The organism is Leifsonia sp. 2MCAF36, from assembly GCF_052115525.1.
Lineage (GTDB): Bacteria > Actinomycetota > Actinomycetes > Actinomycetales > Microbacteriaceae > Leifsonia.
Genome location: NZ_JBFRGV010000016.1, coordinates 1 through 56,290, shown reverse-complemented (window position 1 = coordinate 56,290; position 56,290 = coordinate 1). Strand labels below are relative to the sequence as shown.

The 56,290-nt window shown below is 69.7% G+C and carries 57 protein-coding genes and 2 pseudogenes (1 of these 59 cut by a window edge); 38 read left to right on the top strand and 21 right to left on the bottom strand.

What is annotated here, in order from left to right; genetic code table 11:
* Nucleotides 1–1,091, bottom strand: the 5' portion of a protein-coding gene (locus AB4079_RS19005; RefSeq protein WP_441788893.1) for an MFS transporter. The gene continues 610 nt to the left of window position 1, outside the view; only the first 1,091 of its 1,701 coding nucleotides appear in the window; the start codon lies at nt 1,089–1,091; the stop codon falls past the left edge of the window.
* Nucleotides 1,092–1,123: 32 nt separating this feature from the next.
* A complete protein-coding gene (locus AB4079_RS19000) occupies nt 1,124–1,702 on the bottom strand; it encodes a PadR family transcriptional regulator (RefSeq protein ID WP_441788892.1) in 579 nt (192 codons plus the stop codon).
* A gap of 91 nt (nt 1,703–1,793) precedes the next feature.
* Here AB4079_RS19000 and AB4079_RS18995 point away from each other — a divergent pair, with 91 nt between their 5' ends.
* Nucleotides 1,794–2,315: a gamma carbonic anhydrase family protein gene (locus AB4079_RS18995; protein ID WP_441788891.1), complete on the top strand. Its 522-nt coding sequence runs from the start codon at nt 1,794–1,796 to the stop codon at nt 2,313–2,315.
* A 20-nt stretch (nt 2,316–2,335) separates the two neighbouring features.
* Here AB4079_RS18995 and AB4079_RS18990 read toward each other — a convergent pair whose 3' ends face one another.
* From AB4079_RS18990 to AB4079_RS18980, 3 genes are read right to left on the bottom strand one after another with little or no spacing between them, the layout of a single operon-like run.
* On the bottom strand, nt 2,336–2,938 hold the full coding sequence (locus tag AB4079_RS18990; RefSeq protein WP_441788890.1) for a uracil-DNA glycosylase family protein: 603 nt from the start codon (nt 2,936–2,938) through the stop codon (nt 2,336–2,338).
* Nucleotides 2,939–2,947: 9 nt separating this feature from the next.
* Nucleotides 2,948–4,090, bottom strand: coding sequence for a zinc-binding dehydrogenase (locus tag AB4079_RS18985; RefSeq protein WP_441788889.1), 1,143 nt, complete (start codon nt 4,088–4,090; stop codon nt 2,948–2,950).
* Nucleotides 4,087–4,941: an HAD family hydrolase gene (locus AB4079_RS18980; RefSeq protein WP_441788888.1), complete on the bottom strand. Its 855-nt coding sequence runs from the start codon at nt 4,939–4,941 to the stop codon at nt 4,087–4,089. The genes AB4079_RS18985 and AB4079_RS18980 overlap by 4 nt, the downstream gene beginning before the upstream one ends.
* A gap of 228 nt (nt 4,942–5,169) precedes the next feature.
* On the opposite strand from AB4079_RS18980, the gene kynA reads away from it, so the two are divergent.
* The 10 genes from kynA to AB4079_RS18930 all read left to right on the top strand — a co-directional run bounded on the left by kynA (nt 5,170) and on the right by AB4079_RS18930 (nt 15,304).
* Nucleotides 5,170–6,033, top strand: coding sequence for a tryptophan 2,3-dioxygenase (kynA, locus tag AB4079_RS18975; RefSeq protein WP_441788887.1), 864 nt, complete (start codon nt 5,170–5,172; stop codon nt 6,031–6,033).
* Nucleotides 6,030–7,184 (top strand): amidohydrolase family protein, encoded by a 1,155-nt coding sequence (locus AB4079_RS18970; RefSeq protein ID WP_441788886.1) that lies wholly within the window; start codon nt 6,030–6,032, stop codon nt 7,182–7,184. The genes kynA and AB4079_RS18970 overlap by 4 nt, the downstream gene beginning before the upstream one ends.
* The gene (locus AB4079_RS18965; RefSeq protein ID WP_441788885.1) at nt 7,181–8,455 is read left to right on the top strand and encodes a kynureninase; all 1,275 of its coding nucleotides are present in this window, start codon (nt 7,181–7,183) and stop codon (nt 8,453–8,455) included. Before AB4079_RS18970 ends, AB4079_RS18965 begins: the two co-directional genes overlap by 4 nt.
* A complete protein-coding gene (locus AB4079_RS18960) occupies nt 8,448–9,308 on the top strand; it encodes a PaaX family transcriptional regulator (RefSeq protein ID WP_441788884.1) in 861 nt (286 codons plus the stop codon). Before AB4079_RS18965 ends, AB4079_RS18960 begins: the two co-directional genes overlap by 8 nt.
* 48 nt (nt 9,309–9,356) lie before the next feature.
* Nucleotides 9,357–9,617 (top strand): phosphoribosylformylglycinamidine synthase subunit PurS, encoded by a 261-nt coding sequence (gene purS, locus AB4079_RS18955; protein ID WP_441788883.1) that lies wholly within the window; start codon nt 9,357–9,359, stop codon nt 9,615–9,617.
* Nucleotides 9,617–10,315 carry a phosphoribosylformylglycinamidine synthase subunit PurQ gene (gene purQ / locus AB4079_RS18950; RefSeq protein ID WP_441788882.1) on the top strand — a complete coding sequence of 233 codons (699 nt, stop codon included), beginning with the start codon at nt 9,617–9,619 and terminating at the stop codon, nt 10,313–10,315. Before purS ends, purQ begins: the two co-directional genes overlap by 1 nt.
* Before the next feature lie 147 nt (nt 10,316–10,462).
* Nucleotides 10,463–11,020 carry an RNA polymerase sigma factor gene (locus tag AB4079_RS18945; RefSeq protein WP_441788881.1) on the top strand — a complete coding sequence of 186 codons (558 nt, stop codon included), beginning with the start codon at nt 10,463–10,465 and terminating at the stop codon, nt 11,018–11,020.
* Complete coding sequence (locus tag AB4079_RS18940; RefSeq protein ID WP_441788880.1) at nt 11,017–11,823, top strand: hypothetical protein; 807 nt, start codon at nt 11,017–11,019, stop codon at nt 11,821–11,823. Before AB4079_RS18945 ends, AB4079_RS18940 begins: the two co-directional genes overlap by 4 nt.
* 66 nt (nt 11,824–11,889) lie before the next feature.
* Nucleotides 11,890–14,208, top strand: coding sequence for a phosphoribosylformylglycinamidine synthase subunit PurL (gene purL, locus AB4079_RS18935; protein WP_441788879.1), 2,319 nt, complete (start codon nt 11,890–11,892; stop codon nt 14,206–14,208).
* Nucleotides 14,209–14,257: 49 nt separating this feature from the next.
* Nucleotides 14,258–15,304, top strand: coding sequence for an alpha/beta hydrolase (locus AB4079_RS18930; RefSeq protein ID WP_441788878.1), 1,047 nt, complete (start codon nt 14,258–14,260; stop codon nt 15,302–15,304).
* A 38-nt stretch (nt 15,305–15,342) separates the two neighbouring features.
* On the opposite strand, the gene AB4079_RS18925 is transcribed toward AB4079_RS18930, so the two are convergent.
* Entirely contained in the window at nt 15,343–16,263 is a 921-nt protein-coding gene (locus AB4079_RS18925) for a DMT family transporter (protein WP_441788877.1), read from the bottom strand.
* A 141-nt stretch (nt 16,264–16,404) separates the two neighbouring features.
* Between AB4079_RS18925 and AB4079_RS18920 the strand changes: the two genes are divergently transcribed.
* The 7 genes from AB4079_RS18920 (at nt 16,405) to AB4079_RS18890 (ending at nt 23,403) form a co-directional block, all read left to right on the top strand.
* Entirely contained in the window at nt 16,405–17,592 is a 1,188-nt protein-coding gene (locus AB4079_RS18920; protein ID WP_441788876.1) for an LLM class flavin-dependent oxidoreductase, read from the top strand.
* Between the two features lie 59 nt (nt 17,593–17,651).
* Nucleotides 17,652–18,344, top strand: coding sequence for a CE1759 family FMN reductase (locus tag AB4079_RS18915; protein WP_441788875.1), 693 nt, complete (start codon nt 17,652–17,654; stop codon nt 18,342–18,344).
* A gap of 140 nt (nt 18,345–18,484) precedes the next feature.
* Nucleotides 18,485–19,963 carry a glycosyltransferase gene (locus AB4079_RS18910; protein ID WP_441788901.1) on the top strand — a complete coding sequence of 493 codons (1,479 nt, stop codon included), beginning with the start codon at nt 18,485–18,487 and terminating at the stop codon, nt 19,961–19,963.
* Between the two features lie 103 nt (nt 19,964–20,066).
* Nucleotides 20,067–20,792, top strand: a complete 726-nt coding sequence (locus AB4079_RS18905; protein ID WP_441788874.1) for an ABC transporter ATP-binding protein — start codon at nt 20,067–20,069, stop codon at nt 20,790–20,792.
* A complete protein-coding gene (locus tag AB4079_RS18900; protein ID WP_441788873.1) occupies nt 20,789–22,123 on the top strand; it encodes an FtsX-like permease family protein in 1,335 nt (444 codons plus the stop codon). The genes AB4079_RS18905 and AB4079_RS18900 overlap by 4 nt, the downstream gene beginning before the upstream one ends.
* A gap of 37 nt (nt 22,124–22,160) precedes the next feature.
* A complete protein-coding gene (locus tag AB4079_RS18895; protein ID WP_441788872.1) occupies nt 22,161–22,475 on the top strand; it encodes a chorismate mutase in 315 nt (104 codons plus the stop codon).
* 4 nt (nt 22,476–22,479) lie between these two features.
* Nucleotides 22,480–23,403, top strand: a complete 924-nt coding sequence (locus tag AB4079_RS18890; protein WP_441788871.1) for an SDR family NAD(P)-dependent oxidoreductase — start codon at nt 22,480–22,482, stop codon at nt 23,401–23,403.
* A 118-nt stretch (nt 23,404–23,521) separates the two neighbouring features.
* Here the strand turns inward: AB4079_RS18890 and AB4079_RS18885 are convergent, their stop codons facing one another.
* Nucleotides 23,522–23,812, bottom strand: a complete 291-nt coding sequence (locus tag AB4079_RS18885) for a hypothetical protein (protein ID WP_441788870.1) — start codon at nt 23,810–23,812, stop codon at nt 23,522–23,524.
* A 136-nt stretch (nt 23,813–23,948) separates the two neighbouring features.
* Between AB4079_RS18885 and AB4079_RS18880 the strand changes: the two genes are divergently transcribed.
* Nucleotides 23,949–25,229 (top strand): GNAT family N-acetyltransferase, encoded by a 1,281-nt coding sequence (locus AB4079_RS18880; protein ID WP_441788869.1) that lies wholly within the window; start codon nt 23,949–23,951, stop codon nt 25,227–25,229.
* A gap of 120 nt (nt 25,230–25,349) precedes the next feature.
* Here the strand turns inward: AB4079_RS18880 and AB4079_RS18875 are convergent, their stop codons facing one another.
* Nucleotides 25,350–26,636, bottom strand: a complete 1,287-nt coding sequence (locus tag AB4079_RS18875) for an adenylosuccinate synthase (protein WP_441788868.1) — start codon at nt 26,634–26,636, stop codon at nt 25,350–25,352.
* Between the two features lie 137 nt (nt 26,637–26,773).
* On the opposite strand from AB4079_RS18875, the gene AB4079_RS18870 reads away from it, so the two are divergent.
* The 6 genes from AB4079_RS18870 to AB4079_RS18845 all read left to right on the top strand — a co-directional run bounded on the left by AB4079_RS18870 (nt 26,774) and on the right by AB4079_RS18845 (nt 31,588).
* Nucleotides 26,774–27,433 carry a TetR/AcrR family transcriptional regulator gene (locus AB4079_RS18870; RefSeq protein WP_441788867.1) on the top strand — a complete coding sequence of 220 codons (660 nt, stop codon included), beginning with the start codon at nt 26,774–26,776 and terminating at the stop codon, nt 27,431–27,433.
* Complete coding sequence (locus tag AB4079_RS18865; RefSeq protein ID WP_441788866.1) at nt 27,430–28,113, top strand: hypothetical protein; 684 nt, start codon at nt 27,430–27,432, stop codon at nt 28,111–28,113. The genes AB4079_RS18870 and AB4079_RS18865 overlap by 4 nt, the downstream gene beginning before the upstream one ends.
* Nucleotides 28,110–29,963, top strand: coding sequence for a YhgE/Pip family protein (locus tag AB4079_RS18860; protein WP_441788865.1), 1,854 nt, complete (start codon nt 28,110–28,112; stop codon nt 29,961–29,963). The genes AB4079_RS18865 and AB4079_RS18860 overlap by 4 nt, the downstream gene beginning before the upstream one ends.
* A gap of 77 nt (nt 29,964–30,040) precedes the next feature.
* Complete coding sequence (locus tag AB4079_RS18855) at nt 30,041–30,205, top strand: hypothetical protein (RefSeq protein WP_441788864.1); 165 nt, start codon at nt 30,041–30,043, stop codon at nt 30,203–30,205.
* A gap of 142 nt (nt 30,206–30,347) precedes the next feature.
* Nucleotides 30,348–31,187: a metallophosphoesterase gene (locus AB4079_RS18850; protein WP_441788863.1), complete on the top strand. Its 840-nt coding sequence runs from the start codon at nt 30,348–30,350 to the stop codon at nt 31,185–31,187.
* Nucleotides 31,184–31,588, top strand: a complete 405-nt coding sequence (locus tag AB4079_RS18845; RefSeq protein WP_441788862.1) for a DUF3052 family protein — start codon at nt 31,184–31,186, stop codon at nt 31,586–31,588. Before AB4079_RS18850 ends, AB4079_RS18845 begins: the two co-directional genes overlap by 4 nt.
* Here AB4079_RS18845 and AB4079_RS18840 read toward each other — a convergent pair.
* Complete coding sequence (locus tag AB4079_RS18840) at nt 31,585–32,220, bottom strand: TrmH family RNA methyltransferase (RefSeq protein ID WP_441788861.1); 636 nt, start codon at nt 32,218–32,220, stop codon at nt 31,585–31,587. The two genes, AB4079_RS18845 and AB4079_RS18840, sit on opposite strands and share 4 nt — an antisense overlap.
* Before the next feature lie 95 nt (nt 32,221–32,315).
* On the opposite strand from AB4079_RS18840, the gene AB4079_RS18835 reads away from it, so the two are divergent.
* Nucleotides 32,316–33,113 carry an HAD-IIA family hydrolase gene (locus AB4079_RS18835; RefSeq protein WP_441788860.1) on the top strand — a complete coding sequence of 266 codons (798 nt, stop codon included), beginning with the start codon at nt 32,316–32,318 and terminating at the stop codon, nt 33,111–33,113.
* Nucleotides 33,114–33,143: 30 nt separating this feature from the next.
* Complete coding sequence (locus tag AB4079_RS18830; RefSeq protein WP_441788859.1) at nt 33,144–33,731, top strand: DUF4303 domain-containing protein; 588 nt, start codon at nt 33,144–33,146, stop codon at nt 33,729–33,731.
* On the opposite strand, the gene AB4079_RS18825 is transcribed toward AB4079_RS18830, so the two are convergent.
* Both AB4079_RS18825 and pyrE read right to left on the bottom strand, forming a co-directional pair.
* Nucleotides 33,694–36,012 carry a hypothetical protein gene (locus tag AB4079_RS18825; RefSeq protein WP_441788858.1) on the bottom strand — a complete coding sequence of 773 codons (2,319 nt, stop codon included), beginning with the start codon at nt 36,010–36,012 and terminating at the stop codon, nt 33,694–33,696. The genes AB4079_RS18830 and AB4079_RS18825 overlap by 38 nt on opposite strands.
* Nucleotides 36,012–36,560, bottom strand: a complete 549-nt coding sequence (pyrE, locus tag AB4079_RS18820; protein ID WP_441788857.1) for an orotate phosphoribosyltransferase — start codon at nt 36,558–36,560, stop codon at nt 36,012–36,014. Before pyrE ends, AB4079_RS18825 begins: the two co-directional genes overlap by 1 nt.
* Nucleotides 36,561–36,677: 117 nt before the next feature.
* Here pyrE and AB4079_RS18815 point away from each other — a divergent pair, with 117 nt between their 5' ends.
* The gene (locus AB4079_RS18815; protein WP_441788856.1) at nt 36,678–37,526 is read left to right on the top strand and encodes an exodeoxyribonuclease III; all 849 of its coding nucleotides are present in this window, start codon (nt 36,678–36,680) and stop codon (nt 37,524–37,526) included.
* 14 nt (nt 37,527–37,540) lie between these two features.
* Complete coding sequence (locus tag AB4079_RS18810; RefSeq protein ID WP_441788855.1) at nt 37,541–37,960, top strand: hypothetical protein; 420 nt, start codon at nt 37,541–37,543, stop codon at nt 37,958–37,960.
* A 10-nt stretch (nt 37,961–37,970) separates the two neighbouring features.
* On the opposite strand, the gene AB4079_RS18805 is transcribed toward AB4079_RS18810, so the two are convergent.
* A complete protein-coding gene (locus AB4079_RS18805; RefSeq protein WP_441788854.1) occupies nt 37,971–38,486 on the bottom strand; it encodes an Lrp/AsnC family transcriptional regulator in 516 nt (171 codons plus the stop codon).
* A gap of 141 nt (nt 38,487–38,627) precedes the next feature.
* Between AB4079_RS18805 and ald the strand changes: the two genes are divergently transcribed.
* From ald to AB4079_RS18790, 3 genes and pseudogenes are all read left to right on the top strand, one after another.
* Entirely contained in the window at nt 38,628–39,713 is a 1,086-nt protein-coding gene (ald, locus tag AB4079_RS18800; RefSeq protein ID WP_441788853.1) for an alanine dehydrogenase, read from the top strand.
* A gap of 50 nt (nt 39,714–39,763) precedes the next feature.
* A pseudogene (locus AB4079_RS18795) lies at nt 39,764–41,310 on the top strand (amino acid permease).
* Nucleotides 41,311–41,445: 135 nt separating this feature from the next.
* Nucleotides 41,446–41,913 (top strand): SRPBCC family protein, encoded by a 468-nt coding sequence (locus AB4079_RS18790; RefSeq protein ID WP_441788852.1) that lies wholly within the window; start codon nt 41,446–41,448, stop codon nt 41,911–41,913.
* 71 nt (nt 41,914–41,984) lie between these two features.
* On the opposite strand, the pseudogene AB4079_RS18785 reads toward AB4079_RS18790, so the two are convergent.
* From AB4079_RS18785 to AB4079_RS18760, 6 genes and pseudogenes are all read right to left on the bottom strand, one after another.
* Nucleotides 41,985–42,168 (bottom strand): annotated as a pseudogene (locus AB4079_RS18785) (transposase); the annotation flags it as partial.
* A gap of 196 nt (nt 42,169–42,364) precedes the next feature.
* Complete coding sequence (locus tag AB4079_RS18780; protein WP_441788851.1) at nt 42,365–43,306, bottom strand: amino acid ABC transporter permease; 942 nt, start codon at nt 43,304–43,306, stop codon at nt 42,365–42,367.
* Nucleotides 43,303–43,959 carry an amino acid ABC transporter permease gene (locus AB4079_RS18775; RefSeq protein WP_441788850.1) on the bottom strand — a complete coding sequence of 219 codons (657 nt, stop codon included), beginning with the start codon at nt 43,957–43,959 and terminating at the stop codon, nt 43,303–43,305. The genes AB4079_RS18780 and AB4079_RS18775 overlap by 4 nt, the downstream gene beginning before the upstream one ends.
* A 105-nt stretch (nt 43,960–44,064) precedes the next feature.
* On the bottom strand, nt 44,065–44,976 hold the full coding sequence (locus AB4079_RS18770) for a glutamate ABC transporter substrate-binding protein (RefSeq protein WP_441788849.1): 912 nt from the start codon (nt 44,974–44,976) through the stop codon (nt 44,065–44,067).
* 38 nt (nt 44,977–45,014) lie between these two features.
* Nucleotides 45,015–45,740 carry an amino acid ABC transporter ATP-binding protein gene (locus AB4079_RS18765; RefSeq protein ID WP_441788900.1) on the bottom strand — a complete coding sequence of 242 codons (726 nt, stop codon included), beginning with the start codon at nt 45,738–45,740 and terminating at the stop codon, nt 45,015–45,017.
* Between the two features lie 738 nt (nt 45,741–46,478).
* Nucleotides 46,479–47,318: an SDR family oxidoreductase gene (locus AB4079_RS18760; RefSeq protein WP_441788848.1), complete on the bottom strand. Its 840-nt coding sequence runs from the start codon at nt 47,316–47,318 to the stop codon at nt 46,479–46,481.
* 96 nt (nt 47,319–47,414) lie between these two features.
* Between AB4079_RS18760 and AB4079_RS18755 the strand changes: the two genes are divergently transcribed.
* Nucleotides 47,415–47,669, top strand: a complete 255-nt coding sequence (locus tag AB4079_RS18755; RefSeq protein ID WP_441788847.1) for a hypothetical protein — start codon at nt 47,415–47,417, stop codon at nt 47,667–47,669.
* A gap of 40 nt (nt 47,670–47,709) precedes the next feature.
* On the opposite strand, the gene AB4079_RS18750 is transcribed toward AB4079_RS18755, so the two are convergent.
* The 3 genes from AB4079_RS18750 to AB4079_RS18740 all read right to left on the bottom strand — a co-directional run bounded on the left by AB4079_RS18750 (nt 47,710) and on the right by AB4079_RS18740 (nt 50,956).
* Nucleotides 47,710–49,146 (bottom strand): APC family permease, encoded by a 1,437-nt coding sequence (locus AB4079_RS18750; protein WP_441788846.1) that lies wholly within the window; start codon nt 49,144–49,146, stop codon nt 47,710–47,712.
* 81 nt (nt 49,147–49,227) lie between these two features.
* Nucleotides 49,228–50,124 (bottom strand): SDR family NAD(P)-dependent oxidoreductase, encoded by an 897-nt coding sequence (locus tag AB4079_RS18745; RefSeq protein ID WP_441788845.1) that lies wholly within the window; start codon nt 50,122–50,124, stop codon nt 49,228–49,230.
* Nucleotides 50,125–50,176: 52 nt separating this feature from the next.
* Complete coding sequence (locus tag AB4079_RS18740) at nt 50,177–50,956, bottom strand: class I SAM-dependent methyltransferase (protein ID WP_441788844.1); 780 nt, start codon at nt 50,954–50,956, stop codon at nt 50,177–50,179.
* A 101-nt stretch (nt 50,957–51,057) separates the two neighbouring features.
* Between AB4079_RS18740 and AB4079_RS18735 the strand changes: the two genes are divergently transcribed.
* The 5 genes from AB4079_RS18735 (at nt 51,058) to AB4079_RS18715 (ending at nt 55,979) form a co-directional block, all read left to right on the top strand.
* Nucleotides 51,058–52,053, top strand: coding sequence for an MIP/aquaporin family protein (locus tag AB4079_RS18735; RefSeq protein WP_441788843.1), 996 nt, complete (start codon nt 51,058–51,060; stop codon nt 52,051–52,053).
* A 7-nt stretch (nt 52,054–52,060) separates the two neighbouring features.
* Nucleotides 52,061–52,576 (top strand): DUF488 domain-containing protein, encoded by a 516-nt coding sequence (locus AB4079_RS18730; RefSeq protein ID WP_441788899.1) that lies wholly within the window; start codon nt 52,061–52,063, stop codon nt 52,574–52,576.
* 138 nt (nt 52,577–52,714) lie between these two features.
* The gene (locus AB4079_RS18725) at nt 52,715–54,160 is read left to right on the top strand and encodes a DUF6421 family protein (RefSeq protein WP_441788842.1); all 1,446 of its coding nucleotides are present in this window, start codon (nt 52,715–52,717) and stop codon (nt 54,158–54,160) included.
* Complete coding sequence (locus tag AB4079_RS18720) at nt 54,157–54,909, top strand: SDR family oxidoreductase (RefSeq protein ID WP_441788841.1); 753 nt, start codon at nt 54,157–54,159, stop codon at nt 54,907–54,909. Before AB4079_RS18725 ends, AB4079_RS18720 begins: the two co-directional genes overlap by 4 nt.
* Complete coding sequence (locus AB4079_RS18715) at nt 54,906–55,979, top strand: threonine aldolase family protein (protein WP_441788840.1); 1,074 nt, start codon at nt 54,906–54,908, stop codon at nt 55,977–55,979. Before AB4079_RS18720 ends, AB4079_RS18715 begins: the two co-directional genes overlap by 4 nt.
* Nucleotides 55,980–56,290 lie beyond the last annotated feature (311 nt).

Genomic DNA, 56,290 nt, shown 5'->3' with positions numbered 1-56,290 from the left:
AGCAGCAGCCAGATGTTGACGTCGGGCGAGAGCATCCACGAGTAGAGACCCAGCGAGAGTGCGAACAGCACCAGGCCGGCGACCGCGATGTTCCGCGGGTTGACCCGGTCGATGAGGCGTCCCACGATCGGGGCCAGTGCGCCGGTGGAGACGGCCATCGGTGCGAGCATCAGAGCCGACTCGGTCGGGGTCAGGCCGCGGACGGTCTGGAAGTAGAACACCAGCGGCAGCGCCATGCAGGTGACCGCGAACCCGACGGTGGTGATTGCGGCGTTCGACAGCGAGAAGTTGCGGTCCCGGAAGAGCGGCAGCGGGAGCAGCGGCTCCTTCTTGTTGAAGGCCTGCCAGACCACGAACCCGGCGAGCACCACGATGCCGGAGATGATGAGGCCCCAGACGGTGATCGGGCCCCAGATGACACCCCAGTCGTAGGTGCCGCCCTCCTGGATGCCGAATACCAGCAGGAACATGCCGACCGCCGAGAGGATCACGCCGAGGATGTCGAAGCTGTGGTTGTGGGTCTGCAGCTTCGGCACCAGGCGCACCGCGAGGATGAACGCGACGATGCCGACGGGCACGTTGATGAAGAAGATCCACTCCCAGCCGAGGCTGTCGACCAGAACGCCACCGAGGATCGGACCGACCAGCGTCGCGACGCCGGCCACGGCTCCCCACAGGCCCATGGCCGCACCGCGGCGGTCCGGCGGGAAGATGCGGGTGATGACCGCCATGGTCTGCGGCGTCATCAACGCGGCGCCGAGACCCTGCACGACGCGAGCGGCGATGAGGATGCCGATGCTGCCGGAGAACCCGCACCAGGCGGAGGCCAGCGTGAAGACCACGAGGCCGGAGAGGTAGAGGTTCTTCGGGCCGAACCGGTCACCCAGTCGCCCGGTGATGAGCAGCGGCACTGCGTAGGCGAGGAGGTAGGCGCTCGTCACCCAGATGACGGCGTTGTAGTCCGTCCCGAGGTTGAGGCCCTTCATGATCGAGGGGTTGGCGACCGACACGATGGTGGTGTCGATCAGGATCATGAAGAACCCGATGACCAGGGCCCAGAGGGCCGGCCACGGCTTCAGTTCGCGTTCCATTGTCACGTTCTTCCTGTTGAGAGCGGGGTCGCTCAGTGCTTTTCCTCATCCCAGGAGAGGGCTCCCGTTTCGAGGTCGTCGATGAGGGCTTCGAGCGTGGCCGCGTCGGCCTCCGCCATTGCGCGCTGGTAGCGCACATCCACCCAGTACTTGGCGGGCAGCGATTTCGCCCGCACGGTCCGGATCCCGTCGTCGTAGACGGCGATGTCCGCCCGGATGAGCCCGACGCGTTTGCGGAGCAGCGCGATGACGGTCTCGACGGGCAGGTTGTGCGACTCCCCGAGGCCGAGGGGGAACTCGGGGAACTCGTTGACGGGGGTCGCGATGATGTCGGCGACGCGTTCGGAGAGGGCGTTCGTGCCGTCCTCGGTGATCGCATACGTGGTGCGCTCGGGGCGGTTGCCTTCGCGCTCGGTGCCCGTCGCGCGCACCAGACCGTGCCGCGCCAGGCGGTCGACGGTGTGGTAGAGCGAGCCGGGGCGCACCTTCACGAGCCGGTCCTCGGAGCGCTGCACCAGGGTCTGGTACATCTCGTACGGATGCGACGGGCCCTCGGCGAGCAGCGCGAGCGCCGCGACGGCGAGGGGAGTGAGGGTGCGTGGTTCAGTCATATTGTTCCGGGTTGATTATTCCAGAAGGAATATACGGCACGGGTCAATGCGAGTCAAGTACCGTGAACGGCAGGTGAACAAAGGAGTGACCATGCTGTACTCACTGCCGGGCGACCGGTCGCCACAGGTCGCCGACGATGCGTGGGTCGCGCCGGGAGCGACGGTCGTCGGCGACGTCACCCTCGCCGCCGGCGCGAGCGTCTGGTACGGCGCGGTGGTCCGGGCGGACAACGCCCCCATCACCATCGGAGCCGAGTCGAACCTGCAGGACAACGTGTCGGCGCACGTCGACACCGGCTTCCCGCTCACGGTCGGCGCGCACGTCTCGGTCGGGCACAACGCGGTGCTCCACGGCTGCACCATCGAGGACGACGTGCTGGTCGGGATGAGCGCCACGGTCATGAACGGAGCCCGCGTCGGCTCCGGCTCGCTGATCGCGGCCGGGGCGGTCGTGACGCAGGGGGCCGTCATCCCGCCGCGCTCGCTGGTCGCCGGCGTCCCGGCCAAGGTGCGCCGCGAGCTCACCGACGAGGAGCGGGAGGCCATCGCGCGGAACGCTGCCGGGTACGTGCAGAAGACGGCCGAGCACCGGCAGGCGACGCCGATCGACTGAGGCGTACCGGGGGTCGGGGCTCAGGCGTCGAGCATCGCCCGGTTGAGGGCGAGCAGCTGGTCGGTGAACAGCTTCGCGCCGCCCTGTGCGGGATGCCGCACCGCCGGCGCCTCGATGCCCGCCTCGGCGAGCGCGCCCTGCGCCTTGCGGCCGACAGCGACGACCGTCTGGATGCCCAGGGCGCGGATCAGCTCATCGGCGACCGGGCCGCCCGCCCGCACCTCCGACGACCGCGGCGTGCGGTTCGTGTGCGGCCGCCCTCTCTCGAAGGGGTGGTGCGGATACACCGGCCACGACAGCGGGAGCGGGCCGCGCCACTGGCGCATCGTCTCCCAGAACACTCGGCTGGATGCCTCCCACGGCGCCTGCGGCACCGGCGGGAGCTCCAGTCCCGGCAGCACCCCGGCCTCCACCTCGCGCACCGACGTGAAGGGCACGCCGGTCACGGTCATCCCTCGCCAGCCGGGCGCCTCGCCGAGCAGCAGGATCGGCGCGTGCGGACCGTCCAGGTAGCGTCGCAGGTTGCGCTCGCGCAGCCGGCCCAGGTCGTCGTGCCCGAACAGCAGCTCGGCGTCGTCCGGCGCGGGCACCTCGCGGATCATCTCGAAGAAGCGGTCGAACACCACCCCAGGCTACGGCCGGACGGCGACCCGCGGGTGCGAGGCGGCGGCCAGGGCCCGGTCCACCTCGGCGAGCGGGAACGTCTCGCCCACCTGGGCCGCGAAGGGATAGCGCTGCCAGGCGTCGGCGAGGAACCGCACCGCCTGCTCCAGGTGCCGCGGCGCATAGTTGTGCACACCGCGGATGGTGAGCAGGTTGCGCACCAGCTGTTCCGGGATGATGCCGAGCTCGGGGCCGGTCGTGACCGAGCCGACGAGGACCAGCACGCCCCCCACATCCACTGCACCGAGCAACGACCGGACGGCCGCCGGGTCACCGGACAGCTCCAGCGCGATCGTCGGCGCGGTCGTCCGGCCGCCGGCTTTGGCGAGCACCGCGGACAGCGAGGCGGGGTCCGCGACCGCGACCGCGCCGAACGCGCGGGCAGCCTCCCGCCGGTGCGGCAGTGGCTCGCTGACGACGACGCGCGCGCCCGCGTCGGTCGCCATCGCCGTCGCGGTCAGACCCAGCATCCCGGCCCCGGCGATCACCACAAGCGCGCCCTCGAGCGGGACGATCGCGGACGCCGCCTCCAGGGCGGCGGCGACGCTCGCGGTCGAACACGAAGCGGGCGCGAGCACTTCGGCGGGGATGTCGTCCGGTACACGCACCAGCGGCGTCCCGTCCAGGATGTGCGTGTGCGTCGCGAAGCCGCCCGACAGTTCCCAGCCGCGCCGCATCCGCTCGTGGCCGTACTTCTGCAGATTCGCGCACTTCTGCGGCAGCCCGCGACGGCACCTGGCGCACCGGCCGCAGGGGACGGCCACCGACCAGACGACCCGCTCCCCCAGCGCGACGCGATGGCCGTCGGTCGTCTTGGCGCCGCCCCGGCCGAGCGCGATCACGCGGCCGACCTGCTCGTGGCCGAGCACCAGGGGCGCCTGCGCCTGCTGCTGACCGAGCACGGTGTGGATGTCGGAGCCGCAGACCGTGGCGAGCTCCACCTCCGCGAGCACGTCGCCGGGCGCCAGGCGGACCCCCGGCACGGCGACCGCTTCGTGCGCGTGCCCGTCGCCTGGCCACACCATCGCGGTGGCCGACGGGTACACGCTCACCCCCATCCCGAGGCGGGCAGGCGGCTCGACGACGCGTGGGGTGACCGCCTTGATGGTCACCGGACGTGCTCGTAGCCGAGCAGCTCGGGCAGGTCGGCGACGCTCGGAAGCACGGCGTCGGCGCCCGCGTCGAGCAGGGTCTGCTCGTCGTGCGCACCGGTCAGCACTCCGACCACCAGGCCGGCGCCCGCTGCGATCCCCGACGCGATGCCGCTCGCGGTGTCAGCCACCAGGACCATCCCCTCGACACTGGATGCGCCGGTGCGCAGCAGGGCGGTCAGCGGCAGGTCGGGGAAGGGCCGGTCACGGCCGGCATCGCCCGGGGTCAGCGTCACGTCGGCCAGGTCGGTCCAGCCGAGGGCGTCGAGCACCACATCCCGGCTGCGCGGAGAAAGGCTCGAGGTGAGCGCGACCTTGACGCCGGTCGACCGGAGGCGGCGGATGAGCTCCTCTGCGCCGGGGACGGCGCGCAGACCCTGCGCGTCGACGAGGTCGGCGTAGGTCGACTCGAACACGGCGTTGGCGTGCTGCGCCTGGTCGTCGTCGCTGGTGAGCGTTTGGAAGACGCCGACGGTGGGTAGGCCGACGGCCTCCCGCGCAAAGGCGAAAGCGGCCGCGCGTTCCTCCGGCGTGGCACCGATCCCTGCGGCCGCTGCCGCGCGCGCGAAGGCGCGCTCGATGAGCCCGTCGTCGATGACGGTGGTCCCGGCCAGGTCGAGCACGACCAGCTCCAGGTCGGCGAGGTCGTCGTCGCGATCAGCGCCCGCGTCGCTGTCGTCCGTTTCGGCGGCATCGTCGAGACCGTCCTCGAACTCGTCCCAATCCTCCAGGCCGACGTCCTCCAGGCCGATCGACCGGGGATGCGGCGTTACATCGTCGAATTCACTGGTGATGCGTCCGTCAGGGGTCATCGTCGTGCCTTTCGTCGCGCCTTCTGCCGCCTCATCGACGTGCGATCGGAGGGCTTGGCCGCTGCCGCGCCACCCCGAACCCCGTCAGGCTAGGAGCCGGGTGCGTCGGCGTGCGCAACTACCGGTAACGCCGCGGTGAACGGACGGAGGACGGCCAGAGACAGCGGGAGTCGGCGCACGTCGACAGGAGGTGTTGCACTTTTCCGACGACCGGCGCAGAATTGCAGCATGGCAGCCGATGGCGACAACACCCGCGAGTTCGATCCCGAGATCGTCACCGACTTCCGGGAACGGATGTCGTACGGCTCCTACCTCGACCTCGGGACGCTGCTCAGCGCGCAGCGTCCGGTGAGCCGCCCGGAGCATCACGACGAGCTGCTGTTCATCATCCAGCACCAGACCACCGAGCTCTGGCTGAAGCTCGTGCTCCACGAGTTGGAGTCGGCCCGCGACCTGCTGCGCGCCGACGACCTCTCGCCCGCGCTCAAACGCATCGCCCGGGTGAAGCACATCCAGCGCACGTTGACCGAGCAGTGGTCCGTGCTGGCCACGCTCACGCCCACCGAGTACGCGGAGTTCCGCGGTTTCCTCGGCAACTCGTCGGGCTTCCAGTCGTACCAGTACCGCGCAGTGGAGTTCGTGCTCGGCAACAAGAACCGCCGCATGCTCAGCGTCTTCGAGAGCGACCCCGAAGCGCACGCCCTGCTGGCGAGTCTGCTCGAGGCGCCGAGCATCTACGACGAGTTCCTGCGCTACCTCGCTCGTGCCGGCTTCGCCGTCCCGGCCGCGCTCCTGGACCGCGACGTCACGCAGGCGCACGTCTTCACGCCGGAGCTCGTGCCGGTGTTCCGCGGCATCTACGAGAACGCGACCGACCACTGGCGCGAGTACGAGGCGTGCGAGGAGTTCGTCGACCTGGAGGACAACTTCCAGCTCTGGCGCTTCCGTCACCTCAAGACCGTCCAGCGCACCATCGGCATGAAGACCGGCACCGGCGGATCGAGCGGATCGGCGTTCCTGCAGAAGGCGCTCGACCTCACGTTCTTCCCGGAGCTGTACGCCGTGCGCACGGAGATCGGCGCGCCCGCGTGAGCGAACCGGGCTCGGCACGTGACCAGCCCGGCCGACCGGCCGAGCCGGAGGCCGACGCCTACGTCACCGCGGACGCCGTCTGGAACGGCCACCGCTTCCTCCGCGAGCGCACGTTCCGCTGCGACGGCGAACGTCTGCACCCCGTCGAGGATGTGCCCGCGCACGCCCGTGCACGACGCCACCGCGTCGAGGGCACGCTGTTCCCGCGGCTCACCGACCATCACACGCACCTCGGTCTCACCGACCAGCACGCCCTGTTCGCAGGCGGTATCACGCACGCGATCGACCTCGGCTGGATCCCGGCCGTCGCCGCCGGCTGGCTCGCGGACGACCTGACCCGGCCGTCCGTCGCCATCGTCGGCTCGCTGATCACCTGCGTGGGCGGCTACCCGGTCAACGCCGGGTGGGGGCCGCCGGGCTCCGCGGCGGAGGTCGGCGGCGAGCGGGAGGCACGGCTGGCGGTGCGGGCGAATGTCATACTCGGAGCCTCCCGCATCAAGGTCACCCTCAACACCGAGGCCGGCGAAACTGTGGATAACCGCGTCCTGCACGGAATTGTGGCCGAAGCTCACGCGCAGGGCGTTCCGGTGACGGTGCATGTGGAGGGCGCCGGCCAGACCGCCCGCGCCGTCGCCGCCGGAGCCGACCAGCTCGCGCACACCCCGTTCACCGAGCGTCTCGACGACGCGCTGATCCAGGAGTCCGCACGGCGCGGGATGAGCTGGGTGAGCACCCTCGACATCCACGGCTGGGGCGACCACACCGAGCAGCATGTCGTCGCCCGCGACAATCTCGGCCGATTCGTTCGAGCGGGCGGCCGGGCGCTGTACGGCACCGACCTCGGCAACGGCGGCCTCCCGGTCGGCGTCAACGAGCGTGAGCTGCGCGGAATGCTCGACGCCGGCGTCGATCCCGCCGCCGTCCTCCGCTCGATCGCCGGGCTCCGTCGCGCCGACGACGACCGGCCGCCGACCATCGGCCCGCGCGTCGCCTGGGTCCCCACCGCGCCGCCGGGGCACGGCTCCCTCCCGGACGCCCTCCCTGGCTGGCTCGCCACCGCACGCGGCCTCACCGTCGCACGGCTGACGGCAACCGACCGCGCCACTCCATCCACACCTTCCGACCGCACCACCCCCGAGGACGACGCATGACCGACTTCGACACCGACGTTCCCCTCCTTCTCTCGCCGGACCCGCTCTCCGCCGCCCGCGCACTGGACGCCTCCGACCCGCTCGCCGCCTTCCGCAGCCGCTTCGCCGGCATCGACGACGGCAGCTCGCAGGTCGTCGCCTACTTCGACGGGAACTCGCTCGGCCGCCCGACGCGCGCCAGCATCGAGCGCATCCAGCGCTTCCTCCTGGACGGCTGGGGCGACCGCCTCATCCGCGGCTGGGACGAGGAGTGGATGGAGCTGCCGTTCACGATCGGCGACGACCTGGGCCGCGCAGCTCTCGGCGCCGCGCCGGGCCAGACGTTCATCGGCGACTCGACGACCGTCCTCCTCTACAAGCTGGCGCGGGCAGCGGTCGACAGCCTCCCGGATCGCAGCGAGATCGTGCTGGACACCGACAACTTCCCGACCGACCGCTACCTGCTCGACGGCATCGCCCGCGAGCGAGGCCTGCGCCTGGTCTGGATCGAGGCGGACACCGAAGCCGGCGTCACCCCCGAGCAGGTCGCCGCTGCGGTCGGTCCGGAGACGGCTCTCGTCGTACTCAGCCACGTCGCGTACCGTTCCGGTTTCCTCGCCGACCTGCCCGCCATCAACCGCATCGTCCACGACGCGGGCGCGCTCGTGCTCTGGGACCTCTGCCACTCGGCGGGCTCCGTGCCGGTGGAACTGGACGCGGCCGGCGTCGACCTCGCTGTCGGCTGCACCTACAAGTACCTCAACGGCGGCCCTGGATCGCCGGCCTTCGGCTATGTGAACGAGCGCCTCATCCCCCACCTCGCTCAGCCCATCCAGGGCTGGATGGGCGTGCGCGACGTCTTCACGATGGGTCCGGAGTACCAGCCGGCGGACGGGCTGCGGCGCTTCCTCAGCGGAACCCCGCCGATCGTCGGGATGCTCGCCATGCGGGACACGATCGCGATGATCGAGGAGGCGGGCATCGCGGCGGTGCGTGCCAAGTCCGTCGCGCTGACCGAGTTCGCGATCGCGCTGGCCGAGGAGTGGCTGACACCGCTCGGCGTGACCCTGGCCAGCCCGCGCGACGCGGAGCGGCGAGGCGGCCACGTCACCCTCAGCCACCCGGCGATGCAGGAGGTGACTTCGCTGCTCTGGCAGCGCGACGTCATCCCCGACTACCGCGATCCGGACGGCCTGCGCGTCGGCCTGTCGCCGCTCAGCACCAGCTTCGAGGAGGTCTGCGCCGGGATGGCCGCGGTGCGGGATGCGCTCGGCGAACTGACCCATGACTGACGTCGCCGCCAGCGCCGATGTCACCGTCGCCGACGACCTGGAGGCGACGAGCGGAAGCGCCACCGCGCTGCTGCGGACCGTCGTGGGCAGCGTCGTGCGCCCGATCGGCGGGTGGGTGAGCGCGGCAGGCGCCGTCCGGCTGATGGGCGACCTCGGCATCCCGGCGGCGACCGCCCGCTCCAGCCTCGCCCGGCTGTGCTCGCGGGGCGTGCTGCGCCGGGAGCCGCGGGACGGCGTGGCCGGCTACGCCCTCGAGCCGGCCGCCATCCCGATGCTGGAACGCGGCGACGACCGCATCTTCGGCACGCGCGTCGAGGCATCCGCCTGGTGCCTGCTCTCCTTCTCCTTTCCGGAGCGCCGCCGCGGCAGCCGCGACCGTCTCCGCCGACGGCTCGCCGCGCTCGGCTGCGGGACCGTCGCCGATGGCCTGTGGATCGCCCCGGCCGCCCTCGAAGACGAACTCGCCGCAGCCGCCCGGGACATCGCGGGCGAGGCGGACATCATCCTGTTCGCCGACGCGTCACCCCGCGGAGACCTGGCCGCCGGCCTGGCGCGCTGGTACGACCTTCCCGCCATCCGCCGCGTCCACGAGTCGTTCCTTGCCCGCTTCGGTGCCGCCCCGGAGCCCTCCTACGACCGGCAGGCCTTCGCCCTGTGGATGCGCGCCCTCGACGAGTGGCGCGTCATCCCGTACCGCGACCCCGGTCTCCCCGCCGCTGCGCTCCCGCCGGGCTGGCCCGGGGCTGCGACGGCCGCCCTGTTCCTCCGGCTCCGCGCCGACCTGGAGGCGCGCGCCGTCGCCCACGCGGCCGCCGTCGCCGCCCCGGCCCACACGGTCGAGCACGCACGGTAGAATCGACGCGAATCCCCACCTTGTCGCCCGAGTGAGCGGAGTGTCCCCGTGCCCACCATCGTTGTTGAAGTGATGCCCAAGGCCGAGCTGCTCGACCCGCAGGGCAAGGCCGTCGCCGGAGCGCTCGCGCGCACCGGCCGTGGGCGCGTCACCGGAGTTCGCGTAGGCAAGCGCTTCGAGCTGACCGTAGACGGGCCGATCGACGACGAGGTGCGCGCGACAGTCCAGGAGATTGCGGGCGAGATCCTCTCCAACTCGGTGATCGAAGACGTGGTGGGCATCCACTACCCCGCCGAGGTCGACGCCTGATGCGCATCGGCGTCATCACCTTCCCCGGCTCGCTCGACGACCGCGACGCACTGCGCGCCGTCCGGCTGGCCGGCGCGGAGCCGGTCGCGCTGTGGCACGGCGAGCACGACCTCCAGGGCGTCGACGCCCTGGTGCTGCCCGGCGGCTTCAGCTACGGCGACTACCTGCGCTGCGGCGCCATCGCCTCCCTGTCGCCGATCATGACCGAGGTCGTGGATGCGGCCGCCAAGGGGATGCCCGTGCTCGGCATCTGCAACGGCTTCCAGATGCTCGCCGAGGCCCACCTCCTGGCCGGCGGCCTGATCCGGAACGACCACGGCAACTTCATCCGCCGCGACCAGCACCTCACCGTCGAGAACACCGCGACCCCGTGGACCTCCGGCTTCGAGCAGGGCCAGGAGATCGTCATCCCGCTGAAGAACGGCGAGGGCGGCTTCATCGCCTCGGCCGAGGAACTGAACCGCCTCGAGGGCGAGGGGATGGTCGCCTTCCGCTACGCGGGCGTCAACCCGAACGGCTCGCTCAACGACATCGCCGGCGTGCGCAACGACCGCGGCAACGTGGTCGGCCTCATGCCGCACCCCGAGCACGCGGTCGAGGCCGGCTTCGGCCCCGATACGCGCGACGCCATGCGCTCCGGCACCGACGGCCTCACCTTCTTCACCTCCGTCATCCGCTCAACCCTCGTCGCCGCATAATCGCTTCCTCGGTTAATCCGGGCTCAGACCGGCGTGTCGGCGGATTTATCGAGGAAGCGTTGGCAGGGGCCGGGGGAAGTTGGGAACCGGGGTGGGTGTCGCGGACACTTCATAGGTGTGAGGGGTATTCGACTGGACGAGCCGGGAGTGCTCGAACGTGTGCGCGGCGGTGACGCCGATGCGTTCGGGGAGCTGTTCGATCTGCACCATGACCGTGTCTTCCGGCAGGCCGTCCGGCTGACGTCGTCGATCCACGACGCCGAGGACGTGACGGCCGTGGTCTTCCTGGAGGCCTGGCGCCGCCGGGAGGCGATGCGGGAGGTGAACGACTCCGTCATCGGCTGGTTGCTGGTGATGACCAACTTCGTGTTCCGCAACTACTCGCGTGCGTCCCGCCGCTACCGCGACGGACTCCAGCAGCTCCCGCCGCCCGAGTACTCGCCCGATCACGCCGACGCCGTCGACGACCGCATCGACCGCGACTCCCGCCGCGCCGCACTGCGCACCGCGCTGGCCACGCTGCCGCGACGCGACCAGGACATCCTCACCCTCTGCGTGCTCGAGGAACTGAGCACCGCCGACGCCGCCGCGGCCCTCGGCATCGCACCGGGCACCGTGAAATCGCGCCTCTCCCGCGCGAAGGCCCGGCTGGCAGCCCTGCTCCAGGGCGACGACACACTTCAGACGAACGGAGGAGAGCGATGAGCGACCAGCCCACCTTCGACCCGCGCCGCAAAGCAGCGATCCGCAACCTAGTCGTGGACAACGCGGCAGCGAACCCCGGACGCGCCGGCGGACGCAAACGCACCGCACTGATCGCCACCCTGGTGGTCCTCGCCCTCAGCATCTCCGGCGGCACCGTCGCCTACGCCCTCGGCACCGGCCTGCTCGACCCGAAGCCGGTCGCGGCTCCGACGGCGACGGCCACCCCCACGCCCACGCCCACGCCGACACCCACCCCGACGCCCACCCCGACCGTCGCAGCCCCTGTGCAGGACCCGTCCGACCCATCCACCTGGATCATCGGATTCGACGGCGTCGGACCCCTCAAGCTCGAGGTACCCTTCGACACGCAACGAGCACTCGTTCCGACCCTGAAGGACGTCACCGAGTCGGTCTGCTCACCGAGTTACCTGGATCTCCACGCGACGAGCAATCTGGTCGTCCGCCTCGCCCACCCGCAGGACGGCGCAGAACGGACAGCAGCTATCATTCTCGGAATCGGGCAGCCGCAATTGGCCCAATCGCGAGCGGACTCGCCGAAGACGAGCGAGGGCATCGGACTGGGCTCGACGATGGACGAACTCGCGGCAACCTACCCGGACCGCGTGCAGACCACGAGTCTTCGGGGACTGCCGCAGTACGGCATTACGAACGGCCAGGGCTCGTGGATCGTATTCAATATGGCCGACGACCGCGTGGTAGGCATCCAGCTCGCCGACGCAGCGGACCTTCCCGTCGAGAACACCAGCGTTCAGACCATTCCCTACGAGCGCTGCCCGGCCTGACCCGCCGCGGCTGCCGGTAGACTGGAGCCCATCCCCCGCCTGCCCCGCCCAGCCAGGAGTTCCCGCGTGACCGACACCGCCACCGCCCACGTCGTCGACACCGTCGCGAACGCCGCCGAGACTCCCGAGCGGGAGCAGCCGTACGCAGCGCTCGGCCTCAAGCCGGACGAGTACGCGCGCATCCGCGAGATCCTCGGCCGCCGGCCGACCAGCGGCGAGCTCGCCATGTACTCGGTGATGTGGTCGGAGCACTGCTCGTACAAGTCGTCGAAGATCTACCTGCGCCAGTTCGGCCAGAAGGTCAGCCCGGCGATGAAGAAGAACCTCATGGTCGGCATCGGCGAGAACGCCGGCGTGGTGGATGTGGGTGAGGGCTGGGCGGTCACGTTCAAGGTGGAGTCGCACAACCACCCCTCCTACATCGAGCCCTTCCAGGGCGCTGCGACCGGCGTCGGCGGGATCGTCCGCGACATCATCTCGATGGGCGCACGCCCGGTCGCCGTGATGGACCAGCTGCGCTTCGGCGCCATCGACAGCCCGGACACCGCCCGCGTCGTGCACGGCGTCGTCTCCGGCATCTCGTTCTACGGCAACTGCCTGGGCCTGCCGAACATCGGCGGCGAGACCTATTTCGACCCGATCTACCAGGGCAACCCGCTCGTCAACGCACTGTCCGTCGGCGTGCTCCGCCACGAAGACCTGCACCTGGCGAACGCGTCCGGGGCCGGCAACAAGGTCGTGCTGTTCGGTGCGCGCACCGGCGGCGACGGGATCGGCGGGGCCAGCATCCTGGCGTCCGACACGTTCTCCGCGGGCGGGCCCACCAAGCGCCCGGCCGTGCAGGTCGGCGACCCGTTCGCCGAGAAGGTGCTCATCGAGTGCTGCCTGGAGCTGTTCCGCGACAAGCTGGTCGAGGGCATCCAGGACCTCGGCGCGGCCGGAATCTCGTGCGCGACCAGCGAGCTCGCCTCCAACGGCGACGGTGGGATGTTCGTCGAGCTCGACAAGGTGCTGCTGCGCGACCCGAGCCTCACGGCAGAGGAGATCCTCATGTCGGAGAGCCAGGAGCGCATGATGGCCGTCGTCAAGCCGGAGCTGCTCGACGCCTTCCTCGCCGTCACCGCGAAGTGGGATGTCGAGACCAGCGTGCTGGGCGAGGTCACCGAGACCGGCCGGCTCGTCATCAACTGGAAGGGCGAAGAGATCGTCAACGTCGACCCGCGCACGGTCGCGGTCGACGGCCCGGTCTACGAGCGTCCCGTCGCCTACCCGACCTGGATCGACGCTCTGCAGGACGACTCGGCCTCGGTGCTCACACGCCCGACGACCGGCGACGAGCTGCGCGAGCAGACGCTCGCCCTCCTCGGCAGCGCGAACCTCGCCGACAAGGGCTGGATCACCGACCAGTACGACTATTTCGTGGGCGGCAACACCGCGCTGGCCTTCCCGGACGACGCGGGCATGATCCGCGTCGATGAGGAATCCGGACTCGGCTTCGCCATCGCGACCGACGCCAACGGCCGCTACTGCCAGCTCGACCCGAAGCAGGGCGCCCGCCTGGCGCTCGCCGAGGCGTACCGGAACGTTGCGGCGTCCGGCGCTGTGCCCGTCGCCGTCACCGACTGCCTCAACTTCGGCAGCCCGGAGAACCCCGAGGTCATGTGGCAGTTCTCGCAGGCCGTCGAGGGTCTCTCGGACGCCTGCCTGGAGCTCGAGATCCCGGTCACCGGCGGCAACGTCTCCTTCTACAACCAGACCGGCGACACCCCGATCTTCCCGACGCCGGTCGTCGGCGTGCTCGGCGTGATCGACGACGTCGCGCGCCGCATCCCGTCCGGCTGGCAGGACGAGGGCGAGAACATCTACCTGCTGGGAACCACCCGCGAAGAGCTGGACGGCTCGGCGTGGGCGGGCACCATCCACGGCCACCTCGGCGGTCACCCGCCGGCGGTCGACCTGGCCGCTGAGCGCTCGCTGGCGGAGGCACTGCACGCCGCGTCCCTCGAGGGCCTGGTGTCGTCGGCGCACGACCTGGCCGACGGCGGCCTCGCGCAGGCTCTCGCCGAGAGCGTCATGCGCTTCGGCGTCGGCGCGCGCGTCTGGCTGACCGAGATCGAGGAGCGCGACGGCGTGGATGCGGCGACCGCTCTGTTCTCGGAGTCGACCGCGCGGGTCATCGTCACCGTCCCGCGCGAAGACGACGTGAAGTTCCGCGGCCTGTGCGACGGCCGCGGCATCCCGGCCCTCCGCATCGGGGTGACGGACGCCGAGGTCGGCGCCCAGCCCGTGCTCGAGGTGCAGGACCTCTTCACGGTCGGCCTGGAGGAGCTGCGCGGCGTGCACCGCTCGACCCTGCCCGAGCACTTCGGCCCGACGGTCGCCTGACCCGCGAGCCGAGGCCGGCGGGCGCGCAGGCTGACGCTACGGTGAAGCCATGAGCCGCGCCCGCACCGACGAGCTTCCACGCAGGCCCATCTCGGGCCTCGCCCGCAACCTGATCTACGGTTCGGCCATCGTGCTGCTCTGCGTGCTGATCGCCGCCAGCCTCGTCTCGTCGTCGCCCTGGCCGTCGGCGCTCATCATCCGCAGCGTCTTCGAGAAGGGCGCGGCGGACACGGTGGCCGAGATGAAGCCGTACGTGCCCACCTCAGGGATCTCGGCGAAGACCGGCATCCGCTACGCCTCAGGGTCCCCGGACACGACGCTCGACGTGTTCCGGCCGGACCAGGCCAAGGCACCATTGCCCACGGTCGTCTGGATCCACGGCGGCGCCTGGATCTCGGGGGCCGCTGCCAACGTCGACCCGTACCTGCGCATCCTGGCGAGCCATGGCTACACCACGGTCGGCCTGAACTACACCGTCGGTCCGGAGGCCACCTACCCGACGGCGGTGCACCAACTCAACGACGCACTCGCGTACCTGAACGAGAACGCCGCAAGCCTCGGCATCGACCCGACCCAGATCGTCCTGGCGGGCGACTCCGCCGGGGCGCAGCTCGCCAGCCAGCTGGCGGCTCTCACCACCAACCCGGAGTACTCCCACCTGCTCGGGATCGCGCCAGCCCTGCACGCGTCGCAACTGTCCGGCGTCATCCTCAACTGCGGGGTCTACGACCTCGACGCCCTCGCCGATCTGACGGGGATCGCCGCCTGGGGTTTCAAGACCGCGCTCTGGGCGTACACCGGCACCAAGGAGTGGTCGCAGACATACGTGGGCAACACCATGTCGACCATCCAGCACGTCACGGCCGACTTCCCGCCCACCTACATCTCGGGCGGCAACGGCGACGGCCTGACCTGGACGGAGTCCGTCCCGATGTCGGCCGCGCTCAAGGCCCAGGGCGTCGACGTCACGGAGCTGTTCTGGCCGGCGCCGCACGAGCCGAAGCTGCCCCACGAGTACCAGTTCCACCTGCACTACCCCGAGGCGCGGCAGGCGCTGGCGGCGACGATCGACTTCCTCGCCGCGCACACGCACTGATCGAGCGGGGCGGAGCGGGGCGGGGCGGAGCGGGGCGGCTACTCCGCTGCAGCCTCGGCCGCGGCCAGCTCGGCCTGCCGCCGGGTGAACAGGCGCACCCTCTGCTGCGTGAGCAGGATGCCGCCGATCACGATCACCGCTCCGGCCGGCTCGTTCCAGGTCAGGTGCTCCCCGAGCACCAGGATGCCGAGGGCGACTCCGACGACCGGTGTGACGTAGGTGACCCCGGAGGTGATGGTCGGGCCCCACGCGCGCAGCACGTTCATGTTCCAGATGTAGACGACCCCGGTGCCGAGGGCACCGAGCGCCAGCAGCGAGAGCAGCACGGGCCAGCTGAACGTGATCGGGTCCCAGGCCACGATCGGGGTCAGCAGCAGCATGATCACCGCAGCGATCCCGATGTTGAGGAAAGCGCTCGCGGTCGCCGACACCGCGCGCGGGCTGATGAACCGGCGGATGTAGCCGAAGCTGAAGCCGTAGCAGGTGACCGCACCGAGGCAGGCCAGCTGGCCCCACAGGCTGCCGGCGAGCGCATCCACCGCCCAGGGTCCGACGACAACGATCACGCCGAGGATGCCGACCGCGACGCCCAGCACCTGGTCGCGGTTGAGCTTCTCGACGCGGAACGCCGCCGTGGCGAGGATCGCGGTGGTGATCGGCGTGACCGCGTTGTAGATGCTGGCCAGGCTCGACGACACATACTGCTCGGCCCAGGCGAAGAGCAGGAACGGGATGACGCAGTACGTGACCGCGACGACGGTGAAGTGCAGCCAGACGATCGGCTCGCGCGGCAGCCGCGCGCGCATCACCAGTGCGATGACGCCGAGCGTGACCGCGCCGAAGACCAGTCGCGCCCACGCGACCTGACCGAAACTGACGCCTCCCAGGGCCACCTTCATGAACAGAAAACTGGCGCCCCAAACGAGCCCCATTGCGGCGAACTGCAGAGCGACCTTCACCCTTCGACGTTAGCGGCTGCCACCGACGCGGGCACGCGGGAATCGGACCCGGAGGGGATCATGGGAGGCGGGAATACTTCCTGCGACTCGGCGTTGTATGCATTTGCATAGAAACGGCGAGAACAAACAGAGGAGCCAGACATGCAGTACGGAATCTTCTCCGTCAGCGACATCACCCGCGACCCGGTATCCGGGGAGACGCCGAGCGAGGCGGAGCGCATCGACGCGATCGTGAAGATCGCGACGCACGCGGAGGAGGTCGGGCTGGACGTCTTCGCCATCGGCGAGCACCACAACCCGCCATTCTTCTCCTCGTCACCCAGCACCCTGCTCTCGCACATCGCGGCGCTGACCAAGACGCTCACGGTCACCACGTCGACCACGCTGATCACCACCAATGACCCTGTCCGCATCGCCGAGGAGTACGCGATGCTGCAGCACCTCTCCAAGGGGCGCATGGACCTGATGGTCGGGCGCGGCAACACCGGCCCGGTGTACCCGTGGTTCGGCCAGGACATCCGCCAGAGCCTGCCGCTGGCCCTCGAGAATTACAACCTCCTGCACCGCCTGTGGCGCGAGGACGTCGTCGACTGGGAGGGACGCTTCCGCACCCCGCTGCAGGGCTTCACCTCCACACCACGCCCGCTGGACGACGTTCCCCCGTTCGTCTGGCACGCCAGCATCCGCACGCCGGAGATCGCCGAGCAGGCCGCGTTCTACGGCAACGGCTTCTTCGCGAACAACATCTTCTGGCCGAAGGACCACTACCAGCGGCTGATCGCGTTCTACCGCGAGCGCTTCGAGCACTACGGCCACGGCACTGCGAAACAGGCGATCGTCGGTCTCGGCGGCCAGGCGTTCATCGCGAAGAACTCGCAGGACGCGAAGGACCAGTTCCGCCCCTACTTCAACGAGGCCCCGGTCTACGGCAACGGCCCCACGATGGAGGAGTTCACCGATGCCACCCCGCTGAGCGTGGGCAGCCCGCAGGAGATCATCGACAAGACGCTGACCTTCCGCGAGTGGGCCGGCGACTACCAGCGCCAGCTGTTCCTGATGGACCACGCCGGTCTGCCGCTGAAGACGGTTCTCGAGCAGCTCGACCTGCTCGGCGAGTACGTCATCCCGGTGCTCCGCAAGGAGACCGAGGCCCGGAAGGACCCGGAGACCGTGGACGCGCCGACGCACGAGTCGCTGATCCTCGCCAAGTACGGTGACAGCGCCCCGCGCCAGCCGCGTCCGAACGCGAACCGCGGCGACAACGTGACCGGTGCATCCCCGTACCAGGACACCGAGGAGCAGTTCCAGGCGAGCTACCCGTCGCTCTGACATCGAACACCCGCGACACTCAACCCCGCGACACTCAACACAGTGAAGAAGGACAGATCATGACCAGCACCGAGCAGCGACCGTTCCGCGTCGTGGTGGTGAACGCGGGCGTCAGCGACCCGTCGTCCACCAAGATGCTCGCCGACCGCCTCGCCCTCCGGGTCGAGGTGATCGCCCAGCGCGACGGCCGCACGGTCGAGACGCTCAACCTCGACCTCCGCGAGCTGCTGCCCGAGCTGGGCGCGGCCCTCGCGTCCGGCCACCTGGGCCCGAAGTTCACGAAGGCGATCGAGGCACTGAAGTCGGCGGACGGCATCATCGCGACGGCGCCGGTCTACAAGGCCGGCCCGAGCGGACTGTTCACCTCGTTCTTCCAGGTGCTCGACAACGACCTCCTCATCGCCAAGCCGGTGGTGCTCGGGGCGACCGCGGGCACCGCCCGGCACGCGCTGGCCGTCGACGGCGAGATGCGGTCGCTGTTCGCCTTCCTCCGGACGATGACCACGCCGACGTCGGTCTTCGCCGCCACCGAGGACTGGCAGGACAAGGCGCTCACCAAGCGGATCGACCGCGCCGCCCGTGAGCTCGTCGTCCTGATGGAGTCCGAGGTCGAGGCCAAGATCACGGACGCCTCGTGGGACAGCTACCAGCACGAGTTCGGGTCGGCCGGCGGAAACGAGCTGGGCATTGACCTGGGCTCCGACCTGATGCGGCTGGCGGCCGGCGGGACGCTGCCTACGCAACGGCGCTAGCCCTCCGCACGCCTGACCGTTCGCGAGCAGGCCCCGGGCCAGGAATGGACTGAGCCCGGGGCCTGTCCGCGTCTCCGGCCCGCCCCCTCACGGTAGGGTGCAGGGTAGAACAGGGAGGTCTCGGGTTGGACGTTCTCACCGTGCTTCAGTGGATCGGCGTCGTCGTATGCCTGATCCTGGCGCTGTCCGGGCTCATCCCGGTGGTCGCCGCGGCCGCCACCTTCGTGGTCATCCCGTTCCACGCGTGGATCAACCACTACGCGAAGGCCGCGCCCTACCTCCCTCGGGTCGCCATCGTCGTGCCCGCCTGGAACGAGGGCGCCGTGATCGGCGCATCCATCGACCGGCTGATGAAGCTCGACTACCCGCGCGAGGCGCTGCGCATCTATGTGGTAGACGACGCGAGCACCGACGACACCCCGGTGGTCGTCACCGACCGCGCCGCCCGTTACCCGGGCAACGTGTTCCTGCTGCGCCGCGACCAGGGTGGTCAGGGCAAGGCGCACACCCTGAATCACGGCATCACGAAGGTGCTGGAGGACGACTGGATGGAGGCGCTCCTGATCATGGACGCCGACGTCATCTACACCCCGAACTCGCTCCGCCGGATGACCCGTCACCTGGCGGACCCGGACGTGGGCGCAGTGTCGGCGTACATCCGCGAGGGGAGCGCCGACCGCAACTACCTGACCAAGTTCATCAGCACCGAGTACGTGCTGTCGCAGCCCGCGGCGCGCCGCGCGCAGAACGTGCTGGGCGCTCAGGCCTGCCTGGCCGGCGGCGCCCAGCTGCACAGCCGGGAGAACCTGCTCGCCATCGGCGGCCGGATCGACACCTCCACCCTCGCCGAGGACACCATCACGACCTTCGAGACCCAGCTGCGCGGCCGCAGGGTCGTCTTCGAGCCGCACGCGCACGTCCTGGCGGAGGAGCCGCGCTCGATCGACGGGCTCTGGAAGCAGCGGCTCCGCTGGGCTCGTGGGAACGTGTCCGTCACGGCGCGGTACTCCAAGGTGTGGTTCCGGCCGTCGCGAAAGCACAACCTGGGCGGCGTCAGCTTCGGGATCGTGTGGTTCAGCCTGTGGCTGCTCCCGCTGATCATGATCATGTCCTCGATCGGGCTCGCCGGGCTGCTGTTCCTCGAGAACCAGGTGGCGACCGGCGTCTTCCGGGTGCTCTGGATCTCGGCGGCACTCGCCTACCTCTTCGTGCTCATCCTCGGCTCCCAGACCGACGGGAAGACGACGAAGCACGAGCTCGGCCACGTGCTCCTCTTTCCCGGCATCATCAACATGATCGTCATGATCACCGCACTGTTCCCGCCGGTGATGCTGGTCTGGCTGCCGGGCCTCTTCGGCGTGACGCTCGACCGTCCGACGCTGTTCGCGCTGACGCTCGCCATCTACATCTGGATCCCCTTCTCGATGGTCTTCGCCTGGCTCGCCCGCAAGGCGGAGAAGACGCGCGCCGGACGCTGGCTGTCGCCCACGCTGATCTACCTCGCGGGATACGGTTCGCTGCTCTGCGCGATCACCTTCGACTCGTACGTGAAGGAGCTCGCGGGCGCCGAGGCGAAGTGGGACAAGACCGAGAAGGTCGGCCGCGTCGCCGCGGGCTGAGCCACGTCGTACCGCGGAACCACGTCGCCCGGATGACGCACGCCGTCCGGCATGATCCTCACGGCCGATGCCGCCGCATGCGCTCCCCGGCCACGCTGGAGGCATGACACCCGCACCCCAACACTCCGCTCCCGTTCCCGGGGCTCCCGTCCTCGCCGCCTCCGGCCTCACGAAGACCTACGGCCCATCCACCGCGCTCGCCGGCGTTGACTTCCACGTCGGAGCGGGCGAGTCGGTGGCCATCATGGGCACCTCCGGCTCGGGCAAGACGACGCTGCTGCACTGCCTGGCGGGCATCGTCGCGCCGGACAGCGGCTCCGTCGTGCTCAGGACCGCCCAGGGCCCGCTGGAGGTCACCGGCCTGAACGAGGCCGGTCGGTCGCGACTCCGGCGGGAGGCGTTCGGCTTCGTCTTCCAGCAGGGACTCCTCCTGCCCGAGTTGACCGCCGTGGAGAACGTCGCACTGCCGCTGATGCTCACCGGCGTCGACCGCGGCGCCGCCGAGCAGACCGCTGCGACCTGGCTCGCAGCGCTCGGGCTGGCGGGCTTCGAGTCCCGCCGGATCGGCCAGCTGTCCGGCGGGCAGGCGCAGCGGGTGGCCATCGCCCGCGCACAGACGACCGGCGCAGCCGTGGTGTTCGCCGACGAACCGACCGGAGCGCTCGACTCCGCGACCTCGGCCGAGGTGATGGATGCGCTCATCCGCTCGACCACCGAGCGCGGACGTTCGCTCGTCGTCGTCACCCACGACGAGGCGGTTGCCGCCCGCTGCGGCCGGGTCGTCCGTCTCGCCGACGGCCGGATCGTGGATGCGGTGAGCGCGCGATGACGACCCTCCGGATCGCCTGGCTGTTCGCCCGGCGCAGCGCCTCCGCCCGGTCGACCGTGGCGCTGCCGGTGGTCGCGTTCGGCGTGGCCACCGCGCTCCTGCTCATCGTTGCGGGCGGAGCGCACGCTTTCTTCTCCTGGACCGACTCGGATGCCGGCCTCTACCAGACGCTGACGGTCATCGCCCTCTCGCTGCTGGTGATCCCGCTGCTGGCGCTCGGCGGCTCCGCCGCGCGGCTGTCGGCCCGCCGCCGCGACGACCGGCTCTCCAGCCTCCGCCTGCTGGGAGCGACACCCGCGATGGTGCGCGCCCTCACGGTGCTCGAGTCGAGCATCCTGGCCCTCGCCGGTGCCGTGGCCGGGCTCATCGTCTATCTGCTGACCTCGCCGCTTGTGGCGCTGATCCCGTTCCGCGGGAAGCCGCTCGGGATGTCGGTGCTGCTGGAGCCGGTGGTTATCCTCGGCATCGTGGCCGGCATCGGGCTGCTCGCCGCCGCCAGTGCGCTCATCGCGCTGCGCGGGGTGGTGGTGTCGCCGCTGGGCGTGCGGACGCGGCAGCAGGCACCCCGGGTGCACTGGATGCGCGCCCTGATCACGGTGGCGGTGATCGCCCTGGTCTTCGCACTGGTCAGCGCGGTGCAGGTCATCGCGGGCGCCGGAGTCGTCGTCGTCCTCGCCATCCTGGTGCTGGCGTTCGGCGGAAGCATCGCGGTCCTCAACGTCATCGGCCCGTGGGTGCTGCGGCGCACGGCGACCCGGCAGGCACGCCGTGCGCGCACACCGCACCGGCTGCTCGCCGCCCGCAGCGTGCTCGAGTCGCCCAAGGCGGCCTGGCGCCAGGTCTCCGGTGTCGCGATGACGAGCTTCATCGCGGTCTTCGCCGGCGTCGCCACCTCGCTCACCGGCGCGGTGGGCGACGGCGACGGCGACACGCAGACGCTGGTCACCGACATCCGCACCGGGGTCATCGTCACCGTGGTCGCGTCCTTCCTCATGGTCGCCTGCTCGGCGGGCGTCACGCAGGCGGCCGCCATCCTCGACCGCCGCGACCTCTACGTGAGCCTCGACCGGATCGGGATGCCCGTCGCCGAGATGAACGCCGCCCGCAGCCGGGCGGTGCTGTCGCCGCTGCGGATCACCGCCGTCGGCTCGGCCGTCACCGCCGCCGTGGTGATGCTCCCGCTCACCGGCCTCAGCCTCCTGACGTCGCCCCTCACGCTGTTGACGGTCGCCGCCTGCCTGGTCGCCGGAACCCTGATCGTCTGGGCGGCGCTCCGGGCCACCCGGCCGGTGCTCACCCGGGTGCTCGCCGAGCCGTCACCCAGCCTCTGAACGGGCGGGGCATGCTCCGAACCAGTAGGGTCGGAGCATGCCCCAGAACAGCGACGTGGAAGCTGCACTCGAGCAGCTGCACAGCATCCGTCAGAGCATCGACAACATCGACGCCGCGGTCATCCACATGCTCGCGGAGCGGTTCAAGTTCACCCAGCAGGTGGGGGCGCTGAAAGCCGAACACGGGTTGCCGCCGGCCGATCCGGAACGCGAGAAGGAGCAGATCCAGCGGCTCCGCGCGCTCGCCGAGGAAAGCCACCTCGATCCGGCCTTCGCCGAGAAGTTCCTGACCTTCATCGTCGCCGAGGTCATCCACCACCACGAGCGCATCGCCGTCGAGAACGGCAAGTAGCCGGATGGGCTGGGATGCCGCCGCGCTGCCGGACGCCCACGGCCGGACGGTCGTCATCACCGGCGCGAACGCCGGCGTCGGCTACTTCACCGCGGAGCAGCTCGCCCGCGCGGGCGCGCGGGTCGTGCTCGCCTGCCGCGACCCGGAACGTGCAGAGGCCGCTGTATCCGCCATCCGCCGTCGGGTGCCGCGCGCGAGCGTCGAAGCGATGCCGCTGGATGTGACCGACCGGCGGTCGATCGATGCGGCGGCCGACGCCCTGCTGTCGCGTGACCGGGTGGATGCGCTGGTCCTGAACGCCGGGATCGTGCACCCGCCGCGCACCCGGAGGACCGACGACGACGGCAACGAGCTGGTGCTGTCCACGAACGTCCTCGGCCACTTCCGGCTCGTCGCCCGGGCGCTCCCCGTGCTCGAGCGGTCCGGCGCGGCGCGGATCGTCACCCTCGGGTCGCTCGCCAGCCGCCTCGGGCGTCTCCGGCTCGACGACCTGCAGCTCGAAGACGGGTACACCTCGTGGCGGGCGTACTCCGGCTCGAAGATCGCGGCGCAGATGTTCGGGTTCGAGCTGGATCGCCGCCTGCGTGCGGCGGGCTCCGGTGTGCAGAGCATCGTCGTGCATCCCGGCTACTCCACCTCAGGCCGCACGCCGGGGATCCGCGGCGTGAACCAGCCGTCGCGGCTGAAACGCTTCGCCGACAACCTGCAGGCTGCGTGGACGCAGGGCAAGGACGACGGGGCGCATGTCCCAGTGCGTGCCGTCATCGACCCGACGCTGTCCGGCGGCGAGTACCTCGGCCCCGCCCTCTGGACCAAGGGCGCACCTGCCCTCGCCCGCCCGACCCGAGCCTCCCGCTCCCCGCGCCAAGCCGCCCGCCTCTGGCCCCTCCTGGAGCACCTCACCGACCACCCCTTCCCCCTCCCCTGATCCCGCCATCCGCCTCCCGCCCCACCGTCGAGTCCACGAAAAGTGCACGCGACGCGCCGTGTCGGCGTGCACTTTGTGCGGACTCGACGGCGGGGCGGGAGCCCGGTTGGCGCGGGGGTCAGTCGACGACGATGGTCAGGAGGCGGTGGGTGGCTGGGACCGCCGCACGGAGGGCGTCGCGGGCCGTGGCGTAGTCGGGACCCTCGGCCTCGATCTCCTCGACGGCCGACTGCCGGATGATCGCTTTAGCGATCACCCGTCCGCCGCGCGGCATCGCGTTGTGCACCTGCAGGAGGTCGAACCCCTCCGGCACCTGCTCCTCGATGAGCGCTCGCGCCGACTCCGCGTCGTCCGCCTCCGCATCGAGCTCGCGCGTCTGGCTGGTCTGGATGAGTCCGCGCACCTTCATGCGTCCAACGCTAGCCGACCCGCCCCGGCACCCACCGTCGAGTCCACAAAAAGTGCACACGACGCGCCGTGTGGGCGTGCACTTTGTGTGGACTCGACGGTGGGGGGTGCGGGAGAGTGGGGGATACGGTGAGGGGATGGACTACCGCACGATCCCCCTCGACGACACGTCCGCGCGCGAGCTTGCGGCCACCGGGCTCCGGTACGCATTGGTTGATGCCGCCGACCCGGACGCACTCGACGGCTGGATCCGCGCCGACTTCCGCGGGTTCCACGGCCGCCGGCCGTCAGCGGAGATGCTCGCCGGGGCTCGCGAGAACTTCGCCGCTCGCCGCAACATCGCGGTCTACGACGACGAAGGCCCGAGCCGCGAGCCGGTCGGCACGGTCAACACCTGGCCGGCACCCCTCACCGTCCCGGGTGGTGCGCGCGTGGATTCGTGGGCGATTAGCTCGGTCACCGTCGCCCCGACGCACCGCCGCCGCGGCGTCGCACGGGCCCTACTGGGCGGCGAACTGCGGACGGCGCACGCTCTCGGCCTCCCGCTCGCCATCCTGACCGTCTCCGAGTCCGTCATCTACGGCCGGTGGGGCTTCGGGCCGGCGACCTGGTCGACGGCATGGACGATCGACACCAAGCGCGTTCGGTGGGCCGGCGGCGAGACCACCGGCCGCCTCTCCTTCGCCGAGCCGGACGAGTACGCCGAGATCGGCGAGCGGGTCCTCGACCGGGCGATGGCCGGCCGACACGGCGAGATCGGTCTCCAGCCGTACCTCGCGAAGCGGCTGATCGGTCCGCTTCCCGCCGACCCGGACGCGGAGAAGCTGCGCCTGGTCCGCTACGACTCGGCCACGGGCGAACCGGAGGGCTTCGTCTCGTACTCCCTCAAGGGTGACGACGACTTCACCCGCCACACGGTCGAGGTGAGATACCTGGCGGCGGCGACCCCGGAGGCGCAGCGCGCGCTCTGGCGCTACCTGCTGGACCTCGACCTCGTCGCTGCCGTCAAGGTCTGGACGCGCGGCGTCGACGAGCCCGTGCAGGCGCTGGTGAACGACATCCGCGGCGCACGGGTGACCGACCTCGAGGATCACCTTTGGGTCCGCATCCTCGACGTCCCGGCCGCACTGCAGGCGCGCACGTACGAGCAGGACGGCTCGGTGGTGCTGGACGTCGCCGACGACCTCGGCTTCGCCGCCGGACGCTTCCGCCTGACGGTGCGCGACGGCCGGGCCGAGGTGGCGCCGACCGACGACCCGGCCGACGTGACCCTGGCGGTGAACGCGCTCGGCAGCGTCTACCTCGGCCACGACGTGGCGCGGGGCCTGGCGCTGGCCGGCCGCATCGAGGGCGACGTGGATGCGCTCGACCGCCTGTTCCGCACCGCGGTGCCTCCCCGGCTCAGCACCTGGTTCTGACGCGGAAGCCGGAATAGCGTCCCGCTATTCCGGTTTAGGGGCCACAAACCGGAATAGCGAGACGTTATTCCGGTTCGGAGGTCGCAAACCAGCCTGAGGATTCGCTGACGACGCTCTGACTCAGTCGATCAGGTCGTGGCGGACCACGATCTGGTCGCGGGCAGGCCCGACGCCGATCGCAGAGATGCGCGCCCCGGAGAGCTTCTCGAGAGCGAGGACGTAGTCTTGCGCGTTCTTCGGCAGGTCGTCGAAGCTGCGTGCACCGCTGATGTCTTCGGTCCAGCCGGGGAACTCCTCGTAGATCGGCTTCGCGTGGTGGAAGTCGCTCTGCGACGCCGGGACCTCTTCGTGGCGCACGCCGTCGACGTCGTAGGCGACGGCGACGGGGATGCGCTCGATGCCGGTGAGGGTGTCCAGCTTGGTGAGGACGAAGTCGGTGACGCCGTTGACGCGGGCCGTGTAGCGGGCGACCGGGGAGTCGTACCAGCCGGTGCGGCGGGGGCGTCCGGTCGTCGTGCCGAACTCGAAGCCGCGCTCGCGCAGGAACTCGCCCCACTCGTCGAACAGTTCGGTCGGGAACGGGCCGGCGCCGACGCGGGTCGTGTACGCCTTGACGATGCCGATCACGCGGTCGATGCGGTTCGGGCCGATACCCGACCCTGTCGCTGCGCCTCCGGCGGTGGAGTTGGAGGAGGTGACGAACGGGTAGGTGCCGTGGTCGACATCCAGCATCGTCGCCTGGCCGCCCTCGAAGAGCACGTACTTGCCCTCCTCCAGCGCCTGGTTGAGCAGCAGGGAGCTGTCGACGACCATCGGGCGGAGGCGCTCGGCATGCTCCAGCAGCTGCTCCACGACCTCGTCGACCGTGATCGCGCGGCGGTTGTAGACCTTCACCAGGAGGTGGTTCTTCTGGTCGAGGGCGCCCTCGACCTTCTGGCGCAGGATGTTCTCGTCGAACAGGTCCTGGATGCGGATGCCCACCCGGTTGATCTTGTCGGCGTAGGTGGGGCCGATTCCGCGGCCGGTGGTGCCGATCTGGCGTTTGCCGAGGAACCGCTCCGTCACCTTGTCGATCGTGCGGTGGTACGACGTGATCACGTGCGCGTTGGAGCTCACCCGGAGGCGCGAGACGTCGACACCCCGCGCGATCAGCGCATCCAGCTCTTCGAACAGCACCTCGATGTCGACGACGACACCGTTCGCGATGACCGGGGTGACGCCCTCGGTGAGGATGCCGGAGGGCAGCAGGTGCAGGGCGTACTTCTCGTCGCCGATGACGACCGTGTGGCCGGCGTTGTTCCCGCCGTTGAACTTGACGACGTAGTCGATGCGGCTTCCCAGGACATCGGTCGCTTTGCCTTTGCCTTCGTCGCCCCACTGGGCGCCGATGATCACGATCGCGGGCACGTTGCAGTCCTCTCGGTGGATGGATCACGTCGGCGCCACGCGGACGACCGTCGCACTCGATCCTATCGCGGCCCCCTTTCGGCCCTCGGTTCGCACTAAGTTGCACACCAGTGTGCAAGAAGGCGTACACTGAGTGCATGCCCACCCCCTCCACCCGCGCTCCGCGCCGCGACGCGGCCGCCAACCGCGAAGCGATCCTCGGCGCGGCCGCCGGCGCCCTGAACGACGACATCGACGCCTCCCTCGAGAGCATCGCCACCCGCGCCGGCCTCAGCCGCCGTGCCGTGTACGGCCACTTCGCCACCCGCGACGAGCTCCTCGTCGAGGTGTTCACCCGCGGCGCGCGGCGCCTGGCAGCGCTGCTCGACCCGGTGTCGCACCCCGACCCGCTGGTCGAGATCGCCCTGTTCGGGGCGACGCTCTGGGCCGAGGTGGAGCACATCCGCGTCAGCGCGGCGCTGGCCGTGCGCGGCCCGCACCGCGAGCTGGTCGGGACCGCGCTCGACCCCGCGCGCGCGCGGCTGCGCAATACCGTGCGCCGGGGGATGGAGTCCGGCCACATCCGAACGGACCTCGACCGCGAGACGGTCACCCGGCTCATCGAGAACGCCGCCGTCTCCGTGCTCGACGAGGCCACCCGCGCCCGGTTGACCCCGGAGGCCGGACACCGGTTGGTGATGCTGGCCGGGCTCGGGGCCGCCGGGATGGGGTGGCGGGAGGCCGGCGAGCTGATCGCATCCACACCGGAGCTGGCGTTCGGCGGCATGGCCCCGGCGAGCGAAGGGGAGCGGCGATGAAGGTCGTCCTCGACCAGGTCGCCAAGGGCGCCGCGCTGGCGCCGACGTCCGCCACATTCGAGACCGGGCGCGCTTCGCTCGCCCGGGCGGAGACGGAGCAGCGCCCGACCGTGCTCGGCTTGATCGCATCGGGACGGATGCGCCCGGACGGCGGCACCGTCACGATCGACGGAAGCACCGACTACAGCACCATGCGTCGCCGCATCGCCCTCATCGACGCCCCCGACGTGTCGGAGCCCGCCGCCGATGTGACGGTCGCCGGCATCGTGGCGGAGGAGCTGATGTTCGCCGGCCGCGCGTCGCATCCCGTGGCCGTCGGTCGCTGCCTGCGCGACCTCGGGGCATCGGAGTCGGCACGCCAGGCGATCGGCACGGTGCCGCCCACCGTCCGCATCCGCCTGCTCGCCGAACTGGCGCTGCTGCGGAAGGGCGTGGACGGGCTGGTCCTGGTTTCGCCCGACCGTCACGGCGGCGACCCCGTCGAGTGGTGGCGGCTCGCCCGCGAACTCGCCGGGCGCGGCATCGCGGTGCTGGTCGTCGCCGGCGACGCCTCCGCTGCAGCGATCGCCGCGGCCTCCCTGGTCTCCCGCATGGACGCGACCGAACCCCAGACCTTTGACGAAGACCCCGGCCGGGACGACACCGACGATCTCCCGGACCTGATCGTGGAGAGCGCATGAAAATCCCGCAGATGATCGCGGCGGAGTTCCGCCGCCTGACCGCCAGCCCCATGTCCATCGTGGCGCTCATCGCCCTGATGTGCGTGCCGGTGCTCTACGGCGGCCTGTACCTGTGGGCCAACCAGAACCCGTACGCCAACCTGAACCGCATCCCGGCGGCCATCGTGGTCGACGACACCGGCACGAGCGTCGACGGGAAGACGGTGAACTACGGCAGCGATGTGGCCGACCATCTCATCACGGACGGGTCGTTCCAGTGGCACCGCGTGGCGCAGGGCTCGGCGGCGAGCGGGGTCGATAACTCGAAGTACGACTTCAGCATCACCTTCCCGAAGGACTTCTCGTCGGCGCTCGCGTCCGCCTCCGGCACGGCCCCGCACCGCGCCGTGGTGACCCTCACCACCAACGACACGAACAGCTACCTGGCGTCGACGATCGGCACTCAGGCGGCGGAGAAGATCCGCACCTCGATCGTCAAGCAGGTGAACGAGCAGGCGGCGAAGCAGTTCCTGGTGGGACTGGCCGACATCCGGTCGAACCTGGTGACGGCGGTGGACGGCGCGAACAAGCTCGTCGACGGCAGCGCGAGCGCGCAGTCCGGTGCGACCCAGCTGGCCGACGGGACGTCGCAGCTCGCGTCCGGCTCGCAGGAGCTGGCGGGCAAGCTCGGCGAGCTGGCCTCCGGTGCGCAGCAGGTCAGCGACGGAGCCGCCCAGGTCGCGGCGGGCAACGACCAGCTGGCGGCGAAAGCGAACGACGCGGGAGCGGCAGCAGCGCAGATCGCGGCGGCGGCCCCGGCGGCGCGCCAGGACCTGCTGCAGCGACTCACCGCCGCGGGTGCCACCCAGGCGCAGCTCGACCAGGTGACGGCCGTGCTCGGCGACCTCGACACCAAGGTGCAGTCCGGCAACCAGCAGATCCAGGGCGCGGTCGGCCAGATCAACCAGTTGGCCGCCGGGGCGGATCAGGTGTCGAGCGGAGCCTCGCAGGTGGCATCCGGCTCGCAGCAGGCCGCCTCCGGAGCCGCGCAGTTGGCTTCCGGAGCCTCGACGGCCGCCGGCGGGGCGGCACAACTGCGCGACGGGCTCAGCACCCTGCACGACGGCACCGCGCAACTGCGCGACGGGCTGACGTCCGGCATCGACCGCATCCCCGACAACTCCCCCACCCTGCAGGCGAAGCAGGCGTCGACGATCGCCGACCCGGTGAACCTCAAGAACGACTCGATCACCTCCGCCGGCACCTACGGAGCCGGGCTGGCACCGTTCTTCGTCGCCCTCGCGGGCTGGATCGGCATCTACGCCCTGTTCCTCATCGTGAAGCCGGTGTCGCGGCGCGCGATCACCGCGCTGCACTCGCCCGTCAAGATCACCCTCGCCGGCTGGCTGACGCCGGGCCTCCTCGGCGCCATCCAGATGATCGGGCTGTTCGCGATCGTCGCCGGTGCGCTCGGGTTCCGCATCGACAACCCGGTCGGGATGTACGGCATGATGGGCCTGGCCTCGGTCACGTTCGCCGCGATGATCCTGGCGCTCAACGTGTGGCTCGGCAGCGTCGGACAGTTCCTCGGTCTGGTGCTCATGGTGCTGCAGCTCGTGACGGCGGGCGGGACGTTCCCGTGGCAGACACTGCCGGGTCCGCTCGCCGCACTGCACCATGCCCTGCCGATGTCGTACGCGGTCGACGGCATCCGCCAGGTCATGTACGGAGGCAACCCGGCCACGGCCTGGGCAGACGCGGGGGTGCTCGCTCTGTGGATGCTGATCGCGCTGCTGATCGCGGGAATCGGGGTCACGCGGATGACGCACTTCCGCACCCTGCGCGACCTGCGGCCGTCGCTGATCGGGTAGCGGGCGCACCCTGGTGGGCGCGCGCCGGCTGGCGCTAGTGTGGCGCCCATCAACATCCCGATCCGAGGAGGACGACCATGGCCGATCTCGAAGTCCAGGCGGCACTCGCGCAGGCGCGCCAGGCGGCGAGCGCCGCCAGCTACGACATCCAGAAGCTGCCGGAGGACTCGATCGAACGGCAGGCGCTGCACAACCTCGTCACCGCTGTGGACTCCATCATCCAGGCGCTCGACGCCGACTGACCCGCGCGGGATGCGCGAGTTGCGACATCAAGTCGCGACTCGCGCGGAATAGGCGCGAGTACTCACGGATCGATGGGCGGCCGCGCGCGATAGTGCCGGGCCGCCCCCAGGCGGCGACGGTGGGCGGCACTAGTGTGGCGGCGTGACCGAAACGCTCCGCATCCTGCACCTCTCCGACACGCACCTGTACGGCGACGGCCGGTTGCAGTACGGGGTCGTGGACACGCTGGCCGCACTGGATCGGGTGCTCGCGCGCGCCGCGACCCTCGCCGGCATCGACCTCATCGTCGTGTCGGGCGACCTTTCGGAGGACGGCACGGCCGCCTCGTACCGGAAGCTGAAGGGCACGCTGGACCCCTGGGCCGCCGAGCGCGGCGCCGCCGTCGTGTACGCGATGGGAAACCACGACGTGGCGGACGGCTTCGAGGAGGTGCTCGGCGCGCGCGAGACGGTGACCGCCGTGCGCGGGTTCCGAGTCGTGACGGTCGACAGCTCGGTGCCCGGCGCCGGCTACGGCCGGGTGGACGAGTCACAGCTGGAGTGGCTGAGCGGCGTGCTGGCGACGCCCTCCCGACACGGCACCGTCGTGGTCCTGCATCACCCACCTGTGGCGCCGACGACGGTGCTGTTCGAGCCACTCCGGCTGATCGACCCCGACGCCTTGCTCGAAGTGTGCAGTGACGGGGATGTGCGGCTCATCCTGTCCGGCCATTTCCACCACGGACTGGTGACGGAGGCGGGAGCCGCCGGCATCCCCGTCGTCGTCGCCCCCGCCGTGGCCAACACGACCGACGTGCTGTGGCCGCCCCCTCGGGAGCGGGCGGTGCGCGGCGCCGGCTTCGCGTGGGTGCAGCTGCCGGACGACGGACCGCTGCGCGCCCACCTGCTCACGGCTCCGGCGCCGGACGACGGCGAGACGGTGTACGACCTCGACACCGCCGCGATCCAGCGCATCGCCGCCGAGGCGGGGTGGCGCAGGTGAGTGCGACAGCCGGATACTCCGGCACCCCGCTGTGGAAGAAGCTCGGGCTGAAGCCGGGGATGAGCGCCGCCGTGCTCCACGCCGATCCCGGCTGGCGCATCCCGCTCCAGGACGGACCTTCGGTCGAGTGGGTCGACGACGGGGCGGCGGGACTCATCCTCGCCTTCTACCGGTCGGCCGACGCCTTCCTGGGCGAGCTGGACGACCTCGGCGAGCGCATCCGGCCCGACGGGATGCTCTGGGCGGCGTGGCCGCGCAAGGCGGCCGGGCACGTCAGCGACCTCTCCGACAACGTCATCCGCGAGGCCGCCCTGCGGCGCGGCCTCGTCGATGTGAAGGTGGCAGCGGTCGACGACGACTGGTCAGGACTCAAGCTGGTCTGGCGTCTCACCAACCGCTAGGCGAAGCGGACGTGCTGCGTGATCCACGTGTGCATGGCGATCGCCGCCGCCGCGGACGCGTTGATGGAGCGAGTGGACCCGAACTGGGCGATCTCGACCACGGCATCCGCCGCGTCCAGCGCCTCGGCCGACAGCCCTGGGCCTTCCTGCCCGAACAGCAGCACGCACTCCCGCGGCAGGGCGAAGGTCTCGATGCCGACCGAGCCCGGCACGTTGTCGATCGCGATCACCGGCAGGCGGGCGCCGTGCGCCCACGCCACGAAAGCGGCGACGTCGTCGTGGTGCACGACGTGCTGGTAGCGGTCGGTGACCATGGCGCCCCGCTTGTTCCACCGGCGCCGGCCGATGATGTGGACGGTGTCGGCCAGGAACGCGTTGGCGCTGCGGACGATCGACCCGATGTTCATGTCGTGCTGCCAGTTCTCGATGGCGACGTGGAATGGGTGCCGACGCTCGTCGAGGTCGGCGACGATCGCGTCCATGCTCCAGTAGCGGTACCGGTCGATCACATTGCGTGTGTCGCCGTGGCGGAGCAGCTCCTGGTCGTACCGGGAGTCGTCCGGCCACACGCCGGGCCACGGCCCGACGCCGTTGGTCGTCAGCTCGTGCGTCGGGTTCGGCGTCTCATCCACCGGACCAGCGTATCCACGGTCTCCGGGACACCTCACCGCTGCGCGGCCACGGCCCCTAAGCTGGACGCAACCGATTCCCGGCGAAAGGAGTCCGCGTGACGCGTCGCGACGAGATCGAGTGCTGGCTCACGGACATGGACGGCGTGCTCGTCCACGAGAATCAGGCCCTCCCGGGCGCCGCGGACCTCATCCAGCAGTGGCGGGACCAGAGCACCCCGTTCCTGGTGCTCACCAACAACTCGATCTTCACGCCGCGCGACCTTGCGGCACGGCTTCGCACATCCGGGCTGGATGTGCCGGAGGAGTCCATCTGGACGTCCGCGCTGGCGACCGCCGACTTCCTCAAGTCGCAGATGCCGGGTGGCAGCGCCTACGTGATCGGCGAAGCCGGGCTGACGACGGCGCTGCACGAGGCCGGCTTCATCATGACCGACACGAACCCGGACTACGTGGTCGTCGGCGAGACGCGCAGCTACTCCTTCGACGCGATCACCAAGGCGATCCGCCTGATCGGCAAGGGTGCGCGGTTCATCGCGACCAACCCGGACGCGACCGGCCCGAGCGCGGAAGGGCCGCTCCCGGCGACCGGCGCGGTGACGGCGATGATCACCAAGGCCACCGGCCGCGACCCGTACGTCGTGGGCAAGCCGAACCCGATGATGTTCCGCTCGGCGATGAACCGCATCGGCGCCCACTCCGAGAACACCGCCATGATCGGCGACCGGATGGACACGGACGTGATCGCGGGCATCGAGGCCGGTCTCCACACCATCCTGGTACTGACCGGGATCAGCGACACGGCTGAGATGGAGCGATACCCCTTCCGGCCCGACGAGGTGTTGAGGGGCGTGGACGAGCTGGTCGCCCGGGAACCGCTCGAGGCCGAGCTCTGACGCGGAGCCCCTCCGGCTCGGGGATGGACGATGGACGACTTCGCGCGCATCCGGTCCGCGATCGCGGACGCCGCGCGGGAGGCCTGGACCCGGCTGCGCGATGAGCGTCCCACCGACGACTTCTACTACTTCGGGTTGTGGACGACGCCGGTCGCGCACCGTCCAGCCCCCACGGCGTGTTCCCTGCAGGGGCTGCAGCGCGCGGTGAAGGCGTTCCGTGCGGACGGTGTCGCGGTCGAGCCGGACGAGCTCCGCTGGGCGGTGAACGCGTCGCCGTACGACCTGTTCGGGGACGAGTCGTTCGCTCGGCTGGAGCCGCTGTTCGAGGCGCAAGGCGACCCGTACGACCGGCCCCGCCCGGCGAACGAGGCTCTCCTCGGGGCGATGGAGGGTGCCATCGCCGACCTGGACGCGGCGGGCTTCTTCGGTGTCGGTGCGGAGCGGCAGGCGCTCGTCGTGAACGTCACGATGCCCGCGCACGAACGGCCGGAGGACGCGCTCGAGTCGGCCAGGCGGCTCAACCCGGCCGGCGCGCTGGAGCGCTACGCGGCCGACCTGTCGTCGTTCGAGCGCCTCGGGGTCAGGCGCCCGGACCGGGACCGGCGACCGACGACGTGAGCGGCTGCCCGCTGGAACGGTTGGCGAAGCAGTAGTAGGAGCGCTGACCGTCCTTCCACTGCCGCTCGGTCGCGGGGAAGGAGCCGACGACCTGCAGGTCCGGGTATGCCCCCGCCGCTTTCAGGTCAACGACGCCGCTCGCCGTGCACAGGCCCGGGATCTGTTGAGCGAGCGCGTCCGCCCCGGGATAGGGCGCGGCCGGGTCGGCGGAGAGCACGTTCGTGTACACGAGCTGGGCGGTGTGCGACGCGGTGCAGTCGACCACCGTGAAGTCTTGCGCCCACACCGAGGTGAACGGCTGGATGCACTCCCCGCCACCGAGCGCATCCCACGGGTGGCTGCCCGCACCGACGGCCGCGGCCGGCTTGGGCGTGACCGTCGGCACCGGAGTCGGCGTCGGGGACGGAGTGGCCGAGCGCGGAGGCGCGGAGGTGGTCGGTTGCGGCGCCGCCTTCGGCGCGCCCAGCAGCGACGGGATGCGCGTTCCGAGCGCGAAGAGGCCGATCAACACGAGCACGACGGCGAGCGCGGCCACGGCGATAAGCAGGATGCGGTTGTTGCGCGACCCCCAGATTCCCGGGCCGCCGGGAGGAGTGGGGCCACCGGGGCCGGCCGGCGTTCCGGCGGGAACGGCGGCGGGCGTCCCCGCGATCGCTCCCGACGCGGCGACTGCGGCGGCGGTCGGTGTAGCGGCGGTCGCGAGTGGCGTGAAGCGCGGGGGCGACCCCTGCCCGTAGGGATCCGTCGCGGGAGGCTCTGGGGTTCGCCGCGGGACGGCGAACGGGCTGGTCTCCGGCAGCTGCGGGCCTTCGAGATCGGCGGCCGCCTCCGGAGGCGACGTCCAGGCGGCGGTCTGCTCCCAGGCCGGCGCTGGTCGAGGTTCCGGATCCGGTTCCGGCTCTGGTTCGAGGTCCGGTTCGGGTTCGGGTTCGGGTTCAGGCTCGGTATCGGGCTCGACAGGCTCAGCCACCGCAACGTCGCCGAAGAGCGCTGCCAGGCCGTCCGAGTCGTCCTCGGCACCAACCGTGTCCTCCGTAGCGGCCGACGGTGCAGTGTCCAACGGTTCGGCCTCCGACGCGCCCGCGATGCTCTCGGCGTCGATGGGACTCGTCGCCGGAGACGGCATCCCTCCGAGCGCCAGCTCCGCCTCAGCGGCGGGGATGGCCGGCTCGGACGGGAGCACCGGGGCGGAGCGGTCACGGCCAGCGCGAAGGAGCGCGGCCATCTCGGCGGCGTCGAGCTGCTGCGTCGGCACGTCCTGCGTTGGGGCACTCTGCGCCGGTACCTCGGGAGTGGCGCCGGCCGGCGGCTGCTCCATCAGCGCCGCCGCGTCGATCGGCGGAAGCACCGGCGGGCCCGGTTCGGCTGTCCCGCTGCCGTCCGCCGCGGGAGGAGTGAGCGCTGCCGGGACGATCGGGATGATGCTCGTGGTGTCGCCGATGATCGACCGCCCCGACGGGGCCCCGTGGTCCCCGAAGCCGAGCAGGGCGGCCAGACCGTGGCTCTCCGGCTCGGGCGCGGGCGCGGCGGGCGCATCGAAGATCGTTCGTGGAGGCTCCGGCTCAGCAGCCGGAACCGGAGGCGATTCGATCACCCAGGAGCGCGCCGCGACGGGCGTCGCGTCAACCGGCGCCTCGTCGACCTGCTCCTCGTCGACCCGCGCGTCGTCCACCTGCGCGTCGTCGACTAGCTCACCCGTTGCCGACTCACCCGTTGCCGACTCGCTGTCGACCCCGGACGGTTCGACCTGCCGCGGGGCGGCGGCGGGCTCGGGGAACGGCGATCGGTATACGGGCGGCACGAGTGGTGCCGGCTCGGGCGCAACCACGGACGCGGACTCCCCCGCCACAGCGTCAGGCTCTCGGAGCGGGGTGGGCTCGACGGCTGCAGGCTCCGGCTCCGGTTCCGGTTCGGGTTCCGGGGCGACGAGCGGGTCCGCTCCTTCACCAGGGGTGAGATTCCACGAGAAAGCGACAGGGAACTGCGAAGGTTCCGGCTCCGCGGGGGCCGCTTGGTCTTCTTTCCTCAGCAGGTCATCGAAGCGACCGGCGTCCGGCTCCTCGGGCGCCACGACGGGGAGGGCGACCGTCGGCTGCAAGGCCGTCGGCTGTTCGACAGTCGGCTGCTCGACCGTCGGCTGCTCCCCGGTCGACTGCACCTGGCGGCCACCCGTCAACTGCTGCAGTAGCCAGTCGGAGCTGCCGAATTCCGGCTCCGTCGACTCGTCGGGGCTCTGCGGACGCCCGTCGTCCTCGGCGCCCCTCCCGCGCTCGTCGGACACTACGCCAACCCCAGGTCCTTCAGGCCGATGGCGGCGAAGTACGGGTAGCCCGCACCCTCGATGACCTCGCGGGCGCCGGTGTCGCGGTCGACGACCACGGCGACGGCCGCGATCTCGGCGCCGACCTTCTGCAGCGCCTCGATGGCCTTCAGCGGCGATCCGCCGGTCGTGGAGGTGTCTTCCAGCACGATGACACGCTTGCCTTCGAGGTCGGGACCCTCGACCTGCTTGCCCCGACCGTGATCCTTCGGCTCCTTGCGCACGACGAATGCGTCGTACGAGAGCCCCTGGGCGGCACCCTGGTGCAGGATGGCCGCGGCGACCGGGTCGGCCCCCATGGTCATTCCGCCGACCGCCACCACGTCGGGAACTTCGCGGATCAGATCGATCATGACCTGCCCGATGAGCGGGGCGACGCGGTGATCCAGGCTGACCTTGCGCAGGTCGACGTAATAGCTCGCCTTCTTGCCGCTGGTGAGCGTGAAGTCGCCGTGGAACACGGCCTCGGCTGCGATGTAGTCGATGAGCTGCTCTCGTGCGTCGGTCACATCCCCGATTCTAGAGGGGAACGCGCCACCGACCGGGAGTTCTCCACAGGCCCTTGGCCTTCCACCGAAACGCGGTCCGGCTCGGGCGTGGTCGGTGGCGGCCGATACGATCGGGGCATGCGCGTCGCCACCTGGAATGTGAACTCGATCCGTACCCGCGTGGTCCGGGTCGTCGACTGGATGGTCCGCGAAGACGTCGATGTGCTCGCGATGCAAGAGATCAAGTGCAAGCCCGAGCAGTTCCCCTATGCCCAGTTCGAGGCCGCCGGCTACGAGGTCGTGCTCCACGGCCTGAACCAGTGGAACGGCGTCGCGATCGCCAGCCGTCTCCCGATCGAGGATGTGACGATCGGCTTCCCCGACATGCCGGGGTTCCTGAAAGACCACGACGGCCCCGAGCTCCCGAAGGAGGCGCGGGCGATCGGCGCCACGATCGAGGGCGTCCGCCTGTGGAGCCTGTACGTGCCGAACGGCCGTTCCCTCGCCGACCCGCACTACGTCTACAAGCTCGACTGGCTGGCCGCCCTGGCAGCGGACACCCAGCGCTGGCTCACCGAAGATCCGTCGCTGCAGCTCGCCCTGGTGGGCGACTGGAACGTCGCGCCGCTCGACTCGGACGTCGGCGACCCGAGCCTGGTCCCCGGCCTGTCGACGCACATCTCCCCTCCCGAGCGCACGGCGTTCGCCGCGTTCGAGAAGGCGGGACTCACCGACGTCGTCCGTCCGATCGTGCCGGACGGCTTCACGTACTGGGACTACAAGCAGCTCCGGTTCCCGCGCAATGAAGGACTCCGCATCGACTTCATCCTCGGCTCACGCGCCTTTGCCGACCGGGTGGTGGGCGCCAGCATCCACCGCAACGAACGGAAGGGCGACGCTCCCAGCGACCACGTCCCGGTGCTCGTCGAGCTCGCCCCGGCGCCGGTCGAGGATGACGACGACGACCGCCCGATGATCTTCGGCTGACGGTCGACCCGGCGATGAGCGCAACGCCCCCTTCGCCCGGCTATCCGGCCGCGCCGGGCGGCCCGTTGCCCAGCGGCCTCCCAGCCGCGCGGCGGCCGGTGATCGTCTGGGACCTGGTCACGTCGATCGTGCTCCTCGTCGTAGCAGTGGTCGTCGCGGCGGCGCTGACCTTCTCTGCCTTCTTCCTGGTGTTCGCCAGCGACCCCTGTGGCGGGCCCACCGCCTGCGACACCGGGCGGATGGGCGCGGGCTTCTTCATCGCTCTGCTCGGTCCAGCTGCGGTGACCCTGGTGGCGGTGATCACGGCCGTCGTGCTGCTGGTGCGGCGACGGGTCAGCTTCTGGGTGCCGATCGCCGGCATCCTGCTGTCCGTCGGGGTGTGGGCCGGCGGGGCCGCTCTCGTCATCTCCGGCGTGCCCGGGGCGACGTTCTGACGCGAGCAGCTCACCGGGCGCGGGATGCGGCCGCCACCACACTCGTGTCGCTGTCCGGCTGGGCGCCCGGAAAGGACAGCCGCGGCGACCGGCGCGCGAAGACGACACTGGTCCGGGTCGACGCGACCGACGGATGACTCGAGAGACTAGCGACCACGAAGTCCCGCAGATGGTCGCTGTCCGCTGTCGCGACGTGGAGGATGAAGTCCTCCGCGCCGCCGAGGAAGAAGACCTGACGGACTTCCGGTAGAGCGCTGACCTCGGACAGGAACGCGTGGATCGACGCGCGCGCGCCGGACCGGATGGCGACGCTGACGAGCGCCTCGAGAGCGAGTCCGAGGCTGCGCGGATCGACCTCGGCACGGAAGCCCACGATGGCCCCGCTGTCGACCAGGTTGCGCACGCGGGCGAGGCAGGTGGAGGGGGCGACGCCGACCTCGGCGGCCAGCCGGGAGTTCGGCGTCCGTGCGTCCTCTTCAAGCAGGGCGAGGATTCGCAGGTCGACCGCATCCAGTACTGGCCGCACATTATTCGGTTGAGGAGGGGTCGGTGACGGCGCATTCCGACGATTCTGCGACAGCGTGACCATCATGCCTCCAGATGTTCGTAATTGTTGTCTGACATCTGCAACTTTGCCATAGTGGCCGCAACCGACAAAGGAGTTCAGATGCGCATCGGCGTCCCCAGGGAAATCAAGAACAACGAAAGCCGGGTGGCGATCACGGCGCCGGGCGTCCACGAGCTCTCGACGCGCGGGCACGACGTCCTCATCCAGCGCGGCGCCGGTGAGGGGTCCGGCATCGCCGACGAGCAGTTCGCTCTGGCCGGCGCAGTCCTCGTCGACGACGCCGAGGAGGCCTGGGGCTCGGCGGACCTCCTCCTGAAGGTCAAAGAACCGATCGCCTCGGAGTACGGCTACCTGCGCTCCGACCTCACGGTGTTCACCTACCTCCACCTCGCCGCCGACCGGGCGCTGACCGATGCCCTGCTCGACTCGGGCGCGACGGGCATCGCCTACGAGACCGTCCAAACCGCCGACGGCGCCCTGCCACTGCTCGCACCCATGAGCGAGATCGCCGGGCGCCTCGCCGGCTACGTCGGGGCCACGCAGCTGATGGCTCCCGCCGGAGGGAGCGGCCTCCTGATGGGCGGCGTCGCGGGCACCAACAAGGCGGAGGTGGTCGTCATCGGCGGAGGTGTGGCCGGCGAGCATGCCGCCGTCAACAGCCTGGGACTCGGCGCCCGGGTGACCGTGGTCGACGTGAACGTCGCCCGGATGCGCGGCCTCGAGGCAGCGCATCCCGGGCTCGAGACGGCGCTGAGCACGGCGTACACCATCGCAGAACTGGTCGAGCGCGCCGACCTGGTGATCGGCTCGGTCCTGATCCCCGGGGCCGCCGCACCGAAGCTGGTCACCGACGAGATGGTCGCGGGCATGCGCCCGGGGAGCGTCCTGGTCGACATCGCCGTCGACCAGGGCGGCTGCTTCGAGGGGAGCCGGCCGACCACCCACGACTCCCCGACGTTCGCGGTGCACGAGTCGACCTTCTACTGCGTCGCGAACATGCCGGGATCCGTAGCGCGCACCTCGACCGTTGCACTCACCAATGCGACGTTGCCGTATGTGCTCGGCATCGCCGGACGTGGCGTCAAGGCCGCGCTCGCGAGCGATCCGGCGCTCGCCCGCGGCCTCAACGTCCGCGATGGCGCCGTGCGCAACGACGCCGTGAAGCGGGCCTTCGCGCAGCGCTAGCCGCGAGCGAACCCGAACCTGATGAATCAACGAACCCGAAGGAGTATTCGATGAGACGAGAAGGCGGGCCCGGCGACGATTTCGCGGGCGAACAGGCAGGATACCGGCGGTCGCTCCGCCCCCGACAGCTTCAGATGATCGCCATCGGCGGCGCGATCGGGACAGGGCTCTTCATGGGGGCGGGCGGGCGACTCGCGAGTGCCGGTCCATCCCTGTTCATCGTCTATGCGATCTGCGGGGTGTTCGCCTTCTTCATCCTGCGAGCGCTCGGCGAGCTCGTCCTGCATCGGCCGTCCTCCGGCTCGCTCTCCTCGTACGCTCGGGAGTTCCTCGGCGAGAAGGCGGCATTCGTTTCGGGATGGCTGTACGTCCTCAACTGGGCCATGACGGCCATCGCGGACGTGACGGCGATCGCGCTCTACGTTCAGTTCTGGAAAGCGTTCACCTCGGTACCGCAGTGGCTCCTCGCCCTCATCGCTCTCGTCGTCGTGCTCGCGCTGAACATGGTCTCGGTGAAGCTCTTCGGCGAGATGGAGTTCTGGTTCGCACTGATCAAGGTCACCGCGCTCGTCTGCTTCCTGGTCGTCGGTACCGTGTTCCTGGCGGCGGGCTGGCCCGCGACGGTCGACGGCCAGGAGGTCGCGACCGGACTGTCGGTGTGGCAGGACAACGGCGGAATCTTCCCGACCGGCCTCGTCGCGACCGTCCTGGTCGTCCAGGGCGTCGTGTTCGCGTACTCCGGCATCGAACTGGTCGGAACCGCAGCCGGTGAGGCGGCGAACCCGAGCACGGTGATCCCTCGCGCCGTCAACACGGTGATCATGCGCGTCGCGATCTTCTACGTCGGGTCGGTGGTCCTGCTCTCGCTGCTTCTGCCGTTCTCGGCGTACACCAAGGGACAGAGCCCGTTCGTCACCTTCTTCTCCTCGATCGGGAGCACGCAGGTCGGCGAGATCGCGGGATCCGTCATGAATTTCGTGGTGCTCACCGCCGCGCTGTCCAGCCTGAACGCGGGCCTGTACTCGACGGGACGGATCCTGCGCTCCCTGTCGATGAGCGGCGCCGCGCCACAGTTCACGGGTCGGATGAACCGGCAGGGGGTGCCGTACGGCGGGATCCTCCTCACCGCATCCGTCACGCTCGTCGGCGTGGTTCTGAACCTGATGGTGCCCGCGGAGGCCTTCGACATCGTCCTCAACATGGCCGCGATCGGAATCGTCGCCGGCTGGGCACGATCATCCTCTGCCAGCGACGCCTCGCCCAGTGGGCTCGCGAGGGCAGACTGGAACGGCCGGCGGTCCGGATGCCGTTCTCCCGTGTGACGTCGGTGCTGACGCTCGTGTATCTCGCGGTGGTCCTCCTCCTGATCGCCCTCGACTATCCGACGGGAACCTGGACGGTCGGCGTCTTCGTCGTCATCGGTATCCCGGCGCTGATCGGAGGGTGGTTCGTATGCCGCGAACGGGTCATGGAGATCGCACGCGCGCGCACCTCCTATACCGGTGCCGTTCGAGCGGTCGGAAAGACCCCGGCCGGCAGCGACGCGGATGGCAGCGAGGCGGACCGCGGCGAGGAGGACCGCGTCTTGGAAGGGTAATTAAGGCCGACGCCATCCCGGCCTAGTTGGGAGCGGCCCCTCCCCACGATCCGCCTGAGAATTCCAGGGCCTGTACGCAACCCGACCCCGGCCTACCGTCTGCGTGGATACGAGAAGACGACGAAAGGAGCCGACATGGCTGCAGTGACCAAGTCCATCGACGTGAACGTGCCCGTCAACACGGCGTACAACCAGTGGACCCAGTTCGAGTCCTTCCCCCACTTCCTCGACGAAGTCGAGGAGATCACGCAGGTGGATGACACCACCAACCACTGGCGGGTGAAGATCGGGGGCGCGGAGCGCCAGTTCGACACCGTCATCACGGAACAGCTCCCGGACGAGCGCGTTGCGTGGAAGTCCGTCGCCGGCGACACCGAGCACGCGGGCGTCGTGACCTTCCACCGGCTCTCCGCCACGGAGACCAAGGTGACGGTCCAGCTGGAGTGGGCGCCCTCCGACGCGTTGGAGAAGGTCGGGTCGGTCTTCGGTGTGGACGACCACGCCGTGAAGAAGGACCTGGAGAACTTCAAGAAGTTCATCGAGTCCGAAGGCATCGAGACCGGCGCCTGGCGCGGTGAGGTGAACGGCGGCGAGACGGTCTGATCCCTCCCCTGGAACGTCGACGGCCCCGGTGGTTCGGCGGGTTCACGTGGTCGTCGCAACACCGAAGTGAACTAAACAAGTTCTAGCAGACGCTCGGCTGGAGTTTTCCAGCCGAGCGTCTTGCGTGGACGGCCGTCGAGTTTCTGAGCGACCCGTTCGAGGTCCGCGGGCCCGTCGACGGTCAGGTCGCTGCCCTCGGGGAAGGACTGGCGCAGTAGCCCGTTGGTGTTCTTCGTTCGACCCTCGCTGCCACGGCCCACAGCTGGCCACCATCAAAGACCGCCGACGACGAGGAACGCTCCCTCGGGCTCTGGCTCCTCGAACAACGCCGCCGCCCCACCCCGGAACGCACGCACATCCTCGATGTGGTCGCACCCGAATGGCGCAGCGCCCGGATCCCGAGTCGGGCGTGCGGCTGAAGGCGGGCCACTCTCAGCTACGAAGAGCCACATCACGGCTGCCGCCCCGAGGCGGCCCCGGACTTCCCGGTGCTGCGCTGCGTGGCGATCACCTCCGTGACGGTGCCATATTCGTGAATTCGCGGATCGTTGCCGCCGTCCAGCGCGTACCCGCGCAGCGTGGGGGAGCGCAGGGTGCGTGCCTCGAGCCACCAGGCGACGCCGGAAAGGATCAGGCACATGGAGATGTAGAAGACGGCGACCACCAGCCCCGTCTGCAGCAGCGGACGCCCTGGCTGAGAACTCAGGTACTTCGCGAAGTAGATGAGTTCGGGAAAGGTGATGATGAAGCCGAGCGCAGTGTCCTTGAGAGTCACTACCAGCTGGGCGACGATGACCGGCAGCATTGCCCGGATGGCCTGCGGCAACACGATGAACGCCATCACCCCGCTCTTGCGAAGGCCGATCGCGTAACCGGCCTCTCTCTGCCCGCGAGGCAGCGCCTCTACGCCGGCGCGTAGGGCCTCGGCGAGCACGGAGCCGTTATAGAGCACGAGCGCGATGACGACGGCCGCGTAGGGCGACATCGTGAACGTCGAGCCAGGGATGGAGTTGATGCCGTAGTAGAAGACCATCATCATCACGAGCACCGGCACGGCTCGCAGCAGCTCGATCAGGACGGTGACCGGCACGCGCACCCAGGCGTGGTCGGAGAGTCGGCCAATCGCCAGCATCAAGCCGAGCACGATGCTGCCGACCGCTGCGGCGAGGAATGCGCTGACCGTCGCCCAGAGCGCCTGCGCCAGCCCCTGCCAGACCAGGGTGTAGGTGAAGATGTTCCAGCGGACAGGGTCGAACTGCCCGGCGACGGCGAAACGATGGATCACGAAACCGAGGATCGCGAGGACCACGAGGGCCGTGACCACGCCGAGGATCCGGTTGCGCAGCACCGCGCGGGGGCCGGGTGCGTCGTAGAGAACGGATGCGCCGATCATCGGACGATCCTCCATTTCTTCTCGAACTGCCGCTGCGCGAGACTCATCAGCATCACCAGGACAATGAACATGACGGCGACCCACAGCACAATTTCCAGGACCGTGCCAGGACGGTTCGCGGAGTCGGCGACCGTAGCGCGGAGGGCCGCGAGTTCGGCGATCGAGAAGCCAGCGGCGACCGTTGTGTTCTTGAGGAGTGCTATGAATACGCTCATCATCGGAGGGACGACAGAGCGGAACGCCTGCGGCAGGATGACGAGAGTCATTACTTGGTAGAAGGTGAGGCCGATTGCGCGCGCCGCTTCCGCTTGCCCGACCGGCACGGTATTGACGCCGGCTCGCAGTACCTCGGCCACATAGGTGGCGGTGTAGACGCCGAGGGCGATGATCCCCAGCGGTAGAAACGGGATCTCCGGCAGATCCAGCTTCGGGTACCCGAACACGAAGAAGAAAAACAGCAGTGTCAGCGGCGTGTTGCGGATGAGGTTCACGTAGATCCCGCCGACAGCACGGGCGATCGGGACTGGCGAGACGCGCATGGCCGCGATGATTATGCCCACCGCGAGGGCCAGCACTCCGCCGCCGATAAACAGCACGATTGTGGTCAGGATTGCCTGGCCCCACAGGTCGAGGTTGCCAAAAAATGCGTCCACGCGATGCGCTCCTCTCGAACGGGGACTGAGGTCATCGATCACCTGACCGGCGGTGCGACCGGGACACCCTCGGGGCCTGGCCACACCACCGGTCAGGTGGGCGGGCTACTTCTCGACGGGGGGCTGCGTGACCTTCATGCCACTCGCGCCCAGGTTCTTCTCGAAGATGGCCTTCCACGTGTCCGGGCCGTCGGTGAGCATCGTGTCGATGAAGGTCTGGAAAGCCTGGTCACCCTTGGTCAGGCCGACCCCGTACTTCTCTGTCGTGAACGGCTTGCCCACGACCTTCAACTCATCCGGGTCTTGCGCGGCGTACCCGATCAGGATCGCCTGGTCGGTGGTGACCGCGTCGACCTGCTTGCTGATCAGCTGGTCGGCGCACGCCGAGTACAGGTCGAGGCCGACAGTCTTCACGTCGGGGAAGTTCTGCTGAATGTTCTGCAGCGGGGTCGATCCGGTCGCCGAGCACACCGTCTTGCCTGCGAGATCCGTGTGGCTCTTGACCGTGTCGTCGTTCTTGCGGACCAGCAGCCCCTGACCGGTGACGAAGTACGGGCCGGCGAAGTCGATGACCTGTTTGCGCTTGTCGGTGATCGAGTAGGTGCCCACGTAGTAGTCCACGTCGCCGTTCACGATGGCCTGCTCACGGTTGGCGGAGGGGATCGCCTTGAACTCGATCTTGTTCTCGTCGTAGCCGAGCGACGCCGCGATCCAGCGTGCGATGTCGATGTCGAAACCGCTGCGACTGCCCGTGGTGGCGTCTCGGTAGCCGAGTCCCGGCTGGTCCTCCTTGACGCCGATCGTGATCTTGCCGTTCTTGGTGATTCGATCGAACGTGGTGCTGCCGTGGAGCTTCACGTCTTTAGCGACCGTGAACAGCGCTGCGTCACTGGTCGATCTGATGCTCTCGCCAGAGTTGCCGCCCGTCGGGCTGGCGCTGTTGCAGCCGGTCAAGGCCACCAGTGCGGCGAGGCCGAGGCCGGCTCCGACGAGTGCGCGCGCGCGTTTCTTCAGCATGATGTTGTCTCCTTTGTAGTGCGGGTATGAGGTGCGACTCAGTGAGTGAGCAGTTTCGACAGAAAGTCCTTCGCTCTGTCGCTCTGCGGGTCCGTGAAGAACTGCTCCGGATCGGCCTCCTCGAGGATCCGGCCGTCGGCCATGAAAACGACACGGTTCGCCGCCTTTCGCGCGAACCCCATCTCGTGGGTGACGACGATCATGGTCATGCCGCTCGCCGCGAGCTCGATCATGACGTCGAGGACTTCAGTGATCATCTCTGGGTCAAGGGCGCTGGTCGGCTCGTCGAACAGCATGACCTTCGGATGCATCGCGAGGGCGCGCGCGATCGCGACGCGCTGCTGCTGACCGCCGGAGAGCTGCGCGGGCAATTTGGCCGCCTGCGCCGCGACGCCGACCCGCTCGAGGAGCTGGAGGGCGTCCTTCTCCGCTTCGCTCTTCTTCTTGCCGCGCACCTTGATCGGGCCGAGGGTGACGTTCTCCAGGATCGTCAGGTGGGCGAACAGGTTGAACGACTGGAACACCATACCGACATCGGCGCGCAGGTCTGCAAGTCGCCTCCCCTCAGACGGGAGTGTCTCGCCGTCAATCATGATCGATCCGCTGGTGATGGTCTCCAGGTGATTGATCGTGCGGCAGAGCGTTGACTTTCCAGATCCAGACGGTCCGATGATCACGACCACCTCGCCCCCGTGGACGGTGAGGTTCACATCGGTTAGCGCCTGGAAGTCCCCGTAGTGCTTGTGCACGTGATCGATGACCACGAGAGGAGCGTTTTGGGGCGCGACGGCTGCGGGTCCGGTCACGGCTGACTCTCCGTTGGATCCACCGGGCGGCCGAGACCGATCCCGGCGCTGAGCGCTGCGGTTGCTGTGCAGAACGTGCTCGTGCGTAGGACCTTGTTCATGCATTCCTCCTTGAATTGCGGTATCAGGTGCGATCCTCGGTACGGGCGGGAAAGCCCGATGTCGCCCGTACCGCCCGGTTGTGGCCGAGCGAAGGTAGCCGGATCAGGCACACCCTCCATCTCTATAGACGCGCCTACCTCGCGTTCATGACGCAGTTCGGCACAAATTCACCCGCGTGCCCACGCCGGCAGCCAGGCGTTCCGACCCAGGGCCGGAAAGCGCGACTGGCCCAGTTGCGATGTGCGCGGTTCGTTCGCTGCGCGAGAGGTGACACGGTGGAGTCGCGAGGTCGGTGGCACGCCGCGCCACGCCGCGCGACGACGGGATCTTCGAGCCAGCGCTCTTCCTGGGCGCGCTTGGCAGGGAGCGCACCGTCATAACCACCGACTGGACTTCGAAGCTGCAGTCGCCATCAGACCTGGTGGGATGACGTCCTGCACTCCGCGAGGATCCGCGATCTCTCACGACCGAGTCGCTGCCAACGGGCTCCGCTCGGCGTCGCCACGGGAGGGCGGCGCTTTGACTCAGTCGCTGCTGAGAGCCCGGTCACCAGGCCGCCGCAGCTACAAACGCAGCGGCCACAAACGCAGCGGGCTACAGGATGGGGCGTCCGCCCGTCACCGCGACGCGTGCGCCGGAGACGTACGAGCCGTCGTCGCTGGCGAGCAGCACGTACACCGGGGCCAGCTCCGCCGGCTGCCCGGCGCGGCCGAGCGGGGTGTCGCTCCCGAACTGGCTCACCTTCTCCTCCGGCATGGTGGACGGGATGAGCGGCGTCCAGATCGGGCCGGGCGCCACGCTGTTCGCGCGGATGCCCTTCTCGCCGAGGAGCTGGGCGAGCGATGCCGTCATGTTGGCGATTGCGGCCTTCGTCGCCGCGTACGGCAGCAGCGTCGGCACGGGCATGTCGGAGTTCACCGAGGACGAGCCGATGATGCTCGAGCCCGGCTTCATGTGCGGCACCGACGCCTTGGCGAGGTGGAAGAACGCCGACACGTTGGTGGCGATGGTGTGGTCCCACTCCTCGTCGGGCGTCTCCTCCAGCGACTCGCGGGTCATCTGGTAGGCGGCATTGTTGACCAGCACGTCGATCCCGCCGAGCTCCTCGACGGTCTTCGCGACAAGGTCGCGGCAGTGCTGCGGGTCGGACACGTCGCCAGGCAGTAATAGGGCCTTCCGCCCCGCCTCGCGGACCCACTTCGCCGTGTCCTCGGCGTCCTCGTCCTCGTCGAGGTACGAGATGGCGACGTCGGCGCCTTCTCGCGCGAAGGCGATCGCCACCGCCTTGCCGATGCCGCTGTCGGCCCCGGTGATCAGCGCCACCTTGCCGGTCAGTTTGCCGCTGCCCCGGTAACTCTCCTCACCGTGGTCCGGTCGCGGGTTCATCGCCCCGGTCTCACCGGGCGGCTGCTGCTGTTGTTCAGGGAAAGACATCCATGACCTCCATTCGTTGGGCCTCCTACGCAACACCCGGCGGGATCGGCGGTCAGGGGCTTAAGCGGACCGCCTTCTGCGCGTACCGTCCGCGCAATGAACGCCACACCGGACACCGCAGACTCCGCACAGCCGGACGATCACCAGAGCGATGCGGAGCAGACGGCGAAGGATCGCTCCTACAGCCCGGCGAGCGAGCGCGAGACCGAGGTCAAGCAGCAGGACTCGACCGGAGACTCCGTCCGGCCCGGCACCGGCGGTCCGGACGACGTCGGCGACGTGCCCGTCCCGCCGGAGGACGACCTCGACCCCGCGACGATCGTCGCGCGCGGCGACATCGGCCCGGAGTGAGCCCCGCGAGTCGCGACATGATGCGGCAACTCGCGCGGGATTAGAGCATCGAGTCGCCGCTCGATGGCGGCGACGCCTCCAGGCGCCGCTTGGCGGTCGCCGCGTAGATGCGCTCGGCCACCCACAGCAGAATGCCGATCGCGAGCAGCCCGAGCGCGATGCCGTACTGGCCGGCCGGGCGCCCGGAGGTCCAGGGGAAGACCAGGTAGAGGCACGTGATCGCGCCGACGATCGGGAGCAGCATCGGCGTACGGAAGTGCTTGTGATCGACCGGTTGCTTCCTCAGCACAAGCACGGCCACGTTCACGACGGCGAAGACGGCGAGCAGCAGCAGCGACGTCGTACCGCCGAGCAGTGCCACGATGGAGCCCTTCGGGTCCAGCGACACGTAGCCGATCAGCCCGACGGCGAGCGCCGAGGTGAAGAGGATGGCCGTCCACGGCGTCCGCCGCTTCACGGATACCTTCGACAGGAACGGAGGCAGCACCTTCTGGCGGCTCATGCCGTACAGCAGTCGGCTCGCCATCATCATGTTGATCAGTGCCGTGTTGGCGACGGCGAACATCGAGATGAACGGCAGCAGGTCGTTGATCGGGAAGCCCGGCGCAGCCGCTTCGACCGCGGTCACCAGCGGCGTCTCGCTGCCGGCGAGCTGCCCGATCGGCACCAGCGCCACCACCGTGATCGATACCAGCACGTAGATGACCGCCGCGATGCCGAGACCGCTGAGCATCATCTTCGGGAAGATGCGACTCGGATCCTTCGTCTCCTCGGCCATGTTCACCGAGTCCTCGAAGCCGACCATCGCGAAGAAGGCCAGCGACGTCGCCGTGCTGACCGCGAGCAGCACGCTCTTGTCGTCAGGGGTCTCGAAGGCGACCACACGCGACCAGTCCGCGTTGCCTCCCGTGATCGCCCACAGGCCGATGAAGATGACCAGGAGCAGGCCGGACAGTTCGACGAGCGTGAGCACCACGTTCAGCCACACGCTCTCCGTGACGCCGCGCAGGTTGACCAGCATGATGAGCACGATGAACGCGAGGGCGATCAGCAGCGTGGTGAGGTTGTCGTCGGGGATGCCGAAGCCGACCGTCAGGTTCACGGCGAACGCCCGCGACGCCGTCGACGCCGAGGTGATGCCGGACGTCATGACGATGAAGCAGACGATGAAGGTGAAGAAGTGGATGCCGAACGCCTTGTGCGTGTAGAGCGCGGCGCCCGCCGCCTGCGGGTACTTCGTCACCAGTTCCAGGTAGGAGAACGCGGTGACGGTGGCGACCGCGAACGCGAGCAGGAACGGCAGCCAGGCGGCGCCTCCCACCTCGGCGGCGACCTGGCCGGTCAGCGCGTAGACCCCGGTCCCGAGGATGTCGCCGACGATGAAGAGCAGCAGCAGCCCCGGCCCGAGGGCCCGCTTCAGCTCAGGTTGTTCCGGCTCGACGGTCTTGACCACCTGGGTCCACGACGGATTGCTCACACTCGGCTCCCTTCGACACATGCGTTCGGGGAGCTACTTTATGTGAGTTCTCACAGAAACGGGAGTCCCGGCTCCCGAGCGTCACTGCCGGCCGGTGAACTCGTCCATCGAGTCGTAGACGCCGAAGACGCGCCCAGCCACCACATCCCACGCCCGCGTCGGCAGCAGACCGCGCAACGTCTTCGCCAACCCGACGGTCCACGGGAGCATCAGCATCGGCCTGCCGGCCAGCATCGACCGCCACACCCGGTCGACGACATACTCCGGCGTCATCACCGGGGTGAGCAGCGGGCCCCGCGCGCCGGCGAACATCCCCGTTTCGATGTAGCCGGGGGCGACGGTGGTCACCTTGACGTGCCCGTAGCCCTCCTGAACGAGTTCCAGCCGGAGGCTGTCGCTCCACCCGATGACCGCCCACTTGCTCGCCGCATAGACGCTCATGCGCGGGTTGGACAGCGTGCCCGCCGCCGAGGCGATGTTCACGATCCGCGCCTCCCGGGCGCTCTGCTGCATCCCGGGGAGGAACTCCCGCGTGACGTACATCGGCGCGAGGGCGTTGACCTGCATGGTCGGTCGGGTGTCCTCGCCGTTGTCGTGCTCCCAGAAGTACTTCCCGCGGACGATGCCGGCGTTGTTGATGAGCACGTCGATACCGCCGACCTCCTTGCGGACCGCCTGCGCGCTCTGCGCGATCGCCCCGAGCTCGGAGAGGTCGACGACGTACGGGAGGACGCTGGTGCTCGGCCGACCTGCTGCGGAACTCGGCGAGCTCGGCGGCGCACCCCACGCGGCAGCGGTGCGCCCCGCGAGGACCTCGCGTCGCAGCAGGTGTGTCAGCTCCATGAGAGCCGCTTCGTCGCGGTCCCACAGGATGACCGCGCGCGCCCCCTCCAGCACCGCTCGCTCGGCGTACAGCCGCCCCATCCCGGAGGCCGCACCGGTGATGAGCACGCGTGCGCCGCGGACCGTTCTCGCCATGTCTCCATCATCGCAGGGTCCCCTGCCGGCGCGGGGCCCGCACGAACCCGGTTCAGGGTTTGCGGAGCTCGAGGAGGTGGCGGCTCGAGTGCGCGACGAAGACACCGTCGCGGCGGATGACCGCATCCAACTCCCGCAGCCTCTCGCGGTAGGCGTCGACCGTGAACCCGGGCACCCACCAGATCACCTTGCGCAGCAGGTAGACGACGGCCGCGATGTCGAAGATCTCGATGCGCGTCCGGGCCGTCTCCACCGATACGAGCTCGAAGCCGGCCTGTCGGGCCTTCGCGATCTCGTCGTCCGGATGCCGCCCGCGCCGCGCCTCGGGCAGTGGGCCGAGGAAGAACTCGATCAGCTCGAAGGCGCTGGCCGGCCCGACGTGTTGTGCGAAGTAGGTGCCCTCTGGGCGCAGCACCCGGTGGAGCTCGTCCCACCAGATCGTCGCCGGGTGACGACTGGTGACGAGGTCGAATGCGTCGTCGGCGAAGGGGAGGGGCGGTTCGTCCGGGTCGGCGACGACCACCACACCGCGCGGATGGAGCAACCGCGTCGCCTTGGCGAGGTTGGGCGGCCACGACTCGGTCGCGACAGCCGTCGGCGGGAAGCGATGCGCCTGGGCCAGCACCTCACCACCTCCGGTCTGGACGTCGAGGGAGGCGTGCGCGGCGGCCAGGCGTTCAGCCAGCTGCTGGGAGTACCGCCACGGCGGACGCTCCTCGGTCGCGCGGCCGTCGAGCCAGGAGAAGTCCCATCCCGAGACGTCGACCTGCTCGCCGAGTGCGATCAGCTCATCGAAGGGCGGCAGTGCGCCATGGCGGTCGTCGGCGTCCATGGGGCCACGCTACCTAACGCTGGTAATTGCGGAACCGCAAACAAGGGAGGAAGATGGCGACATCGGCGTGATGATGCGCCCGCTCCTCCCGGAGGTGTGCAATGACGGATGACACGATTCCCGTGCTGCTCAGAGGCTCGGGACTGAAACGGCGAGGCGGACTCTGGGGCGAGTGCCTCGCGGAGTTCCTCGGAACCTTCGTTCTGATCGCCTTCGGCGACGGCGTCGTGGCGATGGCGGTCGCCGCCCTCCCGGGCTCCGGCCGCACGTCGGGACCGACGACGTTCTTCTGGGGCGCCGGCGACTGGCTCCTGATCACCTGGGGGTGGGCGCTGGCGGTCGTCTTCGGCGTCTACGTCGCCGGTGGCGTCAGCGGGGCACACCTCAACCCGGCGGTGACTCTCGCCTTCGCCGTACGACGGGGCTTCGCCTGGGTGAAAGTGCTGCCGTACATGCTGTCGCAGCTGCTCGGCGCGTTCGTCGGCGCAGCGCTCGTCCTGGGCGTCTATGCGGCGGCGATCGGTGCCTTCGACGGCGCGAGCAAGGGTCCGAAGACCAACGGCCATACGCTCGCGTCGTTCTCGATCTTCGCGACGTTCCCGGCACCGTACTTCAACGGCAACATGCTGGGGCCGCTCTTCGACCAGATCGTCGGGACCATGTTCCTCGTGCTGCTCATCGTCGCGGTCATCGACCTGCGGAACACCGCGGTGAAAGCGAACCTCGGGCCGCTGATCGTCGGGTTCGCAGTCGCCGCGATCGGGATGTCGTACGGCGCGAACGCCGGATACGCGATCAACCCCGCGCGTGACCTCGGGCCGCGACTGCTGGCCTGGGTGGCGGGATGGGGCAACCTCGCGGTGCCCGGCGATGGTCCCTGGTTCAGCTGGTACATGTGGGTGCCCATCCTCGGGCCGCTCATCGGCGGAGTGATCGGCGTGCTCGTCTACGACCTCTTCATCGGCGACGTCCTGCACGCCCGCCTGCTGCGCACCGGGCCTGCAACACCGCTGCCGCCCGAGGCGCCCCCGCGCCCGCCCGGGCCGGACACCAACGAGCCGGACACGACAGAGCAGCGGCTCCGCCGTCGCACCTGAACGCACCATCTATACGATCGGGCACTCGACCCGCAGCTTCGACGAGGTGCTCGGGATGCTGCGCGAGAACGGCGTGACGGCCCTGGCCGACATCCGGCACTTCCCGTCGTCTCGGCGGCTGCCCCAGTGGAACCAGGAGGCGATCGTCGCCGCCCTGCCGCCCGACATCGAGTACCGCTGGCTGCCGAAGCTCGGCGGTCGCCGCCACACGGCGGCCGGCACGGCCAGCCCGAACGACTACTGGCAGGTGGCCGCCTTCCGCGCCTACGCGGACTACATGGCGACGGAGGAGTTCGCCGACGGGCTCGCCGAGCTGACCGCGCTGGCGGAGGTTCGCCGCCCGGCGATCATGTGCAGCGAGGCGGTTCCGTGGCGATGCCACCGCCGTCTGGTCACGGACGCGCTCCTCACCGAGGGGGTCGAGGTGTTCGACATCCTGTCGCCGACCTCTGTGCGGCCGGCGGTTCTGAATCCGCACGCGCGCATCCTGGACGGCCACCTCGTCTACCCGGCCGCCGACTAGCGATTCCCTGCGTCCCGCGAGCGTCCTGCGCAGTTTTCCGCCGGAATGGGCAACAAAACGCTTGCGATCCCCGGATAGGCTCGTGACATCCACTCAACTGCCGCGTGCGAGCGGCCGACCAACGACGGGAGGTTCGTCATGTCTCAATTCGTCCAGAACTTCACATCCAGCGCAATTGTCGGAGAACCCGAGGTCGTCGAGGACGGCCGGCCCGTCCGCGAGGTCGCCGACGATCCCGCGTGGCTGCGGCTCAAAGACGCGGCCGTCGCCCTGCAGGCGCTCCAGGTCAAGGACGGCTCGGTCGAGCAGGAGTCCGACCGACCCGCCGCCGCCGAGCACGTCCGCACCATCGTCGATTCGATCGCCGCACTCGCACCGGCGTTCCCGCACGACGCGTCCTACCTCGCCGCGCTGCAGCGCGACTTCACCCGCTGGGCGGAAGAGGGCTTCGGCGTGCCTGACTTCCTCGACGCGCTCAACGAGTTCCAGCCGCAGCAGCACCGCATCGACGGACTCGGCCACCTGGTCGTGTTCCCGATGTACACGCAGAACGGCAGCCCCGACCGACGGGTGGAGGCGCTGCTCGTCGAGGTGATCTGGCCGGAGTTCGTGGCGGAGCTGGAAGCCGGCGACTACGGCAACAAGCTGTTCGTCGCCCTGCGCTTCGTCGACTTCACGCCCGGCTACGACACCAACTCGGCCGTGCTGTTCCCCGAGACAGTGGCTATGCGCGAGATCCCGACCTTCACCTGGGGCGCGATCTTCCAAGACCGCGAGGCGGCACGCTACCGCCGCGTCGTCCGGGCGGCCGCGGAGATCACCAAGCTGGAGCTGCCGGCGGACGCGGCCGCGATGCTGGACGACCAGCACCTCACGGAGCAGACCTTCGTGATGTGGGACATCATCCACGACCGCAGCCACATGCGCGGCGACCTGCCGTTCGACCCGTTCATGATCAAACAGCGGATGCCGTTCTTCCTGTACTCGTTGGAGGAGCTGCGCTGCGACCTGACCGCCTTCCGCGAGTCGGTGAAGCTGGAGCGCGAGCTCAGTGCTTTGCCGGATGCGGAACTGACGGGGGCGCAGCGCGCCATCCGCGACACCGCCCACCTGGTGCAGTACGCGGTGATCTTCGACCGGATCTTCCGGTTCGCGATCACCGGCAGCCGGGTTCGCAACTACGACGGGCTCGGCGGCCAGCTGCTGTTCGCGTGGATGCACCAGCACGACGTTCTGCACTGGACGGACACCCAGCTCACCATCGACTGGGAGAACGTCCCCGACGTGGTCGTCGCCCTCAGCGACCGGATCAACGACCTGTACTGGCGGTCGATCGACCGCCCGAAGGTGTCGCACTGGCTGGCCGCCTACGAGATGCTGACGCAGACCCTGACCCCGCACCCCGCATCCAACTGGGCGCGCGGGCTGCCGGATGAGGTGCTCACCGGGGCGCCGAAGGGCTACACCGATCAGGTGCTGGACGACGAGTTCCCGCTGTCGATGTTCTACGAGGCGCTGAACAAGAAGATGGCCGGCGTCATCGAGTCCACTGCCGGCATCACCGGCACGACCGACGTCGCATGACGGACGCCGCTGAAGCGCACTCGGCGGCGCAGCCGGCGGCCCGGGCCTCTTCGGAGGCCGGGCCGTCCGGCGTCGCCGGCCGCCTGGTCCTGATCGCCGGCGCCACCAGCGCGTCGGGCGAGGCCGTCGCCCGGGCGCTGAACGCCGCAGGCGCCGTCGTGCTCGCGGTCGGCACCCGGCAGGAGGCGCTCGACGCCCTCGCCGCCGCCGTCCCGGGAATCGAGACGCGCGTCTGCGACCTGACCGACCGGGATGCCGTTGCCGAGCTCGCCATGCGCATCCACCTGAAGTTCGGGCACCTGGACGGCCTCATCCATCTGGTCGGCGGGTGGCGTGGCGGCGGCGGTCTCGCCGGGCAGAGCGACGAGGACTGGGAGTTCCTGGAGCGGGGCTTCCGGACGCTGCGCAACACCAGCCGCATCTTCTCCGACGACCTCGCGGCCTCCCCCGCCGGACGCCTCGCGATCGTCTCATCGACAGCCGTCGAGAAGCCGTACCCGGGCGGCGCGAACTACGCCGCCGCGAAGGCCGCCGCCGACGCCTGGGTGCGCGCGATCGCGTCGGGCTTCGCCAGGCAGTCGCCGCAGTCGGCGGCGACCGTGTTCGTCGTGAAGACGCTTACCGGCCTCGAGGCACAGCTCGGCGACGAGGTCGTCGCACTGTGGGCGGCGGACGCCGCCGAGATCAACGGCCGACGCATCGCCCTCGAGCCGTCCGGCCCGGCAAAGCCTGAGAGGATGGACGGGTGACGCTCCAACTCCACGACCTCACCCTCCGCGGCTTCGCCTCAGACAACTACGCGGGTGTGCATCCCGAGATCCTCGACGCCATCGCGGCGGCCAACAGCGGCCACCAGATCGCTTACGGCGAGGATGTCTACACGGGCCGCCTGCACGAGGTGTTCACGGAGCACTTCGGTGAGGGCGTCGAGGTCTACCCGGTGTTCAACGGGACGGGCGCGAACGTGATCGGACTGCAGTCCATGCTGCCCCGCTGGGGAGCGGTCATCTGCGCGAAGACCGCGCACATCAACACGGACGAGGCCGGTGCGCCCGAGAAGGTCGCCGGCATCAAGCTCCTTACGGTGGAGACCCCGGACGGCAAGCTCACGCCCGAACTCATCGACCGCGAGGCCTGGGGCTGGGGCGACGAGCACCGCGCGCAGCCGCTCGTCGTCTCGATCACGCAGACAACGGAGCTCGGCACGGCCTACAGCGTCGACGAGATCCGCGCGATCGCCGACCACGTCCACGCGCGCGGCATGAAGCTGCACATGGACGGCTCCCGCATCTCCAACGCGGCGGCCACCCTCGGGCTTCCACTGCGGGCGTTCACCAGGGACGCCGGCGTCGACGTGCTCAGCTTCGGCGGCACCAAGAACGGCATGCTCTACGGAGAGGCCGTCGTCGTGCTGAACCCGCAGGCATCGGAGGGACTCATCTACCTCCGCAAGCTGAACATGCAGCTCGCGTCGAAGATGCGCTTCATCTCGGCGCAGCTCATCGCGCTGCTCACCGACGACGTGTACCTGCGCTCGGCGTCGCATGCCAACGCGATGGCGACGCGGCTGCGCACGGCGCTGGAGGCGGGTATCGCCGACGGCAGCATCCAGGGCGTCGGCTTCAGCCAGAAGACGCAGGCGAACGGCGTCTTCGCCATCCTGCCGACCGGTGTGGCCGACCGCCTACGCGAGCACTTCCGCTTCTACGACTGGGATGCGGCCAACAACGAGGTGCGCTGGATGTGCGCGTTCGACACGACGGAGGACGACATCGACGCCTTCGTGGCCGCCCTCAAGCAGGAACTGAACGCCGCCTGAGGCCGCCCGCGCCGCGCGCCCTGCTCGCCCCACTCGTGAGTAGGTGTTGGTATTCGTGCCGAATGGTGACTTGATGTCGCAACTCGGCGGGCCTCCTCGCACCAGCTCCGTCGAGGCTCGCCAGCACGCCGCCGAGGCGTGAGTAGACGTCGGAATTCGTGCGGCGGTTTCAGTTGGTGAGTGCAACACCTCTTGTTCTTGGGAGGGGTTGGGATGGTTTCGGATTCGTCGTTGGAGACACGTGTTCAGGCGTTGAGGATGCTGGTGGGTGGTGCGTCGGCTCCGCAGGTCGTGTCGGCTTTGGGGGTTTC

Coding starts and splice junctions, on each gene's coding strand:
- AB4079_RS18965 (WP_441788885.1), top strand. CDS start 7,181: ATGACCGACTTCGACACCGACGTTCCCCTCCTTCTCTCGCCGGACCCG.
- AB4079_RS19000 (WP_441788892.1), bottom strand. CDS start 1,702: ATGACTGAACCACGCACCCTCACTCCCCTCGCCGTCGCGGCGCTCGCG.
- AB4079_RS18855 (WP_441788864.1), top strand. CDS start 30,041: ATGGCCGATCTCGAAGTCCAGGCGGCACTCGCGCAGGCGCGCCAGGCG.
- AB4079_RS18960 (WP_441788884.1), top strand. CDS start 8,448: ATGACTGACGTCGCCGCCAGCGCCGATGTCACCGTCGCCGACGACCTG.
- AB4079_RS18810 (WP_441788855.1), top strand. CDS start 37,541: ATGAGCGCAACGCCCCCTTCGCCCGGCTATCCGGCCGCGCCGGGCGGC.
- AB4079_RS18770 (WP_441788849.1), bottom strand. CDS start 44,976: ATGCTGAAGAAACGCGCGCGCGCACTCGTCGGAGCCGGCCTCGGCCTC.
- AB4079_RS18860 (WP_441788865.1), top strand. CDS start 28,110: ATGAAAATCCCGCAGATGATCGCGGCGGAGTTCCGCCGCCTGACCGCC.
- AB4079_RS18720 (WP_441788841.1), top strand. CDS start 54,157: ATGACGGACGCCGCTGAAGCGCACTCGGCGGCGCAGCCGGCGGCCCGG.
- AB4079_RS18780 (WP_441788851.1), bottom strand. CDS start 43,306: ATGATCGGCGCATCCGTTCTCTACGACGCACCCGGCCCCCGCGCGGTG.
- AB4079_RS18995 (WP_441788891.1), top strand. CDS start 1,794: ATGCTGTACTCACTGCCGGGCGACCGGTCGCCACAGGTCGCCGACGAT.
- AB4079_RS18890 (WP_441788871.1), top strand. CDS start 22,480: ATGGGCTGGGATGCCGCCGCGCTGCCGGACGCCCACGGCCGGACGGTC.
- AB4079_RS18880 (WP_441788869.1), top strand. CDS start 23,949: ATGGACTACCGCACGATCCCCCTCGACGACACGTCCGCGCGCGAGCTT.
- AB4079_RS18745 (WP_441788845.1), bottom strand. CDS start 50,124: ATGGCGAGAACGGTCCGCGGCGCACGCGTGCTCATCACCGGTGCGGCC.
- AB4079_RS18740 (WP_441788844.1), bottom strand. CDS start 50,956: ATGGACGCCGACGACCGCCATGGCGCACTGCCGCCCTTCGATGAGCTG.
- AB4079_RS18755 (WP_441788847.1), top strand. CDS start 47,415: ATGAACGCCACACCGGACACCGCAGACTCCGCACAGCCGGACGATCAC.
- AB4079_RS18870 (WP_441788867.1), top strand. CDS start 26,774: ATGCCCACCCCCTCCACCCGCGCTCCGCGCCGCGACGCGGCCGCCAAC.
- ald (WP_441788853.1), top strand. CDS start 38,628: ATGCGCATCGGCGTCCCCAGGGAAATCAAGAACAACGAAAGCCGGGTG.
- AB4079_RS18920 (WP_441788876.1), top strand. CDS start 16,405: ATGCAGTACGGAATCTTCTCCGTCAGCGACATCACCCGCGACCCGGTA.
- AB4079_RS18760 (WP_441788848.1), bottom strand. CDS start 47,318: ATGTCTTTCCCTGAACAACAGCAGCAGCCGCCCGGTGAGACCGGGGCG.
- AB4079_RS18915 (WP_441788875.1), top strand. CDS start 17,652: ATGACCAGCACCGAGCAGCGACCGTTCCGCGTCGTGGTGGTGAACGCG.
- AB4079_RS18905 (WP_441788874.1), top strand. CDS start 20,067: ATGACACCCGCACCCCAACACTCCGCTCCCGTTCCCGGGGCTCCCGTC.
- AB4079_RS18790 (WP_441788852.1), top strand. CDS start 41,446: ATGGCTGCAGTGACCAAGTCCATCGACGTGAACGTGCCCGTCAACACG.
- purQ (WP_441788882.1), top strand. CDS start 9,617: ATGCGCATCGGCGTCATCACCTTCCCCGGCTCGCTCGACGACCGCGAC.
- AB4079_RS18815 (WP_441788856.1), top strand. CDS start 36,678: ATGCGCGTCGCCACCTGGAATGTGAACTCGATCCGTACCCGCGTGGTC.
- AB4079_RS18830 (WP_441788859.1), top strand. CDS start 33,144: ATGGACGACTTCGCGCGCATCCGGTCCGCGATCGCGGACGCCGCGCGG.
- AB4079_RS18725 (WP_441788842.1), top strand. CDS start 52,715: ATGTCTCAATTCGTCCAGAACTTCACATCCAGCGCAATTGTCGGAGAA.
- kynA (WP_441788887.1), top strand. CDS start 5,170: ATGGCAGCCGATGGCGACAACACCCGCGAGTTCGATCCCGAGATCGTC.
- AB4079_RS18885 (WP_441788870.1), bottom strand. CDS start 23,812: ATGAAGGTGCGCGGACTCATCCAGACCAGCCAGACGCGCGAGCTCGAT.
- AB4079_RS18735 (WP_441788843.1), top strand. CDS start 51,058: ATGACGGATGACACGATTCCCGTGCTGCTCAGAGGCTCGGGACTGAAA.
- AB4079_RS18940 (WP_441788880.1), top strand. CDS start 11,017: ATGAGCGACCAGCCCACCTTCGACCCGCGCCGCAAAGCAGCGATCCGC.
- AB4079_RS18895 (WP_441788872.1), top strand. CDS start 22,161: ATGCCCCAGAACAGCGACGTGGAAGCTGCACTCGAGCAGCTGCACAGC.
- AB4079_RS18900 (WP_441788873.1), top strand. CDS start 20,789: ATGACGACCCTCCGGATCGCCTGGCTGTTCGCCCGGCGCAGCGCCTCC.
- AB4079_RS18980 (WP_441788888.1), bottom strand. CDS start 4,941: ATGACCCCTGACGGACGCATCACCAGTGAATTCGACGATGTAACGCCG.
- AB4079_RS18865 (WP_441788866.1), top strand. CDS start 27,430: ATGAAGGTCGTCCTCGACCAGGTCGCCAAGGGCGCCGCGCTGGCGCCG.
- AB4079_RS18930 (WP_441788878.1), top strand. CDS start 14,258: ATGAGCCGCGCCCGCACCGACGAGCTTCCACGCAGGCCCATCTCGGGC.